This is a genomic window from Aerosakkonema sp. BLCC-F183, from assembly GCF_041929145.1.
Taxonomy (GTDB): domain Bacteria; phylum Cyanobacteriota; class Cyanobacteriia; order Cyanobacteriales; family Aerosakkonemataceae; genus Aerosakkonema.
Map to the genome: position 1 here is coordinate 112,106 of NZ_JBHFNU010000108.1, position 57,671 is coordinate 169,776.

General features: G+C 44.8%; 44 protein-coding genes and 1 pseudogene (1 of these 45 cut by a window edge). 23 read left to right on the plus strand and 22 right to left on the minus strand.

Going from position 1 to position 57,671, the window contains the following annotated elements; all coding sequences use genetic code 11:
* Positions 1–40: 40 nt before the first annotated feature.
* The 3 genes from ACE1CD_RS32200 to ACE1CD_RS32210 all read left to right on the plus strand — a co-directional run bounded on the left by ACE1CD_RS32200 (position 41) and on the right by ACE1CD_RS32210 (position 4,191).
* Positions 41–1,351, plus strand: a complete 1,311-nt coding sequence (locus tag ACE1CD_RS32200) for an MBOAT family O-acyltransferase (RefSeq protein ID WP_374827354.1) — start codon at positions 41–43, stop codon at positions 1,349–1,351.
* Positions 1,352–1,560: 209 nt separating this feature from the next.
* Positions 1,561–3,051 carry an MBOAT family O-acyltransferase gene (locus ACE1CD_RS32205; RefSeq protein WP_374827355.1) on the plus strand — a complete coding sequence of 497 codons (1,491 nt, stop codon included), beginning with the start codon at positions 1,561–1,563 and terminating at the stop codon, positions 3,049–3,051.
* A 69-nt stretch (positions 3,052–3,120) separates the two neighbouring features.
* Entirely contained in the window at positions 3,121–4,191 is a 1,071-nt protein-coding gene (locus ACE1CD_RS32210; RefSeq protein ID WP_374792412.1) for a hypothetical protein, read from the plus strand.
* A gap of 66 nt (positions 4,192–4,257) precedes the next feature.
* Here ACE1CD_RS32210 and ACE1CD_RS32215 read toward each other — a convergent pair whose 3' ends face one another.
* The 13 genes from ACE1CD_RS32215 to btpA all read right to left on the minus strand — a co-directional run bounded on the left by ACE1CD_RS32215 (position 4,258) and on the right by btpA (position 22,609).
* Positions 4,258–6,408 (minus strand): hypothetical protein, encoded by a 2,151-nt coding sequence (locus tag ACE1CD_RS32215; protein ID WP_374827356.1) that lies wholly within the window; start codon positions 6,406–6,408, stop codon positions 4,258–4,260.
* Positions 6,405–7,436, minus strand: coding sequence for a glycosyltransferase family 2 protein (locus tag ACE1CD_RS32220; RefSeq protein WP_374792416.1), 1,032 nt, complete (start codon positions 7,434–7,436; stop codon positions 6,405–6,407). The genes ACE1CD_RS32215 and ACE1CD_RS32220 overlap by 4 nt, the downstream gene beginning before the upstream one ends.
* A 56-nt stretch (positions 7,437–7,492) precedes the next feature.
* Positions 7,493–8,515 (minus strand): glycosyltransferase family 2 protein, encoded by a 1,023-nt coding sequence (locus tag ACE1CD_RS32225; RefSeq protein WP_374827358.1) that lies wholly within the window; start codon positions 8,513–8,515, stop codon positions 7,493–7,495.
* 32 nt (positions 8,516–8,547) lie between these two features.
* A complete protein-coding gene (locus tag ACE1CD_RS32230) occupies positions 8,548–9,846 on the minus strand; it encodes a lipopolysaccharide biosynthesis protein (protein WP_374792420.1) in 1,299 nt (432 codons plus the stop codon).
* Between the two features lie 36 nt (positions 9,847–9,882).
* Positions 9,883–10,875 carry a glycosyltransferase family 2 protein gene (locus tag ACE1CD_RS32235; protein WP_374827359.1) on the minus strand — a complete coding sequence of 331 codons (993 nt, stop codon included), beginning with the start codon at positions 10,873–10,875 and terminating at the stop codon, positions 9,883–9,885.
* A gap of 36 nt (positions 10,876–10,911) precedes the next feature.
* The gene (locus ACE1CD_RS32240; protein ID WP_374827360.1) at positions 10,912–12,249 is read right to left on the minus strand and encodes an O-antigen ligase family protein; all 1,338 of its coding nucleotides are present in this window, start codon (positions 12,247–12,249) and stop codon (positions 10,912–10,914) included.
* A gap of 213 nt (positions 12,250–12,462) precedes the next feature.
* Positions 12,463–13,206 carry an acyltransferase gene (locus ACE1CD_RS32245; protein WP_374827361.1) on the minus strand — a complete coding sequence of 248 codons (744 nt, stop codon included), beginning with the start codon at positions 13,204–13,206 and terminating at the stop codon, positions 12,463–12,465.
* Between the two features lie 72 nt (positions 13,207–13,278).
* Positions 13,279–14,697, minus strand: coding sequence for a glycosyltransferase (locus ACE1CD_RS32250; protein WP_374827362.1), 1,419 nt, complete (start codon positions 14,695–14,697; stop codon positions 13,279–13,281).
* 111 nt (positions 14,698–14,808) lie between these two features.
* Positions 14,809–16,470: an alkaline phosphatase family protein gene (locus ACE1CD_RS32255; RefSeq protein ID WP_374827363.1), complete on the minus strand. Its 1,662-nt coding sequence runs from the start codon at positions 16,468–16,470 to the stop codon at positions 14,809–14,811.
* A gap of 334 nt (positions 16,471–16,804) precedes the next feature.
* On the minus strand, positions 16,805–18,295 hold the full coding sequence (locus ACE1CD_RS32260; protein WP_374827364.1) for a GumC family protein: 1,491 nt from the start codon (positions 18,293–18,295) through the stop codon (positions 16,805–16,807).
* A gap of 206 nt (positions 18,296–18,501) precedes the next feature.
* Complete coding sequence (locus tag ACE1CD_RS32265) at positions 18,502–20,169, minus strand: alkaline phosphatase family protein (protein ID WP_374792434.1); 1,668 nt, start codon at positions 20,167–20,169, stop codon at positions 18,502–18,504.
* Positions 20,170–20,699: 530 nt separating this feature from the next.
* Positions 20,700–21,653 (minus strand): vitamin K epoxide reductase family protein, encoded by a 954-nt coding sequence (locus ACE1CD_RS32270; RefSeq protein ID WP_374792436.1) that lies wholly within the window; start codon positions 21,651–21,653, stop codon positions 20,700–20,702.
* A gap of 101 nt (positions 21,654–21,754) precedes the next feature.
* Positions 21,755–22,609 (minus strand): photosystem I biogenesis protein BtpA, encoded by an 855-nt coding sequence (gene btpA, locus ACE1CD_RS32275; RefSeq protein ID WP_190468475.1) that lies wholly within the window; start codon positions 22,607–22,609, stop codon positions 21,755–21,757.
* 664 nt (positions 22,610–23,273) lie between these two features.
* Here btpA and rimO point away from each other — a divergent pair.
* Positions 23,274–24,605 (plus strand): 30S ribosomal protein S12 methylthiotransferase RimO, encoded by a 1,332-nt coding sequence (rimO, locus tag ACE1CD_RS32280; RefSeq protein WP_374827365.1) that lies wholly within the window; start codon positions 23,274–23,276, stop codon positions 24,603–24,605.
* 108 nt (positions 24,606–24,713) lie between these two features.
* Complete coding sequence (locus ACE1CD_RS32285) at positions 24,714–26,192, plus strand: DEAD/DEAH box helicase (protein WP_374792441.1); 1,479 nt, start codon at positions 24,714–24,716, stop codon at positions 26,190–26,192.
* A 168-nt stretch (positions 26,193–26,360) separates the two neighbouring features.
* Here the strand turns inward: ACE1CD_RS32285 and ACE1CD_RS32290 are convergent, their stop codons facing one another.
* Together ACE1CD_RS32290 and ACE1CD_RS32295 are read right to left on the minus strand one after the other, a co-directional pair.
* Complete coding sequence (locus tag ACE1CD_RS32290; protein WP_374792443.1) at positions 26,361–26,876, minus strand: methyltransferase family protein; 516 nt, start codon at positions 26,874–26,876, stop codon at positions 26,361–26,363.
* Between the two features lie 60 nt (positions 26,877–26,936).
* Positions 26,937–27,899, minus strand: coding sequence for an aldo/keto reductase (locus ACE1CD_RS32295; protein ID WP_374792445.1), 963 nt, complete (start codon positions 27,897–27,899; stop codon positions 26,937–26,939).
* A gap of 204 nt (positions 27,900–28,103) precedes the next feature.
* Here ACE1CD_RS32295 and ACE1CD_RS32300 point away from each other — a divergent pair, with 204 nt between their 5' ends.
* Entirely contained in the window at positions 28,104–29,534 is a 1,431-nt protein-coding gene (locus ACE1CD_RS32300) for a BCD family MFS transporter (protein WP_374792447.1), read from the plus strand.
* A gap of 42 nt (positions 29,535–29,576) precedes the next feature.
* Positions 29,577–30,392: an inositol monophosphatase family protein gene (locus ACE1CD_RS32305; RefSeq protein ID WP_374827366.1), complete on the plus strand. Its 816-nt coding sequence runs from the start codon at positions 29,577–29,579 to the stop codon at positions 30,390–30,392.
* A 66-nt stretch (positions 30,393–30,458) separates the two neighbouring features.
* On the opposite strand, the gene ACE1CD_RS32310 is transcribed toward ACE1CD_RS32305, so the two are convergent.
* Positions 30,459–31,340 carry a ChaN family lipoprotein gene (locus ACE1CD_RS32310; RefSeq protein WP_374827367.1) on the minus strand — a complete coding sequence of 294 codons (882 nt, stop codon included), beginning with the start codon at positions 31,338–31,340 and terminating at the stop codon, positions 30,459–30,461.
* 300 nt (positions 31,341–31,640) lie between these two features.
* On the opposite strand from ACE1CD_RS32310, the gene ACE1CD_RS32315 reads away from it, so the two are divergent.
* Together ACE1CD_RS32315 and ACE1CD_RS32320 are read left to right on the plus strand one after the other, a co-directional pair.
* Positions 31,641–31,868, plus strand: a complete 228-nt coding sequence (locus ACE1CD_RS32315) for a sensor histidine kinase (protein ID WP_374827368.1) — start codon at positions 31,641–31,643, stop codon at positions 31,866–31,868.
* Positions 31,869–32,098: 230 nt separating this feature from the next.
* Entirely contained in the window at positions 32,099–33,076 is a 978-nt protein-coding gene (locus ACE1CD_RS32320; protein ID WP_374827369.1) for an alcohol dehydrogenase catalytic domain-containing protein, read from the plus strand.
* Positions 33,077–33,078: 2 nt separating this feature from the next.
* Here ACE1CD_RS32320 and ACE1CD_RS32325 read toward each other — a convergent pair whose 3' ends face one another.
* From ACE1CD_RS32325 to ACE1CD_RS32340, 4 genes are all read right to left on the minus strand, one after another.
* Positions 33,079–33,390: a hypothetical protein gene (locus ACE1CD_RS32325; RefSeq protein WP_374792457.1), complete on the minus strand. Its 312-nt coding sequence runs from the start codon at positions 33,388–33,390 to the stop codon at positions 33,079–33,081.
* A gap of 12 nt (positions 33,391–33,402) precedes the next feature.
* Positions 33,403–34,452 carry a chlorophyll synthase ChlG gene (gene chlG, locus ACE1CD_RS32330; RefSeq protein ID WP_374792459.1) on the minus strand — a complete coding sequence of 350 codons (1,050 nt, stop codon included), beginning with the start codon at positions 34,450–34,452 and terminating at the stop codon, positions 33,403–33,405.
* Positions 34,453–34,581: 129 nt separating this feature from the next.
* Positions 34,582–35,751, minus strand: coding sequence for an ArsA family ATPase (locus tag ACE1CD_RS32335; RefSeq protein ID WP_374792461.1), 1,170 nt, complete (start codon positions 35,749–35,751; stop codon positions 34,582–34,584).
* A gap of 9 nt (positions 35,752–35,760) precedes the next feature.
* Positions 35,761–35,958, minus strand: a complete 198-nt coding sequence (locus tag ACE1CD_RS32340; RefSeq protein WP_190468519.1) for a DUF2862 domain-containing protein — start codon at positions 35,956–35,958, stop codon at positions 35,761–35,763.
* A 281-nt stretch (positions 35,959–36,239) separates the two neighbouring features.
* Here ACE1CD_RS32340 and ACE1CD_RS32345 point away from each other — a divergent pair, with 281 nt between their 5' ends.
* The 11 genes from ACE1CD_RS32345 to ACE1CD_RS32395 all read left to right on the plus strand — a co-directional run bounded on the left by ACE1CD_RS32345 (position 36,240) and on the right by ACE1CD_RS32395 (position 52,249).
* Positions 36,240–37,085, plus strand: a complete 846-nt coding sequence (locus ACE1CD_RS32345) for an ABC transporter permease (RefSeq protein ID WP_374792515.1) — start codon at positions 36,240–36,242, stop codon at positions 37,083–37,085.
* Between the two features lie 73 nt (positions 37,086–37,158).
* Complete coding sequence (locus ACE1CD_RS32350; RefSeq protein ID WP_374827370.1) at positions 37,159–38,580, plus strand: ABC transporter ATP-binding protein; 1,422 nt, start codon at positions 37,159–37,161, stop codon at positions 38,578–38,580.
* 41 nt (positions 38,581–38,621) lie between these two features.
* Complete coding sequence (locus tag ACE1CD_RS32355) at positions 38,622–39,512, plus strand: class I SAM-dependent methyltransferase (RefSeq protein ID WP_374827371.1); 891 nt, start codon at positions 38,622–38,624, stop codon at positions 39,510–39,512.
* Positions 39,467–42,526, plus strand: coding sequence for a glycosyltransferase (locus tag ACE1CD_RS32360; protein WP_374827372.1), 3,060 nt, complete (start codon positions 39,467–39,469; stop codon positions 42,524–42,526). The genes ACE1CD_RS32355 and ACE1CD_RS32360 overlap by 46 nt, the downstream gene beginning before the upstream one ends.
* 17 nt (positions 42,527–42,543) lie before the next feature.
* The gene (locus ACE1CD_RS32365; protein ID WP_374827373.1) at positions 42,544–46,119 is read left to right on the plus strand and encodes a glycosyltransferase; all 3,576 of its coding nucleotides are present in this window, start codon (positions 42,544–42,546) and stop codon (positions 46,117–46,119) included.
* 11 nt (positions 46,120–46,130) lie between these two features.
* Entirely contained in the window at positions 46,131–47,012 is an 882-nt protein-coding gene (locus ACE1CD_RS32370) for a sulfotransferase (RefSeq protein WP_374827374.1), read from the plus strand.
* Between the two features lie 8 nt (positions 47,013–47,020).
* Positions 47,021–48,736, plus strand: a complete 1,716-nt coding sequence (locus ACE1CD_RS32375) for a glycosyltransferase family 39 protein (protein WP_374827375.1) — start codon at positions 47,021–47,023, stop codon at positions 48,734–48,736.
* A gap of 133 nt (positions 48,737–48,869) precedes the next feature.
* Positions 48,870–50,171, plus strand: a complete 1,302-nt coding sequence (locus tag ACE1CD_RS32380) for a glycosyltransferase family 4 protein (RefSeq protein WP_374827376.1) — start codon at positions 48,870–48,872, stop codon at positions 50,169–50,171.
* 8 nt (positions 50,172–50,179) lie between these two features.
* Entirely contained in the window at positions 50,180–50,527 is a 348-nt protein-coding gene (locus tag ACE1CD_RS32385) for a zinc ribbon domain-containing protein (RefSeq protein ID WP_374827377.1), read from the plus strand.
* Positions 50,528–50,651: 124 nt separating this feature from the next.
* Positions 50,652–50,789 (plus strand): hypothetical protein, encoded by a 138-nt coding sequence (locus ACE1CD_RS32390; RefSeq protein WP_374827378.1) that lies wholly within the window; start codon positions 50,652–50,654, stop codon positions 50,787–50,789.
* Between the two features lie 14 nt (positions 50,790–50,803).
* A complete protein-coding gene (locus ACE1CD_RS32395; RefSeq protein WP_374827379.1) occupies positions 50,804–52,249 on the plus strand; it encodes a calcium-binding protein in 1,446 nt (481 codons plus the stop codon).
* 234 nt (positions 52,250–52,483) lie between these two features.
* Here the strand turns inward: ACE1CD_RS32395 and ACE1CD_RS32400 are convergent, their stop codons facing one another.
* Together ACE1CD_RS32400 and ACE1CD_RS32405 are read right to left on the minus strand one after the other, a co-directional pair.
* Positions 52,484–54,364, minus strand: coding sequence for a methyltransferase domain-containing protein (locus ACE1CD_RS32400; protein ID WP_374827387.1), 1,881 nt, complete (start codon positions 54,362–54,364; stop codon positions 52,484–52,486).
* Between the two features lie 15 nt (positions 54,365–54,379).
* Positions 54,380–55,198: pseudogene (locus tag ACE1CD_RS32405) on the minus strand (calcium-binding protein); the annotation flags it as partial.
* Between the two features lie 139 nt (positions 55,199–55,337).
* Between ACE1CD_RS32405 and ACE1CD_RS32410 the strand changes: the two are divergent.
* From ACE1CD_RS32410 to ACE1CD_RS32420, 3 genes are all read left to right on the plus strand, one after another.
* On the plus strand, positions 55,338–55,919 hold the full coding sequence (locus ACE1CD_RS32410) for a class I SAM-dependent methyltransferase (RefSeq protein WP_374792483.1): 582 nt from the start codon (positions 55,338–55,340) through the stop codon (positions 55,917–55,919).
* Positions 55,920–55,929: 10 nt separating this feature from the next.
* Positions 55,930–56,688, plus strand: a complete 759-nt coding sequence (locus ACE1CD_RS32415; RefSeq protein WP_374792517.1) for a peptidylprolyl isomerase — start codon at positions 55,930–55,932, stop codon at positions 56,686–56,688.
* 241 nt (positions 56,689–56,929) lie between these two features.
* Positions 56,930–57,671: the 5' portion of a peptidase domain-containing ABC transporter gene (locus tag ACE1CD_RS32420; RefSeq protein WP_374827381.1), read on the plus strand. The gene runs 2,276 nt beyond the window's last position; only the first 742 of its 3,018 coding nucleotides appear in the window; the start codon lies at positions 56,930–56,932; the stop codon falls past the right edge of the window.

Genomic DNA, 57,671 nt, shown 5'->3' on the forward strand with positions numbered 1-57,671 from the left:
GATATTGATAAGAGCGAATAACATCAAAAGAGCAATACTTTTGGTAGCCAGTTATTACTTCTACGCCTACTGGGATTACAGATTTAGCTTTTTGATGTTGGCTATGACTTTAGTCAACTATTACGTAGGATTAAAAATTGAAGGTAGCCCAAACTCAAAAAGTAAAAACACATGGCTAACAGGAGGTGTGGTATTTAATTTAAGCGTTTTAGGCTTCTTCAAGTATTTCAACTTTTTTATAGGTTCGCTCAATGTTGTTTTAAACAACTTTAATGTCAAACTGCCTTTCTTAGAGATTATCCTGCTGATCGGTATATCATTCATTACATTTGAGGTAATGAGTTACATCATTGATATTTACCGAGGAGTCAACAAGTCAGCGAAAAGTTTTTGGGATTTCGCACTGCTTGTAGCGTTCTTCCCTCATTTAATCGCAGGGCCAATTCTCAAGCCAAAACAGTTTTTGCCGGAAATAGAGAAAGAGGTTGTTATTAAATGGAAAAACATCAGCTATGGGATGCAAATATTCTTGCTAGGTTTAGTTAGGAAAGTGGTGATTGCAGACAGATTAGCAATGTTTGTAGACCCGGTATTTAAAACACCGCAAGATTACAGTTCGATTACAATTTGGTTAGCTGTTGTAGCTTACGCTATGCAAATTTATTGCGATTTCTGCGGTTACACAGACATGGCGATCGGTGTAGCAAAATGCTTGGGTTTTGATGTTCCCAAAAACTTCGATGTACCTTACATTTCCCTAAGCGTTACGGAATTCTGGCGCAGGTGGCACATATCTCTTTCCAATTGGTTGAGAGATTATTTATATATCTCTTTAGGTGGCAATCGGAAAGGCAAAATCAGGCAGTATTGTAACCTTTTAATTGTCATGTTGTTAGGCGGATTGTGGCATGGTGCTAGTTGGAATTTCGTTGTGTGGGGTGGCTTACATGGCGTAGCATTAGCAATCCATAAAATTTATCTGGATTTAGTAGGTAAAAAACCAAAAAATCAACAATCCTATTTGTATAGCTTTGGCGCTTGGTTGCTCACCATAATATTTGTCTTAGTGACATGGGTTTTCTTTAGAGCGACTGACTTTTCTATCTCCTCTCTGATGGTTCAGAAAATGTTCTATCTGACAAACTCAGAAGGAATTAACTGGTTTGCCAGTTCCCTGACTCTGACTGTTCCTATTTTGATTATCTGCGATTATGTGGGAACCCAGTTGAATAAAGGTGTAAGGTTACAGCTAAGCACTTTTAGAGGATTGTTTGTGATGTTCTTTGTCATGCTTGGCTTGCTGTTCTTAGCACCTCAAAATCCCTCTCCGTTTATCTACTTCCAGTTTTAAGTAGTAGGTTTTCCTCCTACCAGCACAAATGAAGAGACAAAAAATTTCTGTTTAATAAGTTCGATCGCTCTTCTCATTCAATCGCCCAGTACTATAAGGGAGCCGATGCCATGTTATTTAACTCATTTGAATTCATTTTTCTGTTTCTGCCCATAACGGTATTAATTTTTTTTATAACGGCGAAACGAAACACTGTTAATAATCACAAGATGGCGATTTTATGGCTGGTTGCCGCTTCCTTCTTTTTCTATGCTTGGTGGAATCCAGCCAACTTGCAATTGCTGATATTTTCGATATTATTCAACTATGCTATCGGCTATTGTTTAAGAAATAATCTGGATATCAAAATCAATAAAAAGTTGCTATTGGCTGGAGGAATTGCGGTCAATATAGCTCTGATTGGATATTTTAAATATGCCAATTTTTTCGCCGATAGTGTTAATCAAATCATCGGGACTAACTTTAAACTAGATCCGATTGTCTTGCCTCTAGCGATATCATTTTTCACATTTGTACAAATTACTTATCTAGTGGACGCTTACCGAGGAGAAACTAAGGAAGATTCATTTTTTAATTACTGCCTTTTCGTTACATTTTTTCCCCATCTGATCGCCGGCCCGATTGTCCATCACAAAGACCTGATGCCCCAGTTTTCTAATAAATCAATTTATAGGTTTAAAGGTGAATATTTGGCTGTAGGGCTGACAATTTTCTTTATGGGGCTGTTTAAAAAAGTTGTCTTTGCCGATCGCATTGCTGTCTACGCTACTCCAGTTTTCGACGCCGCCGCTCAAGGTGTACCTCTGACATTTTTTGAAGCTTGGGCTGGAGTGCTGGCTTATACATTGCAGCTTTACTTCGATTTTTCAGGCTATTCAGATATGGCGATCGGTGCTGCTTATCTGTTTGGGATCAAGCTACCGCTCAACTTTGATTCGCCTTACAAAGCTGTCAATATCATCGATTTTTGGCGGCGGTGGCACATCACTTTGTCTAATTTCTTGCGAGATTATCTTTATATTTCTTTAGGGGGAAATCGCAAGGGAAAATTTCGGCAATATTTAAATCTAACGATCACGATGCTGCTTGGTGGTCTTTGGCACGGTGCTGGTTGGACTTTTGTCCTTTGGGGTGGTTTACACGGAATTTATCTAGTTATTAACCATCAGTGGCGATCGTTCCGTCGCAGCTTGGGTCACGATCTCAACAAGACTCACTGGTTTACGCAAGGAATAAGCTGGCTTGTCACTTTTTTAGCCGTGGTAGTGTCGTGGGTTTTATTTAGGGCAAAAACTCTGGGTGCAGCAACTGCAATTTTAGGCGCAATGATCGGTGGGAATGGAATATCGCTGCCTAGACCTTTGGTAGCAAAATTAGGATTTTTGGAAAGCTTTAGTATGATTAAGTTTAATGGGCTTACGGATACGGTTGATTTACCAGTAGGTTATGTAATCTGCGGAATTGCTTGTCTGTTGTTCATTACTTGGTTTACTCCCAATACTCAGCAGTGGATGGGCAAGTACAATCCCATCACTATAAAGCAAGCTACAGAAAATGCTTCTTTAAGTTGGCGCGATCGCCTCTGGAAAAAGTTACAATGGCAACCCAACCAAATATGGGCGCTGACTGGTACTATTGTGACTGTAATTTCGCTTCTCAGCCTTACACGAGTCAGCGAGTTTTTATATTTTCAGTTCTGAACAGTCAAGCATAAACTCTTGACTCTATTTCCAGCCATAATAAGCTTTGAGTTGCAGCCACAATGATATTTGCCAGAAAAAAGTAAAGTGCAAGACACTTGCTGCCAAAATATCTTTCTTTATGCTTGGAGTACAAAAATGTTCAAATTCTACTTGAAAACATATTTTCTTGTATCAACTACGATTTTATTGATGGCGGGCTTAATTAATTGGGCTGTCGATCCTTTGTGGTATGGAAAAGGAAATCGGATAACGGGAAGAAACTTTTCGTTTAATGAGCGCGTTTCCAAAACTAACTTTTTATTGCAGAGCCAACCGCAAAATTATGATTGTTTAATCTTAGGCAGTTCCAGAGTAACTTTATTGAAAGCTTCCTCATTTCATAAGCATCGCTGTTTTAATTATTCGTTCAGCGCAGGCAGGATTGAAGAGTTTGTGGAATATGCCAAATATGCCAAGTCAAAAGGGCTTAACCCTAAAAAAGTTTATGTTGGGGTCGATGCCTTCAATTTTGATAAAGCAACTCCTCCTCTTGTCGGTGTAGCAGAAATACACCCTCAACCTGTATATCAGGCTTACTTTTCATTAGATGTGTTGCTATTTTCGGCTAGAACAATTCTAGGATTTTCTCCAGACCCGAGATATTACAATCAAAATTTTGAGAGTGAGGTGATTGAAAATACGCCAAAATATAAGCCGGAACTTTACGATCGGGAAAAACCGAGTAGTTGTAATGCTGCCAAGATAGAAGAATATAAAAAATTGAGAAATGTATTTCCTGATGCTGAGTTTGTTGGTTATGTGCCTCCTATATCAGCGTGGAATGTTGTCAATGAAACTTATGGTCGTGGCTTGACAGATTGCGAATTGCAATCTTTCTATAAAGTTTCTAAGATTTTTGGTACTATGTATGATTTTTCAGTGCCTTCGGCTGTGACGGCAGAAGCTAAAAATACCTATGATGGTAGCCACTTCTATCCAGAAATTCAAAATAAAGTCACGGAAGTTCTGCAAGGAAAAACTTCAAACTTCGGTATTCGGATAGATAAATATAGTTTGGCCGAGTATCGGCAGTTTTATAAGATGAGGATCGCAGAATTTTTAAAGAAACAAGGACAGGGAAAACGTTGGCAAGGATAGTAAACCTAGAAACCCGGTTTCTTCAAGAAACCGGGTTTCTCTGTATCTCACTAAACTTGCCGCTATTCACTTCGAGTAGTAATAAATTCCCCTGCCACCAGTGCCAATAAAAACCAATCCGAACTGCTGTTTGCTGGCTGCCATCACTTGGGGATTGTTACCGATCGGCTGGTGGCGATCGCCTATATTCGTCCACGTCTTGCCGCGATCCAGAGAACGAAAAATACCCTCACCCATTCTGGCAATTTTCCCATACAAATAAAGTGCTGGAATTGTGCTTCCCTCTTGCGGTTTGCCAAACGCAAACAGATAAGCTTTTTCTACTCCAGAAATTTTGGAAAAACTTTTGCCAGCATCTGTCGATCGATAAAGTCCCTTCTCATCCAAACTAACCCAAACTTCACCTTTCACCCCCGGCATTGTTTTTAAAGAATGCCACCTATTTTCCCCAACGAGCGGTTTGTATACCACGCTAAAAGATGCGCCTTTGTCGGTGCTGCGATATACGCTATCATTCCAGTAGTAATAAAACGTATTGCCATCCACCGTATCCGCCGCCAGCGACTGCGACCAATTCCAAGGCCCACGAGGGCCATTTGGTAATCCAGAAACAGGTTGCCAGGTAGCGCCGCCATCGATTGTGCGGATAGCTTGACCGCCGCTGATAGTCACCACAAAAACATTCGGATCGGTCGCGGACATGGCTACCCGCATCGGCATTTTATTAGTTGGAAATGAGCCAAATTTCTGCCAGGTTAAACCTCCATCTGTAGAGGTAGTTCCTGAATAAGAATTATTCCAACGATTGCCGCCAACGCGCACTACTTTTAACGGATCTTTTTCGTTGTAAGCAATGCTGTAAGTATCCTGAAAATCGGGGCCGTTACCGCCGAATGTTTTGTCCGGATAACTAGCCAATCCATTGTTATGGTAGAAACCGTCTACATCGGCCAAACCGCTGAGCAACAACGCTCCCTTTGGCGGTGAAACTAAAGCAAATGTGACAATTTCTTCGTGTCCTTTTTGATAGTTAGTCCAAACGACTGGGTTTGTTTTGAGATCGTCGGTGCGCCAGATACCGTACCAATCTGTCAGCCAAACTCTGCCTGTAACTTTGGGGTCAAATTCGATCGCAGATATCCACGCCTGCGATCGCATAATTTTCGTCCACCAAGGAACAGTGCTGTCGATCGTGCGCTTTACGGGTATCCACGTACTTCCAGCATCTACACTTCGGTAGATTTTCGTAGATGGCGACTCTCCCAAAGCGACTACTATCTCATCAGGATTCGCTGGGTTGACGCTCAACCCATTAAACATGGCTTGCGAGTTCTCCGGGGTAATATTGCTCCAAACCCCATTCGCATACTTAGTCACCCCTGGCCCCTTGCCACTGGTAACGTACAGCGTACCGTTGCGACCCGTCGCCATGCGCCTGGGCCACTGCGGACTTCCCTCTATTTTGCGCCAGGTCACCCCCGTATCAGTGGATTTGTATATCCCATCTCCGTAAGCAACGGCGTAAACTAAACCGGGCATCTGTTTGTCGAATAAAATAGCTGTAATGCCAATATCTTTTTTGGGCGTTCCGGGAAAAGAAGTAACTTTACTCCAAGTTCTGCCAGCATTTGATGATTTCCACAATCCATTCTGTCGAGAACCAAATAAAATAACGTTGGTATTAAATAAATTAACAGCTAATCTTTCACCTACCCATCGTTTATCTTGGTTACCACCCATTGGCAAATCTATGTTTAATTTAGTCCAAGTTTGACCTTTATCTGTAGATTTAAAAATCGTCCCAGGCTTATCCCAAACATAGGTGCCTGCTGCTATATAAACGATATTGGGATTTTTTGGATCGAAAGCTAATGCTTCTCCTCCATAATAATGACGTTGGGAAAGTGGAAAGCGATCGGTTAGCGGCATCCAGCTTTGACTTTGTGAATTCCAACGATAGAAACCGCCGACATCGGTTTTGATGTAAACAAGGTCTTTTTCTAAAGGATGCAGGTAGATACCGGTAACGTAACCACCTCCCCCCAGCGCTACGTTATTCCATCCTTGAGAGGTAGCTGTTTGCTGAGTAGCCAAAACAGATACTTCTGGCTGATTAAAGGTAGAATTAACGATACTGGAACTTTTAATTGGCTGACATCCGATGACGGCAGCTAGGGAAACGATCGCAATCGGAACTGTACGCTTTATCCATCTCATACCAACTGACCGGACTGTTCTTGGAGAATCTGGCGTCTTTGATTGCTTCCTCTCCTCTTTGCGGCGAAACTATTGATTTGAGAGTAAACAGATGAAGGTAAAAGCCAGAGCAAATAAGCAGCTAACCCGGTTAAAATAGTGCGACGCGGTTCTTGCAATAAGATGCGCCAGTAGGTAGACAAAGCTCGATTAATTAATTGTACGGCTGCTTCACCAGCCTGCATCCGCACTGCACTTCTTGCTAAATAACGCAGTTGGTATGCTCTCGCCATACTTTCCCAAGGTTCGACTTTTTCTGCTGCATAAGAGCGAGTCTTTTCAAACACCTTTTCCCAAGACTCGAATTGTTTGAGAAAGTTGGCAGAAAGACTGGCAGTATTCACCCGATAAAGAGTCAAAACATCGGGAATACCTGCAATTTTCCAACGTGTTTGGATCGCGATGCGTAGCCAAAACTCTATATCTTCTGATTGACGAAAGCGATCGTCAAAATAAAAATCTTCCACACTACCGTACAGATTATCTTGAAAGCGAATTGCTTCAAAAACCTCGCGTCGAATTACCGCCGCCGAACCATTCCCAATGGGGCTACCGCGCAGCAAACAAGGCACATCGATATCTTTAAGCTGGGGCATTGTATAAGTGCCTAACTCGTTTCCCGCTTCATCGATAAAAGCAGAACGATTGAAGCTAATACCTACATCTGGTGAAGTTTCGAGATGAGCGATATTTTTTTCTAGCATTTCGGGTAACCACAGGTCATCCCCATCCAGAAATGCCAAATATGCCCCTTGAGCGTTGCGGATACCTGTGTTTCTCGCCCCAGCCAAGCCGCGATTTTTTTGGCTAATAATCTTAATCCTGGGATCGGTGAATTGCTGACAAATTTCGACGCTGCGATCGGGCGAACCATCATCAACAATCAACAACTCAAAATTTTCGTAAGTTTGATTGAGAACCGACTGTACGGCAACAGCGATGTATTTTTCGACATTGTAAGTCGGGATAATGACAGAAACTTTTTTCATTGCAGTCACAGTTTAATTATCTTGCTTTTCAACTAACACTCAAATTTTGAGTAAATTTATCTGGGTTGTTCTTGCAGAATGCGACGTTTTTGTGCAGCGCCTGTAATTTTTAAAGCAATCTCCTCAATTTGTCGGTAAAAAGATTGAGGGAAAAGGCAAAGTGAATAAGCTGCACCCAAAGTCAACAATGTACGACGCGGTTCTTCTATAAAAATGCGCCAGTGGGTAGCTAAAGCACGGTGAGCTAATTCTACAGCAGCTTTGCCGTTTCGCAAACTTACCGATCGGCGAGCTAAAAACCGCAACTCATAAGCTCTAGCTCGATTTGCACATCTTTCTACCAGTTCGGGAGCGTAGGCGCGAGTTTTTTCAATTACTTTTTCCAAATCTTCCAATTGTTTGGATATATTGGTTGAAGCTCCCTTTAAATTTACCCTGTATAGTGTAAGAGCTTCGGGAATTCCTTCTACTTCCCAGTTGGTTTTGAGAGCAATGCGAAGCCAGCATTCTACATCTTCAAAATGGTGCAATCGCGGATCGAAATAACAAGGTTCTGCTTTACCGGAAAAGCTATCTTCAAACTTAATAGATTTAAGAACTTCTCGGCGAATTACTGGTGCTGAACCATTGCCGATCGGATTGCGGCAAAATATCAAATCGGGAGTAATTTCGTTGAGCTTGGGCATTTGGTACAGATTTAACGGCTTACCCGTTTCATCGATAAAAGCCGATCGACTAAAACTGACTCCTACATTGGGAAAGTTTTCCAAATGAAGAATGTGCTTTTCTAGTTTTTCTGGCAACCAAAGGTCATCGCCATCCAGAAATGCCAGGTATTCGCCTTGAGCGTAACGAATCCCGGTATTTCTCGCCGCAGATACTCCCTGATTCTCCTGACGAATGATTTTAAGGCGCGGATCTGTAAATTTCTGACAAATTTCGATGCTGCGATCGGGAGAACCGTCATCAACGATCAGTAACTCAAAATTTTTATAAGTTTGTGCCAAGACAGATTGCACTGTCGCCGCTATGTACTTCTCGACTTTGTAAACTGGAATAACTACAGAAACTGTTTTCATTTTTTTAACCTAATTTTTTCAAGTTTTACACTTCAGTTAATTTCTTTTACGGGTGCGCTTCTCTTGGCACCAAAGACGTATCGCCCAGCCCAAATCACGAAGAAAGGCATGAATATCGCATGGGTTACTAAAACGCTGATAGCAACTCCTAAAGCTTGCCATTTAACTCCAATTAGCAACCCAATCGCAAAAATCATCGTGAATAGAAGATTGCCTTGCAAGCTTAAGTTAGGTTTATCGATCGCTGCGAAAAGGTTAGTAGCAGCTAGGAAAAAAGGACGAGGTATTGCGGATAAGCAAATTATTATCAAAATAGGAATTGCAACTACCCATTTTTGGCCAAAGATTATAGGTACGTATATGGGAGCCAAGCTAGATTGCAACAATACTAAGGGAAACATGATGGAAGCGATCGTTTTGAGACCGCTCAAATACCTTCTCTCGAACTCTACCCAGTTAGACCTTACGGCACAAATGTGGGGATACAATGCTGTGGTAATCGATTGGATGACACTTAAACTAATTCCTAAACCTGCATTAAAGGCAAAGAAATATATTCCCAGTTCTTTCACTCCTAAAAATCGACCGATGATTAAATAATCTAGATTGTTTCTTAAAGTTGCTAACATTCCTATCCCAATAAAGTTGACGCCGAACTTAAAAATTTCCCACCATCTTTCCGTGGTAAAACCTTTAGTGCGACGCCAAGGATGGTTGTATATACATACGATCGCATCTATAGGAGCAGCGATAATCCTGGGCAGTACGATCGCCCACATCCCCAAGCCCATCAGTGCAAATATTGCCGTTAAAATATTGCCTACTGCTAATTGAATCGTACCGCTTATTGCTGTGATTTTTAGCCGATTTTCCCTTTGGATAAGAGCTGCTTGTATTCTGCCTATAGGAGTAATTAAATAAACAATTCCCATCGAACAAATTGGCCATATCAGTTGATTGTCATGATAAAACCAAGCAACAGGAAAAGCGACAATACACTGAATAAAAAATACACCAAAACAAACAAGCCAATTTAACCAGTATGCCCCGTTGCATATGGATTCCAATTTGTCTTTATCGGCTTGGATAACTTTACCGGCAATCCCAATTCTAGTTAAGACTTGCGTAAACTCATAAACTGTTAAAACCAAAGCTGCTAACCCATAGTCATAAGGAGATAAACAGCGAGCCAAAATGATAGTTGTTGCTAACCGAAAAACGCGATTAATTAATTCTGCACCGCCCAACCAACCAAGATTGCGAATAAAATCGCTATTCAGCTTAGTTTTGAGCTTACCGAGCGGTTTAGTCAATCTTGCGGTCAAAGTCATAGTTGCACCTAGAATCGTATTTGGCCAGGAAAAAAACTATACTAAATCTTGATTGCCTAGTTTAAAACGTTTGGTCGCCGAGTCAGGCAATAATTTCCCAAGAAATTGGGTAAAGTTAACAGAAAAATTATAGGGAAGCAGTCGCATTAATCCTATTTTCACCACTAAACGCAGAGTCTGGCGGTCTAGTAAAATCTTTGGATAGGATCGCATCGCCTTTTGCAATTTCTGACTGGCCAGTTTTACTCCTTTATCATCCTGAACGTGAGCTATACATAGCTGCGCCAGGAAGCGATAAGTAGTTGCCAAACTACGCTTTTTAAGATATTGCATATCTGGTGGTGCAGCCTGAAATGCTCTTTCCGTCACCGTAAGTATGTATTTTTCCATGACATCAACTTTAGATGTCATCGACTGGGAAGACCGACGGTAAAGAATTTGGTATTTAGGAACCAAAACAAAAGGACACAGAGCTGCTAAACGTATGTAATAATCCCAATCTTCAGCAGATTTAAGAGTTGGGTCAAACTTTCCTGCTTTCTCAATAAATTGCCTGCGAGCGAGGATATTAGAACCGCTGGAAATAAAATTTCTAATTAGCAATTCGGGATAAACATTTCCTTCGTAATAAAGCGGTGACCACGCATATAAAAATTCGCTTTTTTCGTTTATAAAAGCAGTCCAACTGTAAACTACTCCTGCTTCGGGATGCTGTTGCAAAGCGGCTAGCTGTAACTCCAACTTATCCGGTGTCCACAAGTCATCTGCATCGACGAAAGTGATGTATTCTCCAGTAGCGCGATCGATCCCGCGATTGCGAGCAATTGGCAATCCACCATTCTCATAAGAAAAAACTTTCAGCCGCGAATCTTCTATTTTACTCAACAGTTCTACAGTTGAGTCAGTCGAACCGTCATTGATGACGATCGCTTCAAAATCTGAGAAAGTTTGTTGCTGTAATGACTGAATAGTTTCTAAAATGGTTTTCTCAGCATTGTAAGCGGGAATAATCACAGATACAACTGGCATATACACATCCTCCTTCGCGAGCGAAAATTTTTTGACTTATGACAATATATTGAAACTAACTTTTTCTTTGAAAGCTATCCCCATAATTACCAAAGCAGGCCAATAAACATAGATTAGAGACTCTATATTTTCAGCAAAAGAGTAGAAGAATAAAACTAAAACTACACCTAACGCTATCTTAGCGATATCGCTTTTCTGAGCCTTGATAAAAAACTCAATAAAAGTCCATGTTAGAGGAATTGCAAAAGCGATCAGACCTACGATCCCATTAGTGAATAAAAGTCCAAACCAAGCATGGTGCGAGCCGATCGGTTTGCCTGTTGTAACGGGTGGCCCTTTTGGTTCGGCAACTCCATGTCCCCAAATCGGTGCTTCGGTCTCCCAACGATACATAGCTAAATTAGCCAAAATTTCTCTAACTTTTGAAGACCCCGCTCTCTGACCGTCAAACTGTGCTTTAAAATCTTTAGCCCAATTAATTATTTGCAGGCCGAAAAGACCGGCTAAGAAGCTGATTATTCCTGTTCCCAGTTGTACGAGCGGACGACTGAAATACCCTAAAACAAAGTTTACTACTGGAAGAATGAGAAGACATAGTATACCCAACCGAGAAGCCGAACCCCAAACCATAGCAGCAGCGCCAATAATACCAATCCATCGCCACTTTTTGCTAGCTTCTTTATAAGTAAGAAAGAAATATAGATCGCCTACCAGTCCCAGAGCAGGAGCCCAAGGAGTAAATAGATATAATCGGGCTTGGTGAGTTTCTCCATCAACGCCATACAGGTATACATTGTAATATTCAGCACCAACTCCTCCTAGTTTAAAAAGAGGAGAAACGTATAATAAAGATTTTAAATGGATGAGACTTGCTACATAACAAATGGGTATAAAAATTAAACTTTGCAGACAAACGATACAGATAGCTCTATAAATTAATTGCGGTCTGATCTTGAGGCATCCTATTAAAGGGAACAAGGCAAAAAGAGCCCAAGTTCTGACAAAAAAATTGATACTTGATTTAATAGTTTTAAAAAGGCTCATATCGAAGTCCAGATGAGCCGCAACTAAAGCCACTTCCATAAATAGCATACAAATAATCCATACCCAAATACCAATTGGTATGGTAATTCTTTCTTCCGGTGGAGTGTCTTCGGTTTGATTCCAGAGTTTTTTGCACAGGTAAAAGGCTAAGAACCAAGCCAGTCCCGGTGCTAATAAATGTTGGGCTCCAATGAAGTACAGAATGTAGATTCCCGTGATGGAATACCAAACTATTTTTTCTTCAAAATTTTGCGGACAAATCGCCAAAATATTTTGTTCTAGCGCTGACCTTTTATCTGATTTTATATTACCGAAAACAGAATTTATCATAAGTTAAATTTTCAAAATCGGCAATGGTACAGAGTCATAGCAAGCGCAGGGTTTTTAGTTGCTAAATTAACGAATGAAAAAACAAAACAACACCTTTTTTGTATTATAAATCTTTGTTCGATCGCTGCATCTGCCTTGCGGATGATTAGGCGATGCTGTTGTGCGATCGCCTGCTAGCCATTCAACACTATATAATCGCTGCAACCACCTGAATCAAACTAATTTTTCCAGATAGTTCCTTTGCGATTCTATGTCGATGTTGTGAAATTCATTATCTTCAGAATTTCCCGTTTTGTTAGGACTAGCATCGCGCTTACCAACCACCTTAGCAGGCACACCAACTGCAATAGAATAAGGAGGAATATCTTTAGTAACTACCGCTCCCGCACCAATTACGCTACCTCGACTGATCGTCACTCCATCTAACACTTTCACACCACTACCTAACCAACAATCATCCTCAATTACAATGCCCTTGTAAGTGTGTCCTTGCTGTACGATCGGCACAGTCGGATCGGTAAAAACGTGATTGTTAGCAAAAATCCCTACATGAGGTGCGATCAAACAATACTTGCCAATTTTAATATCCCGACCCGTCATACAAGTATAAGGGCCGATCGAAGTGTAATCGCCAATCTCAATATAGCCACTACCGCCCGAATGCAGTTTAATATCAGCCGCACGATTCAGACGTACCCAATCACCAATCCGAATTTTACTATCTCGGCCCACATTTCTGAGCCGAACATAGCGATCGATCTTCACTCCCTCCCCAATTTCAGTACGATCGGCATTGACAAATTCCACACCAGGTTCTATTTGCACAGATTTACCCAAACCTGCCAAAATATTACCGTATAGCATTCTTCGCAAAACTCTACCCGGCTTCAGCGGAATCCATCCTACCAAAGTAGTTATTAAAGCTTCTTGCAAGTAAAGTAACCGTAAATTAGTCACAGAATTTTTCCTGCCCATGATATTGCACCTTTGACTGATATCGACGCTCGAAAACCACCCGAATTATCACTGCTATAGCGGCTGTAATTGCCAACTTGCATCTACATTATAAGCCGCAGATGCAGACCGTTCTGCCAAAATACTTTGATAAAGCGTTAGCGAATCTGCCGCTTCCATACTGATAGTTCGTACAGGTTGAATCCCTTGACGAAGTTTATACAGGAAATCGGGATTTAAAGCTAACTGAGTAAAAGCATCAGCCCAAGCTTTGACATCGCTCGCAGGCACTAACAATCCATCGACGCCATGCTTCACTTTTTCCGCAATTCCTCCTAGTTTGGAACCAACTACAGGAACGCGGTAAGCATGACCTTCCAATACCACCACAGGCCCAGTTTCCAACCATTGTGACGGTACAGTCAGTACATCAAAACCAGACAGCGCCGCACCTAATTCTTCCCGTTTTAACTGTTTGGCTACCCGAATGCGCGGATCGTCGCCAATGCGAGATAAAACTTGTTCTCGATACTCATCATTGCTAGCAACACCGTGAATAATTAATTCGATCGGCACATCAGATGGCAAAGATTTGACTGCTTCTACGATGATATGAATTCCCTTAGTCCGATCCCAGCGACCTAAGAAACCAACTTTTAAAGGTTCTCCAGGTTTTTTGGGCTGCAAAACTGTTTGTTTGTAAGCATCTGCAAAAGATTCTGCAATCCCGTGTCTCAACAAGAAAAGCTTTTCTCTAGGTATACCATTGATCGTCAAAGCTTCGCCAACCCATTCTGACATCACCACAATGCGATCGGCATATTTCGCCATCTCTTGCAAACCCTGCCAACGCGCCGCCGCAAAACCAGGAATCGCCATCGGCTTAAGCAAAGCATTAGCAGTTTTTTCGATCGCTCCCGGCGCTTTCTCCAAACGGCGCATCACCCCTGCTGCTGCTTGACTTACACCCACAGGTAAATAGCTCAAACTTTTCACAACTGAAGCTGGCAGATTTTGGGAAACACCGCAACAATAACCGCACCGCACCGGATCGATTTTGCCATCGCAAGCTTCTTCCCCATTCAACATTAATGTTTGGCGTTGGCAAATTGGCTGAGGCAATCTTACCGATACCGCAGTTCCCATTCCTAATTCTTTAGCCAAACGCAGATGAGGCAAACCGCACTTAGGAGTCCATTGGTGTTGGTGGTAAATATCTGCTTTTTGTTCCTTCAACCAACGAGCGAAATGCTCAAAACCTCCGTGAAGAGATGCACCGTGATTTGGTTCCGGTTTTGGCGTAGGGAATACTGGATAGCGGTAAACTTCTACTCCCTTATAAGTGTAAAAGTCTTCTTTAGGTTCATCACCAGATGCAGCCACCTTGCTCTCTACTCCCATAGCTTGCAGCACGGGCATAATTTCACTCAGGTGGATGTGAATTCCGCCACAACTTTCCGGGAAATAGCGAGCAACTGCTTGAATGGTTTTCATAAATCTAAGATTTTTTCAATTCAACTTTACTGGCAATCTTTTTTAAAGGAAGGGCTTGCGATTTATATTTTGCTCGACAAGCCCCGTTGTTGTGAGTTGAGTTGACTTACATCAAGCAAAAACTTTTACCGACAGTAAAGGTTTCCCATCCATATATTCCGGAATCGGTGCATCCAGCAATTCCAAAATAGTGGGAGCTAAATCTACTGCGTGTCCTTCTTTCAAAGTAGAACCAGCTGCAATTCCAGGCCCCTTCACCGTTACAAATCCTCTCGCACGATGAGCGCCAGTGCGATTGAAAGGAATTGGCCCGATGCGACCGAATTTGGGACTATCTACCACATCTACAGCCCAATCTTCCCACATGACTACTAAGTCTGCATTTGGTAATTTGGGATTGTCATCATAGGGATTTTCGCGAGTACGCACAACACCCTTAACAACTGGCTTGCCGTTTCTAGCATCTTTGAGTTGATGCAGTTGTTCGATCAACTCATCGCAGACAGCCTTATATTCAGAAGCAGAAACAACACCTTGAGATTCCCTTCCTTGTACGTTGAGGCGGATATAACCATCAGAGAAACCGGGGATATAAAATGCTTTCATCTGCGGCCAGTATGGTTGATACCACTTGGATGGGTGCCAGCTAAACAACTCAGTTTGAGGAGAACCAGTCAGTTTGGCTAGTTTCTGGTAAAGTTTGCTCAGATATGGCTTGAAGCGACCGGGCAATGCTGGTTCTACAAAGCGCAAGAATCGGGCTACCGGGTCTGGGTCGTTCTTGAAAGCGTGCAGCTGTTTGTACCAGCTTTCTTTGATATTTTTAGGTGTCAGGGGCGCAGGCGGTGTCATTCCCATTTCTTGCGACTTCAGCAAGGATTTGCCGGGGAAACTAAACCGATAGAGGAATTCCGGTAGGACGACCATGCTCAGTAAATCTGCGGAGTTCGTACCCTGACCGTGAGCGGAAAAGACCATGATGTGGGCATCTTCTGGAGCTTCCGCTAAGATTTCTCCCAGAGACTCGTCTACAGATTCAAAGTATTCGAGCAGGGGATCTTTGCCGGGAGTGGCGGTGTACTTGTAAAGCGGGTGATCTTTTTGGCCCAGATGCCAGAAGTAGTGCTGGAAGGTATGGGTTTCGCCAATTACGGTCAAGAACAAATTCCAAGGTTCCCGATTCAGCAAGTCTTTGGTAATGGCTGTCCGACGCTGGAGTCCGAGTTCCATTTCTCGCTTTAGTTTGGCTACCGATGCTGGGTTGTACCAATCGGAGCGATCGTTATGATGGAATGTATCGGCTGGATGGTCTCCGTATTTCCCGATCAGTTCCTCAAGTAATCCTTCCGGTTGAGAACCGCGATCGATCATCGGAGCGTGAGCGCCCCAAGCTAATGCTTGTAAGCCATTTACTCGATCGGAAATTGTCGTCTGAGGTACATCGAATACTGCTACTCGATACTTATCTCCCAGCGCATAAAATGGGGAAATTTCTCGATAATCGTAGGCTCCATGTGCGCCCAAAGTTTTTGTTTGATAGGTTTTTGGATTAAACTCGAATTTAGACCAATAACCTGTTTTGAACGGAAGACAGCCTGTTAAAAAGTTCGTCCAAGCGGATTCGCCTTTGTAATAATCCATGTTTTTCAGGCGTCCGTAAGTTCCTTGCTCTATCAGCTTGCGAAGGTTTTTCAGATGCCCCTGAGCCATCCATTCTTCCAACAAAGTAGGCTCGGCTGAATCTAATCCAATAGCAATAACGCGGTTTTTCACAATCTACTCCTACTTCAATCTATGTGTTTATAAATTTCCAGCAAGTCGATAAATCAATAAATTTTAGGAACAATCTTGCCTATAAGCTTTTGATGCTCCCTTGACGATTTCCCCTGCTTACTACTTTCTGCGGGAAATTGCGTAACTAAAAACCGATGTTAGTCAATACGTGAAAATACTGCAATCACTTAAGGGTGTTCTTTACATATTCTTTAAAAAAGTCCCTAGTTTGTGATTTAATTGCTAAGTTTGCGTCAAAATTTTCATACAAATGCAGGGAGGGGGAGAGGGCTGAGCGGCTGGAAATAGGGAAAATTTTGACTTTTGACTTTTTCTAGCCCCTCTTGCCATTACTGCTATTACCCTTACTGGCAAGCTCCAAAACCTCCGGTACGGTCGTCAGTATGTGCGTAGTTTCCGAGGGTATAGAGTCAACTCGTTTGGCCGATCGCTTCTGACGTTGCCGCAGCCAAAGCAACACCAGTCCGTTCGTGCAAAAAACCGAACCTAAAGCCGCACCAGCCAAAACAAATATCTTCTTCGGGCTAGCCGCCACCTGCGGTAAGCTCGGCTCGGAGAAAACTTGAATTTGAGGATAAGCCGCAGAAACAGTAGATTTACCGAGATCTAACCGAGCGAGGGTAGAAGAAAATACGGCTTCGGCAGTTCGCACATCTCGTTCCAGACTTGCCAAAGTAGACTCTTTTTGGGCTAGTGTTTTGAGCCTATTTTCTAAGAGAACGATCTGGCGGTCTAATGCCTGCGCTTGTGCCTGGAAACCTTCTTGTTCTGCTTGCGCTGTCACTAAGTCTTGGGAGAGAGCCGTCTTTGCCGAGGTAGATTGCGTATTATTCAGGTTGAGTTGGTTTAGCTCTACCAAACTGACCGATCGCCCTAAAAGAGTACTAGCGCGATTCAGCAACGCTGCTTGTGCCGCATCGCGCTTCGCCATTTCGTCAATTACGGCTGGATGGTTAGGCAAAAATTTGGCGTTCAAACTGATTAAAGCTGCATTAGACGCGCTGTAATCTTGCAGCGACTTTAAAATTACCGGGTCTGTCTGGAGACTAAAAGCATCTCCCGCTTGCTTTGCAGACAAATTTAAATTGGCAGTTAGCTGGGCAGCACGCGCATTAGCTTGTTGCTGTTGAGCGATCGCCTCGGATCTCTGTTTGCGTAGCTGTTCGATCGTATTTGTTAACTCTTTAATTTGATCGGCAGAATTTAAAATTGAATTAGCTTTGTATTCTGAAAGCCTTTGCTGCGCTGCTTTCAGCTTATTTTCCGATAACAGGAGCGTGTTTTTTAAGAGTTCATCCTGTTGATCGACCTGTTTATTTCTTAGCTCTATAATCTTCGTTTGCAGTGCTTTCAGGAGAGCCGAGGTTTTTTGTTGAGCTTGTGCGGGACTGTCCCCAGACAACTCAACCTTCATAATCGTGGTATTTGCTATTGTTGTTACTCGCGGTTGACCAAACTCAGACCCTGACATATTCATATCTTTCGTTGCTTCCTTCATCACCTCTCTACTTGTGAGCAAAAATTTATAGTTTTCTCTGGGGTCTTGAGAAGATATTAGATACGGAGATTCGCTAGAAGCAGATGCTTGCCCGATCCCCGGTACGGTAACATTAGTAGACGAGTTGGCCACGGGCAAACTGATTGCAAAATCACTCGTATAGCTTGGCGATTTAACTTTTAAATAAACTAATGCTAAGCCCCAAATGGCAGCATTAATAGCTATACCCGCTGCTAAGTAAAACGGCCAAGTAGGTTGCACCGCTGACTTGGAAGAGGATTGAGGAATAGTGAGTAACTGTGTCATCACTAAATTGTGAGCCTCGATTGTAGAACTTGGCTTAGGCAGATATTTTATATGGTGTTTGCGCTAAGCTTACATCGGTCTATGGAATGAGATGCGATCGCAGGCACACTTTTGATTGTGTTTGAGCGGATGCGATCGCGAACTCGTATCCAGATTACAGGCAGAGCAAAATTCAAGAAGTTCGAGTTACACTACTCCAGCCAAATTTATGCTACCGATGCAGTAACCGCTCTCCGCAGCATCGGCTTGCCCTCAAAATGTTGAGGAATACTGGCACCCATCAAATCTAAAATAGTGGGAGCCAAATCCAGAGCGTGACCGATCGACAGCTCGGAACCAGCAGCAATATCAGGCCCCTGAGCCAGCAAAAATCCCCTAGCCCGATGACTGCCGGTACGATGAAAAGGCACAGGCCCAATCCGTCCGAAATCGGCACTATCTACCACATCAGTGGTGCAGTCATCTTGCCAAATCACTACCAAGTCAGCATCAGGCAGTTTGGGGTCGCAATCGCTAGCACTTTGCCGAGTCCGCATAATTTTTTGCACCATCGGCTGACCGCTGCGACCATCTTTGAGACGATAAAGTACCTCGCAGATTTCATCGCAAACAGCATTATATTCAGATGGTGTTACTATTCCATTCGGTTCGCGTCCCTGTAAATTGATCCGGACATACCCTTCCGAATAGCTGGGTAGCGCAAAAGCTTTCATTTCCGACCAGAAAGGTCTGTACCAAAGCGCCGGTTGAAAATATTGCGGTTCCGACTGCTCGATCAACTCGAAAGGCGAAACTAAATCCGGTTGTTGGCGAAGACCGAAAAATGACTCCAAGCGGTTAAATACTTTCAGAGGCAAATTCGCTCTCAAAAACATTTTCCACGGCGAGTCATATTTTAAATTCCAAAGCGTTCTCAGCCAGCACTTCTGGGCACGTTTGCTAATAATTGGCGCTCCCGGATTTGTTCCCGCTTTACCTCGCGCCAGCCCAAATTTTCCTGGAAAACTGTAGCGATACATCAGTTCCGGCAAAAATACCATGCTAGGCAGATCCATAACATTGGCACCCATGCCGTGAGCGGCAAAAACTACCACATTAGCGTTTTTTGGTGCCTTGCTGACAATATCGCCGATCGCATTATCTATAGCTTCAAATATTTCCAGTAGAGCGTCACCTTTGTACTGAGATCCCACAGATTCATAGAGAGGATGATCCGTCGTCGGACTCAAATGCCACAGATAATGTCCCGCCGAATGAGTTTCCCCAAAAATAGTCAAAAATAAATCCCAGTCCTCCCGTTGCAGCAAATCCTGACAAATCTCAGCACGCCTTTTAATACCGACTTCCATATCTTTCTTGAGACGGATAAGAGCTTCTACATCCAGCGTGTTGGCATTATCTTTGTTGAGGGTAGGATGTTCGCCGTACTTACCAATCAGCTCGTCTAAGAGTTCGGGCGGTTGAGAATGACTGGGAGTTAGAGGAGAGTGCGCTCCCCAAGCTAAAACCTGTATACCTTTCGCTTCCTGAGCAAGGGTAGACTGAGGCATATCGAAGACAGCTACCCGGTACTTTTCCCCCAAGGCATAGAATGGTCGGAACTCGCCAAAATCGTAGGCGTTAACTTCTTCGACATCATAGCTGCCTTCGCGAAGTTTCACCGGTGCCCAATACCCTGTTTTCTCCGGCGAACAACCGGTGAGAAACGTTGTCCAGGGAGTTTCTGCCCTGTAGTAATCGAAAGTATCTAAATGAGTATATGCTCCCTGTTCCCGCAAGCGACGCAGATTTTTGAGATGCCCCTGAGACATCCAGTATTCGATCGTCACTGGGTCTGCTGCGTCCAATCCAATAGCAATAACCGGGCGTTTCATAGTTCTACTGAAGAAAGATCTCGACTGGAATTGTTACTTTTGTGATGTTAGGCGTAAACATTTTGTCATCTAGGTTAGTTTGCTACTAAGTATTCTTTTGGAAATTACGTAAGTAGTAGCAAGCTTGATTAAGTAAATCTTCGGTAATAATAACTAACACTCAGAAAATCTGGCTATCGCTTATAAGTGCCTTTACTGAATCTTTATATTGATGCGTGTTTTTCGGTGAACTTGTTAAGTTGCGATGAAGCAACTGACGTAGTTTAGGTACGTGAAATTTTCGCGGTAACTTATAGCTATGGCGTCAGGGCTAGGAGAAGAAGACGCTACAATCAAAGCTTTGGTGAAATTAAGAACGTTCGTTACGCCTTAGCGGTTGCGATAAATAAGGAAAAGCTGGATACACCTCAATACGGTTCGGTTACGTATCATACGTAACAACCTTGGATTACCCCCAGCCTAAAAAATAACTCCCACAGCGATCAGCCGTAGGAGTCTCAAAACCTAGAAAAACTGCTGCTTTTGTCTATTTAGCGTCCTGGAAGCAAGTTTTTGAAGTTACGCGGCCCTTTATAGCCGGTTAGGTCGGCAAGTTTATTCAAATCTTGTACTCCCTCATAGAACTGACCCTTAATTTCCCAAGTTGGATAACCTTTAATACCAGCCGATTGGCACAGCTGTGGCCGAGGGTTTTTGCCTTTGGGGTCGCACTCAACATAATCTAATTCAGCCGCAGCTTCCTTGCCAAACAATTCTTTTTGTTCGTGGCAGTGAGGACACCAGTAAGCGCCATATTCTTTTACCCCTGCTTCTTTGAGGTAACGCGCTAAAGCGATTTCTGCTGGGCCAGAAGAGTTTTTAATTGGAAAACCAACTTGTGCGCCACCATCGGCGGTAACATCCCCACTTCCAGCAGGTGCCTTGGCACTGGCATAAACGCCTAGCGTACTAATTAGTGCTATCATCCCCACGACAATGCCGATAAAAAACAGTTGGCCTAAGTCTTCCCAAGTGTGGCCTAAGAGGATAATTACAAATAGAGCAATTGAGAATATCGTTGAGGCCAGACAGTACAGACAAAAAGCCTTAATCTCAAAAGCCATTAAATAAAAGAGATAGCCGCTGAAAAACAGCATAGCGGTTCCACCCGCAAATAGCCCCAGCCATGTCCATTTTTCTACCTGAGAGCGCAGACCTTTCTGTTCTTGTGGATTGAGCGGCAGGGGCGCTATTGCCAGAGCGCCCATCCCAGCGTAGGCTAGGAAACCAAACACGGATAGGGGAATGCCAAAAACTTTGGCATACTCGCTTCGCAGGACAGCTTCGCAGTTAATTGCACCAGATGTGGGGCACAAAGCTTCTTTGATTACTCCCCACTCAACCAAAGTTAAATAGGTTGTGTCTAAGATACCTAAAACGGCGATCGCTGCAATCAGGATACGAGACCAGCGATGAATCCAAGGGGTTGAACGTCGGCGAGTCATAAAATTATCAACTTTTGCTATCTCATCTGCATCTGGCTGTTAGTTTGCCAAAAATCGCAATTCCATTCTGACTCATGCTGCCCCAAGCCAGCCGATGTGAGTTATTTCTGTGAATGCAGTTTAACCGAGGTGGAAGGCTGCGGCTGAGATTTAAGCGATATACTCCTTCGCGCTGCTTCCACAAATTGGCTGACGCGAATCGGATCGATCGGCTGATCCCGGCGTCCGTGTCGCTTCAGCGAACTGGAAACGATCGCGCCATCAGCCGCCTGCATCAAAGTAGAAATATTTTCCCAGTTGGCACCGCTACCGATAAACACCGGCGTTCCGTTTGCTGCCGCTCTTGCCAGTTCCAGATCTTCTAAACTGGGAGGGCTACCTGTGGCCCAACCTGACAAAATTACCGCATCGGCTAAACCCCGTTCGATCGTATCTTGCACCGCAACCGTAAGATTGGGAGAACCGAGAGGTCGTGCGTGCTTTACCAATACATCTGCCAAAATTTTGATATCGCTGCCTAACTCACGCCGATAGCGCAGCAATTGATGTGCCTGTCCTTCAATCAATCCTTGGTCGGTAGCCATCACGCCGGTCAGTACGTTGACGCGGATAAACTGAGCTCTCACACAAGATGCGATCGCCATACTACTGCGAGCGTCGTTACGTAAAACGTTGATTCCGATCGGCACCGTTATCAAATTCATCAGTCGATCGACGATCAGCGTCATCGCACTCACCACCGCTGGGTCTACCTGCCCGTTTGTAAACGGCGCATCGAAAAAGTTCTCTACCATAATGCCATCGACGCCTCCAGAAGCTAAGGCCGTTGCCTCTTGCTCGGCGCGATCGATCGCGGCTTTTAGGCTACCCCCCCAGCGGGCCGATGTGGGTAGCGGCAATAAATGAACGACTCCAATAATAGGATGTAGCGTTTTGAAAATCTGTTTTAAGTCCACCTGATTTACTATTCCGACTCACCGGCAAAGTCAGTCTACCCTTCCCAGCACATTCGAGTACTTTCGTCAACTATTTACCCAAATTTATCTACCAAATCAAAATGGCAGAAATTCGGTGCAGGAGGGCGACTCAAGGAACCTGCGCTCTGAGTAGATTCCTTTTACCGATCTTAACAGGGTTGATGTCCTTCCCACTCCAAGCCCGACTGGAATATATCTTTCCCTCTGGCATCACAATTGCACTGGAGGAGTGGGGGAGTGGGGGAGTGGGGGAGTGGGGGAGTGGGGGAGCAGAAGAATTAATATTTCCCCTCTTCCCTCTTCCCTCTTCCCCGACGCCCTAACCCCTAACCCCTAACCCCTAACCCCTAACCCCTAACCCCTAACCCCTAAAAAAAAATTTGTTTAGATATGTTGAGATTGTTAATTTTGCGTTATGATTCAAATTACTGACACGGTGCGATTGCTCTAAGGCGTAAGCTCACCTTTGAGGTACGCGACGCCTATACGCTTGCTTGGCTTGTTCATTGCAGTAGCGTGTTGAAGAAAGCAATCTATCGCGCCGTTGAAGGTCGCATCAAAGCAATGCCATGCAGTGACTGGAAACTGTAATGGTAGCACAAGGCGACCGATAACGACCTGACAGACCCTTCTCAATTCGCTAATGCCATTTCAAACAGTAGGCCGAAAGCCAACAATTGCCATCTCACATCTGGGTTGTGAAAAAAACCGCATAGACACGGAACATATGCTGGGACTGCTAGTGGAAGCAGGATACCAGGTAGATACCAACGAAGAATTAGCCGATTACGTCATTGTTAACACTTGCAGCTTTATCCAGGCAGCACGAGAAGAATCCGTGCGTACCCTGGTAGAACTAGCAGAAGCTAATAAGAAAATAGTTATAACTGGCTGCATGGCGCAACACTTCCAGGATAAATTACTGGATGAGCTGCCGGAAGCAGTGGCTGTAGTAGGAACCGGTGATTATCACAAAATAGTAGATGTAATTAAACAGGTAGAAGTCGGTCAGCGAGTTAAGCAGATTTCTGCACAACCGACTTATATCGCAGACGAAACGACGCCTCGCTACCGCACCACCCCAGAAGCAGTAGCTTACCTGCGCGTATCGGAAGGCTGCGATTACCGTTGTGCTTTTTGCATCATTCCCCATCTGCGGGGCAAGCAGCGATCGCGCTCGATCGAATCCATAGTTAAAGAAGCGGAAAACCTAGCCGCCGAAGGTGTAAAGGAAATTATTTTGATTTCCCAAATCACAACAAACTATGGTATAGATATATACGGTGAACCGAAGCTAGCCGAACTGCTGCGGGCTCTCGGTAAAGTCGATATCCCTTGGATTAGGATGCACTATGCCTATCCTACGGGCCTGACACCCACCGTAATCCAGGCAATGCAAGAAACGCCTAACATTCTGCCATACCTGGATCTGCCATTGCAGCACTCCCATCCGGAAATACTCCGGGCAATGAACCGTCCGTGGCAAGGTCGCGTAAACGATAAAATAATTGATACAATAAAAGAGGCTTTGCCAGAGGCAACCCTACGTACCACATTTATCGTGGGTTACCCAGGAGAAACAGACGAACAATTCGAGCATTTGGTGCAGTTCGTCCAGCGCCACGAGTTTGACCATGTAGGAGTGTTTACGTTTTCTCCAGAGGAGGAAACCGCTGCATACAGTTTGCCGAATCAATTACCCCAATCTGTGATGGATGAGCGTCGCAACATTTTGATGCAAGTCCAGCAACCGATCTCCCTGCACAAAAATAAAGCAGAAGTAGGGAAGGTAGTCGATGTCCTAATCGAACAGGAAAACCCAGAGACAGGGGAATTAGTAGGACGTTCGGGTAGGTTTTCACCGGAAGTGGATGGATTGGTCTACGTCAAAGGTCATGCACACTTGGGCACTATCGTCCCAGTAGCAATCCGAGACGCAGATGTCTATGACCTCTACGGTCAAACACTTAGCTAATCGGGAATGGGAAATGGGGAATAGGAATACGATCGCCTTTTCACCAATTACTTCTTCACCAATTGGCAATTAGCAAATATCAACGTACAAGTAACACAGACTCATTCAATGACTTTAACTTTCAAAAACTTAGGTCTTTCAGAAACACGTGTTGAACATCTAGAAAAATTAGGACTTACAACACCGACGACAATTCAAGCACAAGCAATTCCCCAATTGCTTGCAGGCAGGGATGTAGTAGGTCAATCGCAAACAGGAACAGGTAAAACGGCAGCATTTTCTCTGCCAATTTTGGAAAGAATCGATATCGAGCGCAATGCAGTACAAGCTCTGATTCTGACCCCGACTCGCGAATTAGCAATGCAAGTTTCGGAAGCAATTCGCGACTTCAAAGTCGATCGCAAATTGTGGATTCTACCAGTATACGGCGGTCAATCGATCGATCGGCAAATTCGTCGCCTCCAACAAGGCGTTCATATCGTTGTGGGAACACCGGGACGGGTGCTGGATTTGTTGGAAAGAGGCGACCTCAAACTCGGTCAAGTCAGCTGGTTGGTATTAGATGAAGCCGATGAAATGCTGAGCATGGGCTTTATCGACGATGTAGAAAAAATCCTCAAACAAGTACCATCAGAACGGCAGACCGCATTTTTCTCCGCAACTATGCCACCAGCAATTCGCGAATTGGTAGCTAAGTTCTTGCGATCGCCCGTTACAGTTACTGTAGAACAACCCAAAGCAGCACCCAAGCAAATCAATCAAGTCGCTTACATGGTGCCTCGCGGTTGGACGAAAGCTCGTGCCTTACAGCCGATTTTGGAACTGGAAGACCCCGAAACAGCTCTGATATTCGTGCGGACTCGCCGTGCAGCCGCCGAACTCACCAACCAATTGCAAGCAGCCGGTCACAGCGTAGATGAATATCACGGCGATTTGAATCAACAAGCGCGGGAACGGTTATTGCTGCGCTTCCGCAACAAGCAAGTGCGTTTGGTAGTTGCTACGGATATTGCCGCACGCGGTTTAGATGTAGACCATCTCACCCACGTCATCAACTATGACCTGCCGGATAGCGTAGAAAGCTACGTCCACCGCATCGGACGTACCGGACGCGCCGGACGGGAAGGAACCGCAATTTCTTTGATCGAACCTTTGGATCGCCGCAAACTGCGCTTAATTGAGCGTCATGTGCGTCAAAGTCTGATAGTACGATCGATTCCTACCCGATCGCAAATTGAAGCGCGTCAGCTGGAAAAACTGCAAGCCCAAGTGCGCGAAGCTTTGTCTGGAGAACGCATGGCTTCCTTCCTACCTTTGGTAGCCCAACTCGGCGAAGAGTACGACGCCCACGCGATTGCAGCAGCCGCCCTGCAAATGGCTTACGATCAAACTCGTCCCGCTTGGATGCGATCGGAAAATTACGCCGAAGAAGAAATCGAGTTTGGCACTCCCAAACCCAGGTTGAACAAACGCGCTAAGACTTCCGAAGAATACATCGGTGAAGAAAGCGTTTCGGCAAGTGGCAAACCCAGACTGATCCGTCGTTCTCGCACTGCGGAATCATCCAAAGTCGAACTGGGGAACTAAAAGGTAAGAGCTAAAAAGGCAAAAGTAAAGATAATCTTCCCTTTTGCCTATGTTCTCTGGTTCTACCAGAGAACAATTTTTCTTTTTTTGGCTAAAACACGAATTTAGGGCTCCAGAACTTATCCTGGAAGCTTCTTTCCAACGAGGGAAAGGCAAATTGGCCTCTTTTTAGTACAACCAAGGAATCAGTTTTTTAGCTCGTTGCCTGTAATCTGAATAATCAGGATACTTTTCTGTTAACCAAGTTTCTTCGCGCCTTGCTTTGGCGTCAAAAAAAGCAAAGATAATAACTGTTGCGATTAAATGAGATAAACTGAATTCAAATATTGTCCAACTGAGTGCGATCGAAATGACGCCGCTATAAACTGGATGTCGCACCAGACTGTAAACACCAGATTGAACTAACTGTCCTTTTTCGATTGGATAAGGCAATGGTGTTAGCTGCTGTCCTAAATCTAGCAATCCCTTGACAAATAACACTAATGCTGCTATCGCTAATAAAGCAGCGATCGCCCAACTAAAATACAACCATTGAGAATAAGCAAAATTTAACCAAGTCGGGCGGTAAACTGGCAAAAGAATAAAGCCTACGATTAAAGCACCTTGAAGTAAAACCCAGTATTCGCCTCGACTGTTATTGCGCCAACCTTCGCGGGTGAATCCCCATTTAGAGAAGATGTTCATAAATTTACCTAGTTTTTTGAGGAGGTGCGTTACGCTAGCGCTAACGCACCCTCCGTAAATTTATGCTAACCAGGGACGACTCGCCTTTTCGAGCTGTGCAATTTCATCATCGCTCAGTCGCCAACCCAAAGCACCCGCATTCTGTCTCGCTTGTTCCGCTGTTTTTGCACCCGGAATGGGAATCACATCGCCTTGTGCAATTAACCAATTGAGCGCAACTTGGGCGGGGGTGCGATCGTACTTTTCCCCAAACTCCCGCAGTAGCGAGATCGCAGGCGCAATTTTTGTCAACCCGCTGCGACTGAAGCGAGAATCGAATTTGCGGGCGTCTGTTGGTTCTTGATAATTTTCGAGTGTGTACTTGCCAGTTAGCAAACCTTGTGCTAAAGGACTGTAAGCGAGGATGGTTACACCTAGCTGTTTGGCGGTAGCAACGATACCTTTACTTTCAACTTGTCGCGATAGCAGCGAATAACGCACCTGATTCGTGGCCAAAGGCACACCTCTCGATGCTAGGATTTGGTGAGCTTCGCGCATCTGTTCGGCTGAATAGTTGCTGACCCCTACTGCCGTGATTCTGCCACGCTGCACTTCATCTGCCAAGGCGTTCATCAAGGTATCTTGGCTCATCAAGAATGCAAAAGGCCAATGTACTTGGTAGAGTGTAACGCGATCGACTTGCAGCCGTTTCAAACTTGCCGTTACCGCGTCTGAAACCGACTCTTTGGTAAATCGCCAGGGTAAGGGGCCGTATTTAGTCGCTATTTCGACTTTTTGCCCACTTTGCTGCATGAACTTGCCCAGTAATTCTTCGGAAAGTCCCATCCCGTATACTTCTGCGGTGTCAAAGAAGTTAACCCCAGCGTCGATAGAAGCTTGAAAAGCTTCCCCTAGCTGCGCCTCTCCGTAATTTTTGCCATAATTCCAAAACAGTTTGTCACCCCAAGCCCAAGTGCCAATGCACAAGGGTGTAACGCTGGGACCATTTCGGCCTAGTGTAATAGTCTGTACTTGTGTTGCCATTTTAGTTTACACTTCTTTACATATATCGAGTGTAGCGTTACGAAGAAAGGCTCAACCTGGGTGAGTGCAGACAGAGAAACCCGGTTTTTTGGAGAAACCGAGTTTCTGGGATCTAGTTCGTGTAACTGAAAACCGCTATATCTTTAGAAAGGAAACCGTATTAAATATAAGTTAGTTTTGTAGCGATCGTCTGTTTGAAAAACTATGTCTAGCGGTGATTTATCAGATATCAAAATAGAAGACAATCCCCAAAAATTGCCCAGACTCAATCTACCTGCGATGTTAAGACTGGGTTTATGCCAAACCGGACTGGGTATGATGTCAGTTCTGACGTTTGGCGTACTCAATCGCGTTCTGATTAGAGAATTGGGAGTACCCGCAACCCTTGCCACAGTCATTTTAGCCTTGACTTTATTTGTAGCGCCAGCGCGAGTTTGGTTCGGGCAGCTGTCAGACACCAAGCCTTTGTGGGGTTATCATCGCACAGGATATGTGTGGATCGGTGCAGCCAGTCTGGCGATCGTCGCATTTATCGCCGTGCAAGTGATGTGGCAAGTGGGCGCAAGTTTGAAAGCGGAAGGCTGGACGAATCAAACCTATACCTGGACTGCCTTGCTAGCCTTTTTGTTTGCCCTTTACGGTTTGGCAGTCAGCGCTTGTTCGACACCCTTTGCCACCCTGCTGGTGGACGTTTCCGACGAAGATAATCGCTCTCAACTGGTGGGAATTGACTGGTCAATGTTGATCGGGGGAACGATTGTCGGCGCAATTATTATTGGCGCATTGCTGAAAAAAATAACTATAAATGCCCCGATAGAAGAGTTACAGGCAGCAATTAATCGCCTGTTTCTAATTGTACCTGCGATCGTCTTTGGTTTGGCTTTGTTGGGAACCTGGGGCATTGAGAAAAAATATAGCCGCTATGCCATGCGATCGACATTAGTCAACAAAGAAGCGAAAATTACTTTGGGTAGAGCTTGGCGTATCTTAACAGCCAGCCGACAAACTCAGTTATTCTTTACCTTTCTGGTAATGATGACGCTTGGCTTATTCATGCAAGACGCCATCTTGGAAACTTATGGCGGTGATGTCTTCAAAATGCAAGTCGGCGAAACGGCGACGCTCAATGCTTTCTGGGGAACTGGCACTTTATTCGGTCTGCTTGGAACTGGTTTCTTTCTGGCTCCGCGTCTGGGTAAGCGCAATACTACCAAACTTGGGTGCGTGTTAGTCGCTGTGTCGTTAATTTGGGTGATTTTATCTGGATTTACTCAGAATCCAAAACTCCTACAAACGGCGCTTTTGTTTTTCGGTTTGGTTTCCGGAGTAGCAACAACAGGAGCTCTGACTTTAATGTTGGATCTCACAGCCGCAGAAACCGCAGGAACATTTATTGGTGCTTGGGGATTGGCACAAGCTTTGGCAAAAGGCGTGGCAACAATTGCTGGAGGTGCTGTGTTAGATATCGGCAAGAAAATATTTACCGACTTGGTGGTAGCCTACGGATTGGTGTTTCTGTTGCAAGGATTGGTAATGCTGTTGGCTGTTTGGTATTTGGGGAAAGTGAATGTGACCGAATTCCGCACCAACGCACGGGAAGCGATCGCAACTGTCTTGCAAAATGAGCTAGATTGAGACAATCTATTGGTATTGTTGGCTACTACACAAACTAAAGATATGACTAATTTTTGGGATACACTTTTAAATTTTGCCGAGACAAATACTGCCAGAATCGGCACCAAACTGTTGGAAGATTTCGGTCGATTGCAGCCGACACTCAAGTCAGATGGCAGTTTGGTAACATCAGCCGATAAGTGGGCGGATGAGGAAATTCGTAATGCGATATTGGATACTTTTCCCAGTCACGATATTTTAAGCGAAGAGGGAGAACACGTTTTTTCCGGTGCGGAATGGTGCTGGGTAATCGATCCAATTGACGGCACAACTAACTTTACTCGCGGAATTCCGATTTGGGGAATTTCTTTGGGATTGCTGTATCAAGGAACGCCTATATTTGGCTACGTACATTTTCCCAACATCAATCAATCTTTTCACGGATACTGGCATGGCGCATCGTCTACTGATGGTGAAAATGGTGCGTTTATGAATAAGCGCCCTATTCACACCAGTAGCGACTCACCCAGCCAAAATCAATTTTTCAACCTTTGTGCCAGGAGTACGGCTGTTTTGCAAAAACCGCTTCCCTGCAAAATTAGAATATTAGGGGTGACTACCTACAATTTCCTGTGTGTTGCTACTGGTGCGGCGTTGGGAGGCGTGGAGTCTACACCTAAAGTGTGGGATTTAGCGGCAGTTTGGACTATTGTTCAGGCAGCAGGCGGTGTTTTGGTGCCGCTGAAAGAAGGATCGGTATTTCCGCTGCAAGAAGGGGAAAACTATGGCGATCGCTCTTATCCAACTTTAGTATCTAGTAGAGCCGAACTCGTGCCCATCTTTAAACCTTTGGTGGAATATCTTGGCGAAAAACGATAATTATTTCAGATTGCAAATTTCAGATTTCAAATTTAAAATTTGCAATCTAAAATCTTAAATCTGCAATTAATCTAACGTAGTTCTCCAAATAAAGTCAGCGATCGACTTGTCTGCTTTGAATTGAGATCTGTCGGGAGGATTTAGCAGCACTACACGCTGAACTAAGTTAGCGCTACCCAGGCGTCTAGCTACCCGACTGGGAATTCCATATCCGTAGACTACGTGACCCTGACCGACTAAAGTTACTACCTGAAAATCTGGGTTACGCTGCAAAAACTGGGCAATTACTTCCGCCATCGTTTCATCCCACAACACCTGCGCTTGAAAAAATCGCTCAAAACTGCTGCTGCTACCGCTACCTTGGTGCATTTGTTCGTAAATTTGCAACATTAATACGCGATAGGCGGCATTATCCGTGCGAATTTCTGACAGAGGCGGAATATATTGCTGTTCTTCCCGCGACAAGCTTTCCAAGCCTCGACGGGCAACCTTGCGCGTGATTTCAGTCGGTGTATTCAAAGCTAATACGGGTAGCCGATTGGCTTTAGCAAACCGCAGAATGGGAGCGTAGTATTCCCACGGGAAGCCCCAACGATTTTCGTAGTCCGTTCTTTCTCGCAGTCGCACTTCCGTCAATTCGTTACCGATATAGCGATCGAGCTCGAACTGAAAGGGTCGCTGAAACATTTCCATTGCGATCGCAATGTTAGGGTTCTGACGATGCAGTTCCTCAATAATCTGTAGTTGAATTATATGGTCTTCTGGGTTATCGTGCGTTTCTCCCAGGTACACAACATTAGCCTGTGCTAGTTGCGACAACACAGTTTGCGAAGTATAAGTAGGCAGCTGGCGGGGACGAAGGACTCTTTGAGCGTTAACCAGCTGAGTGCAGAACAGGATGATGCCCAGCGACAAAGCGCACAGGCTAACAAATTGGCATTTTCTCATAGCAATATTTTGCACTGTCTTGGCATAACTAGGGCTGAGTGTCAAGCCATAACCCAGATCCCCTCTGGTTTTGGCCCAGCAGCCATTTAAGCGATCGCCCTAATTGCAGGAGAGCCTACATAAGTCTAGTGACTGACATCACGCAATTATCGGGATTCGGGCACGTTTGTACTAGGTTTGGCATCAACTTACCTGACCGCTGTCGTCATCTTTGGAAGCTATTTACAATCACTGTGCGAATTACAAGCATAGCTCATAGTAATAAAGACCAAAATTGAAAATGAGAGCAGATTAACTCAAATGACACAAGAAGAAATTAGCGCAATAAAAAGTCAATTTTTTGCCACAGTTGCTCACGATTTGCGTACTCCTTTGACTGCCATTTTGTTATCTACAGAATTGCTTGAAACCTACGGTCATGAAACACCTGAAGAGAAAAAACGCCAATATCTTCGTTGTATTCGAGAAGCAGCAGAACAAATTAACAAATTAGTTAATGAGGCTTTAGATACTTATGGTATAGAGTAAAGAAGGCATCCAGTGAATTGCTTGAACAATGTACTTTTGCAAGTCGCCCCTAGATAGCGTTAGGGCGACTTTAAGTTGAAAATTTTAGGCGATCTATCCTTCTTCAACACAGCCTCGATCGAATCAAGCTGACTGCGTTTTTAAGAGGATATTACCTATGACCGAAAAAAGGCTCGTATGAAACAGATAAAATAAAAACAATTCACCATCCCTTCTACCTCTCACCTACCATGAAAGCCCTCTGGCTAGAAAACAACGAACTTCAACTGCGTACTGATGTCCCCATTCCCACACCACCACCGGGGGAAGTACTGGTGCGGGTAGTGCGTGCGGGTATCTGCAATACTGATTTGGAATTACTCAGAGGCTATTACCCCTACACTGGTATTTTAGGTCATGAATTTGTCGGGATTGTGGAACAGGGGCCAAGCGAACTGCAAAATAAACGGGTAGTGGGAGAAATTAACGCAGTTTGCGGTGAGTGTCGATTTTGTCGCAACGGATACCCGACTCACTGCGAAAATCGCACGGTTTTGGGTATCGTCAATCGCAATGGCGCTTTTGCAGAATATCTGACTTTACCTATCAAAAATCTGCATTCAGTACCGGATAACGTGCCAACCGATGTAGCTACTTTTACCGAACCTGTGGCGGCGGCGTTGGAAATTCAGCAACAGGTGAAAATAACTGCAAACGATCGCGTCCTAGTTGTAGGTGATGGTAAGCTGGGACAATTGGTGGCGCAGACATTGGCGCTGACTGGCTGCGATTTATTAGTTGTCGGGCGTCATCATCAAAAATTGGATTACTTAGCCGCACTTGGGATCGAAACTGGCTTTGCTGATGTGGTTCGCGATCGCACTTTCGATCTCTCTGTTGAATGTACTGGAAATCCCGAAGGATTTGCGATCGCACGTCGCGCCCTCCGTCCGCGAGGAACCCTGGTACTCAAAAGCACCTACGCTGGGCATCTCACTTTCGATGCTTCTTCCTTAGTGGTAGATGAAATTACCCTCATCGGTTCTCGTTGCGGCCCTTTCCCAGAAGCTTTGGCAGCCTTATCACAAAATAAGGTAAATGTCAAATACTTAATTCAAGAGCGGTATGGATTGCAAGATGCGATCGCGGCATTCGATCGCGCCCAACAAAGAGGTATTTTGAAAGTATTGCTAGAAATTAGTGCAGATTCTGAGAAATCAACCCGATAAAATCAGTACAAAGTATAAGTTTTCGGGCAATAATCGGGACATTCGATCGCATCCTCAGAATTAGCAATATGGGGATGCACCGTACACTTAAGACGATAGTCGTTAGTAAAAAACTGGCAGCCAGGGCAAGGGATTTGGTGCATCCGCTTAGCCCTGGTGACACTATGGTTAAATGCCGACCACAGATTCCCAGCCAAAAGAAACATCAATGCCCAGGCTAAGAAAAAGCAAAACGGCACCAAAAAAGGTTCGATGGGATGAATCAGCGGATAAAGCAGTTGGAACACGGCAATTCGCTTATCGAAGTTGAACAAGTATTTCTCATGTTAAACTCCGGCGTGCCCCAACGCCAAACCTGCCACCAGCATCCCCAAAACTAGGAAAGGCTGGGCGCTTGCTTGATACTTGACATCATTTTTCAGGGGGTCGCGCAGGAAATACATATCCTGAAAAGTGATTTGCGGAATGACAAGCAGCAGCAGAATAGTGGCGTATAAATTCTGGTGAATCGCGATCAAATACGCAGCAATACCAGCTTGAAAAATATCGATCGCCAGCACGCAAATCCAAGCCGCCGTAGTGATACCAAACATCACCGGCAGGGATTGCAAACCTAACTGCCTGTCTCCTTCCACACTTTTGAAATCATTGACAACCGCAATTCCCAAACCAGCCAAACTGTAAAACAAAGTCAGAATCACAATCGTAGAATTGAGGTCGCCAAACAAAGCATGACCTGCCCACCAAGGTAAAGCAATGTAACTGGCACCCAAAGCATAATTGCCCAGCCAGCCATTTTTTTTCAGTTTCAGGGGTGGAGCAGAATAAATGTAAGACAGGAACGAACCGCCTATTGCCAGAACAGTAATCGTGGGAAAGCTGTGACCCGCCCACAAATCGAGGGCGTATGCCAATCCAATTCCAGCGAGTAACAGCACCCAAACTTGGGTAATTACCTGGGGAATAGAGATTGCACCTGATGGAATCGGGCGATAGGGTTCGTTAATGGCGTCGATATCCTTGTCGTAAAAATCGTTAATGGTTTGGGTATAACCCGCCAGCAATGGCCCAGACATCAACATACACGCAGCCGCTATCAGCACGTTTTCCAATGTCCAGGTGTAGTGACCGGAGGAAGCCGCACCGCAGACTACTCCCCAAATCAGGGGAATCCAGGTAATCGGCTTCATCAGTTGCAGGCGGATTTTCCAAATATTAGTTTCCCCTGATGCGGCACCTTTCATACCTAGCATCTGCCGCGTTTTGGCAGTGCGATCGGTAGTGCTAACATTAGCTTCTATTGGCAGCGGCTGTGCCAATTCTGAAGTATTGGTTTCGGGATGGGGGGAAAACTGGGAGGGAGTGGGGTCAGACATATGGATTTTCGATTTTAGATTTTGGATTTTAGATTTTGGATTCATTGAAAGAGGAAATCTACCAAAATCGTCACGAGAAATAGATTCGGCTTTTGGGAATCCGCCAGCCTTATTACCTCCAGCTTCTTGCTAGAAAGAAATAGTTAGATAACTATTTTGGAATTTCGCTCCCTTAACCGGTTGCCCGCTTAACTGGGGAGGAAGAAAAATATTGCGGCGCTGGTCGCCTGCTTCGATCGTCACTTCCGGGCCGTACTGTGTGAGTTTAACTTGCTTTTTGTCAAACCCAGGCAAGAACAGCCGCACTTGACGAGCTGGAATGTCAATTTCTATGGGTTTGGGAGCCCGATAAGCTTGCCGGAAATCTGGCAGCGCCGCCATTAGGGGTTGCCAGTTGCCGCCGCTGCGGGCTGGCATAACGCTGACTGCCAAGGGCGCAAATTCGCTGGTTATGCTGTCGGTGACGGCAGCAACGCGATCGAATGTCTGGTAAACCTGTTCTAGGTTTTGCGCTGTCTCGGCTGCCGCTGTGTCCGGCATAGTGGCTTGATTGAGAATGACGCCACCCACAGTGAGGCCGATTTGCTGGGCGCTGCCCCAAAGGTATTTGGCAGTTGCGATCGCCACTGGGTCGCCCGTACTCACCAAATAAGCTGCCATGCGATGGGGATTGGCTACCGCATCCTTGCCTTGGTCTAACAGGTTGTTCACCTGGTTGGTGGGTTGGGCGAAGTTATCCTCGCCCCAATTCACGTTCAATACAGCGCTAGCGACCGGCTGGATAAAGGGCGATATGGTTTTCCCCAAATCGGAATTGATAAACAAGTTCCGAAAGCGGCGAATGTACCAACTCAGGATTTCCGGCATTCCCAGCATCCGCAGTGTGGTTTGGTCGCCCGTCCCATCGTAGACGATCGCATCGTATTTACCGGCAGCGTCGTACTCCCGAATGGCATTTAGCCCCAAGGCACTATCCATTCCCGGCAACACACCTAACTCTTGACCGAATACTTCTTTTATGATAGGTGTCCGGAGATATTGCGCTTCCAGCTTTTTGAATTCTTCCCAGCTGCGTTCCAGCAGCTGGGCTGTATGAAACTGCACCCCCTGGAGATTAGTCGATATTTCCTGGGGGTCGGGGCCAAGGGTAGCACCCAAAATGGCACTCATCGCGGGGTCGCTGCCCTGTCCGGCTAGCAGCACGCGCTTTCCTTGGCTCGCTAGCTGTTTGGCAGCAGCGATCGCCACTGTCGTGCGACCGGTGCCACCCTTGCCCAAAAATGTCAAAATCAAGGACATTTGTCTTCCTTAAGCGTTTACGGGTTCTAGTTCGTCTTCAAAGAACCAAGTAGCAAACTTGTCCTCAAACTGGACAACCACTCCCACACCGCTACCATCTACTATTTTGTATCCCTGAATAATGCCCCGCTGTCCCAGTCGTTTGATTACGTTTTCTGGCGCACGATCCCGAAGACGACGGACGCGGACTGTTTGACCGATTTCCATTGCAACACCAAACTATGAACCATTCCACAGTCTATATGTAGTTAGCGCTTTGGGGCTAGGGGCTGGAAAAGTCAAAAGTCAAAAGTCAAAAGTCAAAAGTCAAAAGTCAAAATTTTCCGTCTTGCCCCAGTCCCATGCCCCATACCCGATGCCCCATGCCCTATGTCCCACCAGAAACTTTTTCGCCAAATTGCAAAAATATGAATAAAATCTTAACCTAAGACCTTTTCCATATTGTGGTGTGTTGGTAGTGAGCGAGGAAACAAGCTTTGCTGAGGTCAATCCGAGGAGTTGTTCGTCAAGCTGGGAGATTTAGGCAGCATCTGCCTGTAAATAACCCGTGGTGGGCTAAGTTGGATCTCCTGAAAGCGTTAGTTGTGCGAGACTTGGAAGCTCGATACAAGGGCGCTATTTTGGGCAATTTTTGGTCATTAGCGAACCAAATATCCCAATTATTGATTTACACTTACGTTTTTTCTGTTGTTCTCAGGGTAAAGTTGAGCCTGCAAGGATTGCCAGAGAACAAGTTAACTTTTGGTTTGTGGATATTTGCGGGATTGCTACCTTGGACGGCATTCACTGCCGGCTTATTGCCAGCCGCAGTTTCCGTCATCAACCAACCAAATTTGGTAAAAAAGGTTGTGTTTCCCTTAGCGCTATTACCCTTAGTGCCAGTATTGTCTGCCTTTGTTGAAAGTTCGATCGGGTTAGTCGGACTTATTCTGTTGGTGGGAATGACCACCCAAACCGTTCACAGTACCCTCTGGTTTTTGCCGCTGCTTTGGTTAACCCAGTTGCTTTTAACGGCGGGTTTAAGTTATCTCGTCGCCGGGTTAACGGTATTCTTGCGCGATGTGCCCCAAACCTTATCGGTACTGACAAATCTGTGGTTTTATCTAACTCCGATTGTCTACCCTGCTTCCCTCATTCCAGAACAATGGCGTACTTTGGTGTTTTGTTTAAATCCGATGAGTGCGATCGCGGAAACCTATCGCGACCTCATCTTAGAAGGTAGCTTGAAGCACTGGCAAGAATGGACAATAGCTAGTTTCGTTTCTTTATCAGTGTTTTTGCTCGGCTTACAAGTTTATCGGCGATTGCGGCCTGCATTTGCCGATGTGCTTTAAATTTTAACAGAAAAAAAACCGCCAAAAATCTCGCTAACTCAACTCAATCCTTTGTCCTTTTAGCAGCAGAGTCATGACTGAAATTGCAATTTCTCTCGCCAATGTCTCCAAGTGCTTTAAGTGCTACTCTCGTCCTGCCGATCGCCTCAAAGATTTGTTACTGCCAGGAAAAAGTAGAGCTAATGAATTTTGGGCACTTCAAGATATCAACCTGGAAGTTCCCAAAGGGCAAACTTTGGGAATTGTCGGTCGCAATGGTTCCGGGAAAAGTACTTTATTGCAAATTATCGTAGGTACGCTGACACCAACCTGCGGTCAAGTGCGCGTCAACGGTCGCATCGCTGCATTGTTAGAACTTGGCAGTGGCTTTAACCCGGAATTTACCGGCAGACAAAATGTCTTTTTTAACGGTCGGTTGATGGGTTTGAGTCAAAAGGAAATTGAAGCTAAATTTGATGAAATTGTGGCGTTTGCAGATATCGGGGATTTTCTCGATCAACCTGTCAAAACTTATTCTAGCGGAATGTTTGTCAGGCTCGCATTTGCAGTTTCCACGAGCGTCGAGCCGGATATTCTCGTCGTAGATGAAGCTCTCTCAGTTGGAGATGAAGCGTTTCAACGCAAATGCTTCGCTCGCATTCAAACAATCCGCGCTAAAGGCGGCACAATTTTATTTGTTTCTCACTCAGCTAGTGCCGTTATAGAAATCTGCGATGCGGCTATTTTAATGGATCGGGGTGAAAAACTTCTTTTCCACCATCCTAAGTTTGTTCTGGACAAATATCATAAGCTAATGTACGCTCCAGAGGACAAGGTGCAGCATTTACGGGAAGAAATCCGCGAAATGCAAAAAACGGTGAGCTACGATGCTTTCAAGCAAAACATTTCGGTATTGGAAAACAAATCAGAAATAAGCCTTTACGAAGGATTAAATTCAGAAACAGAGTTAGAAACAGAAGCAGAAAACATCCGGGAATTTTACGATCCGGAGTTGGTTCCTTCCAACACAATTTCCTATGTGCCTCGCGGTGCTAAAATAACTAATCCCCACATAACGATGCCAGATGGCAGAGTGGTGAACCATCTAGTAGGTAAGAAAGACTACATTTACACTTACTCGGTAGCTTTTCTCAAACACGCTCAACAAGTTCGGTTTGGAATGCTGGTTAAAACCGTTAGTGGATTGGAACTGGGAGGTGCTTCATTTACCGCATCTTCTCAAGAAATCGAAGAAATTGAGCCGGAAACTATCGTAATAGTAAAGTTCCGCTTCAAATGCCTCCTCAATCCGGGGGTTTACTTTTTAAATGCCGGCGTTACAGGTTTGGTTGACGGACATTTTACCTATCTTTCCAGACATATTGATGTGGCAATGTTCAGAGTTCAACCAGAAACCAATTCTTATGCCAGCGGTATAGTTGACTTGATGATCGAACCAAGTTTGACTATCAATGCCGATTTGATCGAAAAACATCAAGAAATTGAAGTTTTTTAGAGATCCTTTACCACAAACGGCGTTGATTAAAATTAAGGTGGATGCCAATGGATATCGAAGCGATCGCACAGAAAAAGCAGGAAATAATAGACAAGTTTGGCGAGTGGACAAATCACAACATCCATCTGGCTGACGATATCTACACGATCGGTCAAAAAATCACCGGATCTGAGGTAAAGGTGAGGCGGATATTACAAGCAATATCCGATGTAGTCGATCGACCTTTTGAAAACCTGCGAATTCTCGACTTAGCTTGTCTGGAGGGGTTATATGGCATAGAACTCGCACTTCACGGTGCAGAAGTTGTCGGCATAGAAGGCCGACAAGCTAATATCGAAAAAGCTCGATTTGCTAAAGAAGCCCTTTCCCTGGACAACATACAACTGGTACACGACGATGTTCGCAATCTCAGTCCGGAAAAGTACGGCACTTTTGATGTAGTCTTATGTTTGGGTATACTTTACCACTTGGATGTCCCGGATATTTTTCGTTTTGTGGAGAATATGGCAGCAGTTTGCCAAAAGCTCCTGATTTTAGATACTCATGTCAGCACAAACGCCGAAAAGTGCTATATTTACAACGAGCAAAAATACTGGGGCAGTCACTATGCAGAACATAGCGGTAATTCAACGCCGGAGGAAAGAGAGAAGTTGCTGTGGGCATCGTTAGACAATTTAACCAGTTTTTGGTTTACGCGCCCTTCCTTGTATAATTTATTGTCGGTGGTGGGTTTCACATCCGTATATGAGTGCCATAACCCAGCCGTGATAAAGTATGAAGTAATGCGCCAAAGAAAAGAAGCCGATCGAAACACATTTTTGGCAATAAAAGGAAAAGAAGAAACAATACTGTCGTCGTCGATAGCGAATAATATACCACCGGAAAGATGGCCAGAAAAAGAAGAGTTAGAAGTAGCAATACGAACGCGGTAAAACAACCGCAAACACTGATAATAACGGGAATGCACCGCTCTGGCACATCTCTGACGGCTGCGTTTGTACAGCAAATAGGAGTAAATTTAGGCAACAACACTTTTGAGGCAGATGAGCATAATCGCAAAGGCTACTTTGAAGACGTTGACTTTCTAGAATTTCAGCGCTCGGTTTTGCAAAATAGTTGTCCTCCTGAAGAATCGGGATGGCAGGATTGGGGATGGACAGAAAATGAAAGTTTGGACAGTAATAATTTTGCCAATTATATAGAAACAGCAAAAGAATTAATTAACAGCCGTCAGCACAACTTTCCGATTTGGGGTTGGAAAGACCCGCGTACAAGTTTAATGCTCGATTTCTGGGACGATTTGCTTCCAGAAGCAAAATATTTATTTGTTTATCGCTACCCGTGGGATGTAGAGGATTCAATTAGCCGTCTGAAGGAAACGGTTTTTACCAAACATCGTGACTACGCTTTGAAAATTTGGGAGTATTATAATCGCCAACTGATTGATTTTTATAAAAGTCATTCGGATCGGATTGTTTTATTGAACGTAAATGCTTGGCAGAAACAGCCAGAGATGTTAATTGAATTAATGCGAAATAAACTGGATATAGAAATAAAGGATAATGCGAGCGATCGCGAATTTAAATTAATATACGATCGACAAATATTTAAAAGCTTAAAATGGGATTCGTTTGCGGTAAAATATTTATATAAAAAGTCACCGCAGTACTTTTCTATGTTGGAGGAATTAGATCGGCTTGCCGATCTACCCAGCGAATTCTCCCTGTCAGCGATCGAGTGGGAAAATAATTCTGAAGCCAGCATTGTCTTGAGCTCTGCAAGTTCTTCAGAGCCGGGAACAAGTTCAGAAGATTTTCAGTCAAATTCAGCACAGTTAAATGAAACTGTAGCAAAGAAAATGAGATTGTTAAACGCTCCAGAAAGTGAGATAGCTGTAACGGTTGTAATTCCTTGTTACAATCAAGGTGAGTTTATTTTAGAGGCGATTTCCAGCGTAGAAAGCTGCCAAGATCGCGTTTACGAAATTTTAGTAATAAACGATAAATCGACAGAAAAAGTAACATTAAAGATTTTGGATTATTTAAAAGAAAACGGTTATTGTATCATCGAACAGGAAAGAAATTTAGGGTTGGCGTCAGCCAGAAATACAGGCGTAGAAAAGGCAAGAGGCCGTTACATCCTGCCGTTGGATTCCGATAATAAAATCAGGCCGGAATATATCACAAAGTCAATTGAAATATTGGATAAATATCCGGAAGTAGGAGTAGTTTACGGAGACGCAGAATTTTTTGGAGAGAGAACAGGTATTTGGGAAGTAGGCGAATTCGATATTAACAAACTGGCAGGCAGAAACTATATCGATGCTTGTGCTGTGTACCGGAAGCAAGTTTGGGAAGATTGCGGCGGATACGACACCAAAATACCGGATAAACTGGGGTATGAAGATTGGGACTTTTGGCTGTCAGCAGCAGAGAAAAGATGGAAATTTTATCATATTCCAGAAGTATTATTTGATTATCGGGTCAGAGCAGATTCAATGGTGAGTTTGTGCAGAATACCGGAAAATCATGAGAGATTGGTACGTTATATATGCGCGAAGCACTTAGAAATATATAAAACTAACTTTGCTAACATTTTGGCAGAAAAAGATTCTGCGTTACTAAAAGAGCAGATCCGTTATGAAGGACTGGAAATGGAATTGGCAAAAACTCAGGCAGCATTAGAAGAATCTCAGTCACATCTGGGGCGCATCCAATCAGCTTGGGAAGAATCGCAAGAACAGTTACAGCGCATTCAATCAGCTTGGGAGGAAGCGCAGTGGGACATACTTCGCATCCAAGGTGCTTGGGAACAAGCACAATCGGAAGTGCAAATAGCTCACGCTGCCAGCGAGAAAACGCAATCAGAACTGCGGCGCATCCAATCAGCTTGGGACGAAACGCAGTTGGAAGTCGATCGCATCCGCAGCGCTTGGAAAGAATCTCAAGAACAAGTATCCCTCACTCACGCCTTGTGGCAACAAGCGCAGTCAGAAGTCGATCGCATCCGCAGCACCTGGGAACAATCCCAGGAGGAATTGCGCCAAACACACGCGGCTTGGGAAGAATCCCAGCAGAAATCGCAACAGCAAACACAAAGCATCCAAACTGCTTGGGAGCAAGCACAGCAACAAGTGCAGCTAACTCACAGCGAATGGGAGCAAGCGCAACAGCAAACGCAAAGCATCCAAACTGCTTGGGAGCAAGCACAGCAACAAGTGCAGTTAACTCACAGCGAATGGGAGCAAGCGCAGCAGCAAACGCAAAGCATCCAAATTGCTTGGGAGCAAGCGCAGCAGCAGTTGCACCGCATCCAAAGTATCTGGGAGCAAGCGCAGCAACAAGTGCAGCACATTCAAACTACCTGGGAACAAACACAAAACCAAGCACAGCTAACTCACAGCGAGTGGGAGCGATCGCAGCAGCAGTTACACCAAATTCAAAACGCCTGGGAACAAGCGCAGCAGCAAGCACAGCAAATCCAAACCACTTGGCAGCAAGCGCAACAGCAAGTGCAGCTAACTCACAGCGAATGGGAGCGATCCCAGCAGCAGTTGCACCAAATCCAAAATGCTTGGGAACAAACGCAGCAGCAAACTCAGCTAATTCACACCACTTGGGAGCAAGCGCACTCACAAGCGCAGCGCGTCCAAACTGCTTGGGAGCAAGCGCACTCACAAGTGCAAAGCATCCAAACTGCTTGGGAGCAAACACAACAGCAAGCACAGCAATCGCAATCCCAACTCGTACAAATACAAACAGACTGGGAGCGATCGCAATCCCAACTCGTACAAATACAAACAGACTGGGAGCGATCGTACAGTCAACTGCAAATCGCGCAGGCAGATCTCGCACAAGCGCGATCGACCATTAAAGAAATGGAAAGCAGTAAATTTTGGAAATTGAGAACAGCGTGGCTTCGATTCAAGCAGGCGATCGGTTTATAAAAAAATACTGAAAAAAAATGCAAAAAAATTTATCCGATATGGCAGAATTTGCTCAAAAAGCCAAATTACCCTTCTTGGGGGTAAAACTAGAAACTATTTCGCCAGAAGATGACTTATTCATAGAAGTAGTTCCCACAGGCGACTTACTCGGTTGTTTGGATGGCCCAACTCCTAACGAAGTTAACACCAACGGAATGTTGGTTGTGGTAGGTTGGCTGGGAAGCAGAAACTCCCGCATTCAATCCCTCAGCTTGTCCAGAGACGGCTTACCAGAAGAACCCATATCCTACGGTTTGCCTCGTCCAGACGTAGCGCAAGTATTCCCTGACTTGCCAAACGCAGCGCTATCTGGATTTCGGTGGAATATCTTTTTAGGGCCGAACTACTCCGGAAATATTATCATCACAATTTGGGCAGTCCTGGAAAATGACGAAAAAATTTGTTGTTTTACTCGCCGCGTCAGAGTGCAGCCCTCTCCATCAGAACAAGTTAAACGCTTCAACCCAATTCTTTTTATTTACGGTGCCGCACGCAAAGCAATCGCAGCATACCAACACGGACGCTTATCGCCTTCTCCATTTGAGTGGGTTCGCAAACTGCGGATTTACTATCAACAACAGAAAAACGATCGCCAAATCGCGATCGAAAGTTTCAACGTAACTCATCCTTGGCAACTTCAAGATCCATATCAAAGATGGCTAGAAACAAATCGTCTCACCCCAAAGCTTTTAGCACGCATGACAGAAGATGCTCAAAAGCTCAAAAATAGCGGGCCGAAAATCAGCATTGTTGTTCCCGTTTATAACACCTCAGAACCATTTCTCAGGGAGATGATTAATTCCGTCACCGAGCAAATTTATCCTAATTGGGAACTTTGCTTAGCTGACGATGCCTCCACCAAGCCTCACGTCAAAGAAGTTTTGACAGAAGCACAAGCATCGGACTCGCGCATAAAAGTTACTTTTAGACAACAAAACGGACACATCGTAGCAGCGACAAACTCTGCCTTAGACTTAGCTACCGGTGAATACGTTGGCTTCTTAGATCACGACGACCTCTTATCGCCGGACGCCTTACTGCACGTTGCCGAATGTATTAGCAAAAATCCCGATGTGGATTGGATTTACACAGACGAAGACAAAATCGATGAAACTGGACGCAGGTACGATCCCCAACTGAAGGGAACCTGGAGTCCAGAAATGATGCTCACCCACAACTTTACCCAACACTTTACCGTTATCCGTAAAACAATAGTCGCTCGAGTCGGACGGATGCGAAAAGGTTTTGAAGGAGCTCAAGACCTGGATTTATTTTTACGAGTCACCGAACACACAAATATAGATAAAGTTAAACACATTTCCAAAGTTTGCTATCACTGGAGATCCCATTCCGAAAGTACAGCTTCCCACGGCACGCAAAAACGCTACGTATTCGATAGTGCCTATCGCGGCATATCAGATACAATTCAACGTCGAGGTCTCAAAGCCGAAGCATTTTTGCCTGCCCTTGCAGAAAAGCACGGCTTATGTTTGTATCAATTGAAGTGGGACGCCAGCTTGCTAGCGGAAAATCCCGTCACTATTGCCATTCCCACCAGAGACAAAGTTGAACTGTTAGAAAAATGCGTAGCTAGTTTAGAAAGAACTGTTGATAAGCGTTACGTAAAGCTACTCATCATAGATGATGACTCTCAAGAGAAGAAAACTCACGACTATCTCAAAAAATTAGTACAAAATCAAGTCCTACAATGCCGAGTCATTCACTCAGGACGAACTAAGGAACCTTTCAATTACGCAAGGTTAATGAACCTCGCCGCTAAATACGTCGATACGCCCTATATGCTTCATCTCAATAACGATATAGAAGCGATCGCCCCTGGCTGGTTAGAGGACATGGTAGGCTGGATGTCAATAGATGATGTGGCAATAGTAGGTGCTAAACTTTTATATCCCGATCGTACTATTCAACACGCAGGTGTAGTCATTGGGCCCCATAATGGACTCGCCGATCATCTATTCCATAATCTACACACAGAAGAAATAGGTTATATTGTTTTACCCCATGCCGCACGCAATCTATCAGCAGTCACCGGTGCTTGTCTTTTAACTCCCACCGCTTTATACAGAGAATTAGGTGGCTTTGACGAAGAAAACTTCGCAGTACAATACAACGACGTAGACTACTGTTTGCGCGTTATTCAATCTGGCAAACGAGTTGTTTTTACACCTCAAGCAACTCTCATCCACGTTACCAGCGCTTCCAGAGGCAAAGATTACGATTACCGAGAACACTTAAATTTTCTCAGCAGATATCCGAATTTTCGAGACCCCTACTTCAACGAAAATTTAGATATAGAATCCATGTGGATGGCAGTAAATCCAGCCAAATACTGTCATACAGAACGAGTGGGTAAATTAAAAGTTTTGGTAATTACCCACAATTTAAATTTGGAAGGAGCGCCTTTAATTATTTACAACTATGCGCGTCACTTTGCTACAGCGGGCGAGTATCAGGTCAATGTCATATCTTCTGAAGATGGCATTTTGCGAGATTTTTATGAAGAATTAAACATCCCTGTAAAAATCGTCTCCAATCAAGTACCGCTGAGCGACGAATCGGTAGAACAATTTCGCAATCGGTTAAGAAAATTAGGAGATAACCTCGATTTATCTTCCTTCGATATAGTCGTAGCCAACACCTTACTAACTTTCTGGGGTGTGGAAATGGCACGGTTATTCGGATTGCCAAGTATTTGGAACATTCACGAAAGCATCAGTATCGAACAAAGCATCAAGCACTGTTTTGGAGAAGGCTCAGAAGAGTCTATGCGACAATTGCTAAAAGATTGTTTTGTCAATGCTAATAAAGTTGTTTTCCAAGCTGAAGCGACCTGTAACTTGTTTCAGAGGTTGAATGCTAAAGATAATTTCCGCACCTTTCCCGGTGCAGTTCCCATAGACAAAATCAACCAATTCCGCCACTCTCATCATAAATCTGACCTCCGCGCTAAATATGGTATTAATCCAGATGATGTCGTCCTCACGATGGTGGGAACTATTTGCGAACGGAAGGGACAGCATATTTTAGTAGAAGCGGTCAAAGAACTGCTAACTCGCTACCCGGAACGGAATGCTGGCTTATCTTTCGTTATAGTTGGCGGTAACGTACCCAGTTACCTCAACTTTGTACAGCATCAAATCAAAGCATTAGAACTGACAAATGTCTATATTTTTGACAAAACTAAAGATATCTTTGACTTTTTTGCTCTGAGCGATGTTTTTGTATTCTCAAGTTTTGAAGAGTCGTTTCCCAGAGTAATCTTAGAAGCAATGGCATTTCAACTCAAGATTGTCAGCACCAACGTTTTTGGTATTCCGGAAATGGTTAGTGATGGACATGAAGCATACTTGGTGCCATCTGGCAACCCGAAAGTTTTAGCTGATGCAATTGAGGAATGCTTGAAAAATCCAGAAAAATCGGCGCGTATGGCTAGTAATGCTTATGCCAAAGTTTGTAGAATGTTCGATGAAAAAGACCTCCTCCAAAAGCATCTTTTACTGACTAAACAAGTAGCCCTAGAAGAAACTCATTGATTTAATTTGACATGATGAAAATAGACAGCAAAGAACGAAAACCAGACTTCTTGATTATCGGAACCCAAAGAGGTGGCACTACCTCTATGTACGGTTATATAAATCAACATCCCCAGGTTGTACCAGCCCAAAGAAAAGAAGTACATTTCTTTGACTTTAATTTTCATAAAGGTGCTGATTGGTATCGAGAGCAATTTGCCAAATTTGCTAAATCTGTTGACCGAAAAACAGCACAGCAAGATGTTGTAGAAGTTGAAAAAGCTGAAAATAATTTTATTAATGGGTTTATCACTGGTGAAGCAAGTCCTTATTATCTTTTTCATCCTTTGGTTCCCCAGCGCGTTTACGATCTGTTTCCCGAAATCAAGCTAATTGTGCTGTTGAGAAACCCAGTTGCTAGAGTAATTTCTCATTACTATCATGAGGTAAAGTTAGGATTTGAAAATCTGTCTCTAGAGGATGCGATCGCAGAAGAAGAATTTCGGCTCAAAGGGGAACTCGAAAAAATATTAAGTCGGGAAACTTACTACAGCTTCAATCATCAGCATTATACTTACCTTTCCAGAGGTATTTATATCGAGCAAATCGCAAATTGGATGTCTTTTTTTCCTAAAGAACAATTTTTGATACTCAAAAGCGAGGATTTTTACAACGATCCGCAAGCCATTTTACATCAAGTATTTGAGTTTCTAAGTTTGCGCCCTCACAAGCTTAATAAATATGACAAATGGAATACTGCGGATTATGACATAGAAGATGTTAGCGAAGCAACACACCATCAACTAAAACAATATTTCCAGCCTTATAACCGCAAATTATCAGAGTATTTAGGGAGAAATTTTGATTGGGATAGGACTTACGCAAAGAAACCGGGTTTCTCCGAAAAATGGTAGGTTTCACCGTGAACAATCGACGCAGAAACCCGGTTTCTAGCCCTCATCTAAATGGCGCAAAGTTTTTAATTATCGCTCTGTTAGCTATAGGAGTGTTTTTCCGCTTTGTAAATTTGGATAAAAAAGTATATTGGGGAGATGAAGTTTTTACTTCATTGCGGATTGCCGGTTACACTCTTACAGAAGCAACACAGGAATTATTCGATCGCCAACCAAAAACGATCGCAGAGTTACACCAGTATCAGCAACCTCGTCCAGACAAAGACATAACCGATACTATTAAATCTTTAGCAGATGAAGACTCCCAACATCCCCCACTATATTATGTAATCGCCCATTATTGGGAAAAGTTTTTTGGCTCTGGATTGGCAGTGAAAAGAAGTTTACCTGCCTTCATTAGTTTATTGGCTTTCCCTGGCATTTATTTTTTATGTTGGGAATTATTTAACTCACCGATGCTAGGCTGGGTAGCAGTAACAATTGTCGCAGTTTCCCCGTTCCACGTACTTTACGCACAAGAAGTACGCGAGTATAGCTTGTGGACAGTTACTATATTGTTATCCAGTTGGTTATTGCTGCGATCTATGCGCCTTAACACAAAATTTAGTTGGATAATGTATGCAGCTAGTTTACCATTATTATTGTATACTTACTTATTCTCGATATTAATTGTTGTCGGACAAGCAATTTATGTATTTGTAAGCGAAGGATGGCGCTGGCACAAGAAACAAATAGCATTTTTGCTCGCATCTGGCTTTGGGTTGCTAACATTTACGCCTTGGTTGTGGATTGTTGTTAATAGTTTGTCTAGTATCCAAAGTACAACCAGTCAGTTTGCAGAAAAAGTAGACCTGCCGTCTTTGCTGCAAATTTGGAGCTTTAACCTTAGCCGCGTTTTTATAGATTTAGATAGTCAGGGTAAAATTGTAAATTTTGGCAATCCAATTGCAGTGGCGCTTCGAGTAGCTGTGATATTAAGCACCGCTATTTTGGTAGCATACTCGATTTATTTTATTTGCGATCGCACTCCGAAAAGAGTTTGGTTATTTATCTTAACTTTAATGGGTGTCACAGGGCTTGCTCTCATACTGCCCGATTTAATTGTAGGTGGTATCCGCTCAGGCGTTGCTCGTTATCTCGTACCCTGTTATTTGGGCATTCAACTAGCAGTCACTTATACTATTTTTATGATGTGTTACGCAGAAATTTTCCCGCACACCTCTTATGGTAACACCGGGTTCGATAACGGGGGAATTTTCAGTTTACGAATAAACAGCAAAAAATTTTCTCATCTGTGGCGATCGATCGCCCTTGTGCTGATATCGCTAGGTGTTTTATCATGTACTATTAGTTCTCAAGCCGAATCTTGGTGGAACAAATATGGCAGCTACTACAATCCTCAAGTAGCTAGGATGATTAACCAGAATAAAAGCCCTCTTGTCATCAGTAGCGGTTATGTGCCCAGAGTCTTATCTCTTAGCTATTTACTCCAACCAGAAGTCAAGATTCAGTTTATCCCCCAAGCAAATATATCGCAAATTCCCCCTGGCTTTACCGAAGTATTTTTATATCGACCTTCAGCAGAAAAATTAAAATATCGACGTTGGCAACAACTGAATTATAAAATAGAAACAGTATATCAATCTCCGCCTATTTACGAATACTTGGAGCCAATTTCCCGCCCTAGCGAGATCTGGATCTGGAAATTAACGAAACGTTCGTAAAATGATATGAAAGTGGAAAATATAGTAGGTTGGGTTGAGGCAACGAAACCCAACACCCAGTCCCGACGCCCTTTTTTGACTTTTGACTTTTGACTTTTGACTTTTCTAACCCCTAACTCCTAACCCCTAGCCCATGCGAATTCTCTTCCTGCATCCTAACTTCCCAGCCCAATTTCGCCATGTGGCGACACTTTTAGGCAAAGACCCCAACAATGAAGTTGTCTTTGCTACAAAAATCGAAAATGCGGAGTGGCAAATTCCCGGTGTCCGCAAAGTCTTGTTCAAAGTAAGCCGGGAAGCGCGAGCGGAAACGCACCACTACGTCCGCTTCTTAGAAAACGGCGTTTTGCACGGACAGGGAATGTTTCGGGTAGCCGAACAGCTCAAAGCAGAAGGCTTTATACCGGATGTAATCTACGGGCATTCTGGCTGGGGGCCAACCTTATTTATGAAGGATGCGTTCCCCAACTCTCAGCTGATGTGTTATTTCGAGTGGTTTTATCACGCCATAGGCTCAGATGCTGACTTCGACCCAGCAGAACCCTTATCTGTGGATGATATGGCCCGAATTCGCATCAAGAACGCGCCGATTTTGATCGACTTATACAGTTGTGATTGGGGCATATCGCCAACTCACTGGCAAAAGTCGCAGTTTCCCGAAGAATTCCACAGTAAGATTACGGTGCTGCACGATGGTGTAGATACCGACTACTTTAAGCCCAACCCAGGTGCAAAACTGATCCTGCCCAATCTCGATTTGTCAGGAGTTGATGAAATTGTCACCTATGTGGCGCGGGGAATGGAACCTTATCGCGGTTTTCCAGAATTTATAGAAAGCCTTGCCTACGTGCAAGAGAGGCGTCCCAACTGCCATATAGTTATTGTAGGGTCCGATCGCGTTTGTTACGGCAGATCCTTGCCCAACAACGAGACCTACAAAGACCATATGCTCAAGAAAGTCCCCCTCGATTTATCGCGAATTCACTTCGTCGGCTCCCTACCTTACGGACTGTATCTCAAAGTCATTCAAGCATCCTCAGCCCACATCTATTTAACTCGGCCATTCGTGTTATCTTGGTCGATGATCGAAACTATGTCTACCGGATGCTTGGTGATTGGCTCCGACACACCACCAGTGCGGGAAGTTATCCGCGATGGAGAAAATGGTTTGCTGGTGGATTTCTTTTCACCCAAGCAAATTGCCGATAGAATCGATGAAGTGTTGGATCATCCCACCCGCATGGCAGAAATTCGTCAAAAAGCTCGGCAAACTGTTCTCGAACAATATTCCCATGACATTTTGCTGCCCCGCCACATTCAGCTGATTGAAGATGTAGCTAATCGTGGGCTGTCACCACAACAGAATATGGTGTCCAGCCTTGAGCGACAAACTCAAGATTTTGCTCTGGCACAGGGAAATTTAACCAACTCTTGAACAAATTTATGAAGAAATTTGGCTATCAATGGGTGTGCTGGAAAAAGCAAGTTTACTTTGCCAAGGTAGATGCCGATTATACATCTCAACAATGCCCTCGTTGTGGAACGCATACAGGCAAGAAGGACTTATCGGTAAGGGTTCATCATTGCCTTGAGTGCGAGTATACGACTCACAGAGATGTTGCTGCTGCACAGGTTGTCATGATTCGAGGTATAGGTGCTGCTGGGCAAGCAGTGCCAGAAATTGCCTGGGGAGACGTACTGCCGGGGGTCATCGATCTAGGTAAGTGTCCGGGAACCAGGAAGCCTAAGAAGCAATTTGCAGGGTACCCTACCCTCAACGAAGTAGGGTAGGGAGAATGTCAATATAGCTGAGATTGCAAATAATTTGCATAGGAGGGGAACTATAAGATAACTGGAATAGTCTGTTGCCAAAAAAGCCCTTAATTGGTGCGATATTGGGTAATTGGAGAATTCTATGATGCAAGTTATACTACTGAAGGCAAGCGCAGGAGAACGAGCCGGAGAATCTGGCTGTGAAACTCAAAGAGCGCGAGCAACAGTCGCGAATCCGTCGGATATCTTTGTTAATATCCAGTACACGACTAAGGAATGAGGAGTGAACGATAAATGCCTGAAATAACACTAACTTCGGGAAACGATACTTTTACTGGTGGTGCCGCTGGGGACACCATACTCGGACTAGCAGGAAACGACACCCTTACAGCTACTGCTGGCGGTGTCGTACTTGCAGGTAACGCAGGGGACGATTACCTCCAAGCTTTCGTGGCCGGCAATACCCTTTTCGGCGGTCAGGGTAATGACACGCTCAAAAGTGGTTCCAATAGCGTCTTATACGGAGATAAGGGCAGGGACAGCCTGGTAGCTATTTTTGGCGATACCTTGTACGGCGGTGACGATAACGACACCCTGGTAGGAGCCGCAGCATCTATCCTCTACGGTAACGCTGGTAGTGACAGCCTGCTCGGTGCTGCAACTGCAACCCTTTATGGCGGTCAGGGTGGAGATATCCTCAGAGGCAATGGCTCCGGCTGGTTGTATGGCGAGGCAGACAACGATACCCTCGAAGGTAAAGCTGGGGATACCTTGCTAGGCGGTGATGGTAATGACAGCCTCCTTGCCAGTGGTAGTGCTGTTATGTTTGGCAATGCAGGCAACGATATGCTGACCATTGCTGGTGCTGTCTCTGGTGCCACACTTTTCGGCGGCCAAGGTAATGACACCCTTATGGGTGGTGATACAAACAGCGGCGGTGCTGGCGGCAACCTCTTGAAGGGTGATAAGGGCAATGACTACTTAGTAGCAGGTCGCACAGGCACGAAAGTGGATACTCTGTACGGCGGTGAGGACAGCGACACCCTTATAGGTACCGATCAGTCAGAATTACTGGTAGGTGGTACTACTACCACAGGTGCTGACACTGCCGATGGCGCTGACTACATCGTTGCCAAAGCTGGCGCTGATACCATATACGGTGGAGATGGTGCTGATACCGTGGACGGCGGAAGTGGTGCGGACAGCATTTTGGGCGGTGCTGGCGATGATATCCTCTTTGCTGGTGTTGGTAGTGACTCTGACACCTTAATCGGTGGCGACGGTAGCGATACCTTGATTGGTTGGGGTGGTAATGACATCCTAATTGGTGGCGATGGTGCAGATTACTTCGTGTTTACTGGCGGTACATTCGCAACGACCGCACTATCACCAGAAACGGGAGCCATCGGCACCTTGAGCGATCTGGGGCTGGATAGTATCATAGGCTTCCAGGTAGGAGTAGATAAGATTGTTCTGGATGGTAATGGTACTGCACCTGGCTTTACAGGAAGCAATCCACCTAACGGTCTATTTGCTGTCTTGAGCGTCACCAATCCGCCATCACTTTCATTTGTGACCGGAACCTTATCAGCTGATACAGCTCAAGGTTTGATTGTTTACAACAAGGACACTGGTGCCTTGTTCTATAACCCAGATGGTGCTGGCACATCGGGCGCTACTCAGTTCCTGACTTTAGATTCAGGCTTACCTCTCTCACCGTTAGACTTCATCATCGTCTAGAATGCAGGTCTTTTATTTGCATTGAGAGGGTTAAGAAACTGGGTTTCTCGGATTGCTTAACCGCAAGTAATAACAGGACTAGAAAAGTATCTAGTCCTGTTTTTTTTACCGCAGATTTAGGCAGATAAACGCAGATAAACGCAGATAAGAAAGTGATTTTTTACCGATGCTACCGGACACGATATGACGCCCTAAAAAGTCGGTGGCTGGGTTTTTATGGTTTCGTTCGTCTTGTTAATCAAACAATTCCGGCACTCTATTTCGCAACTCCTCATTCAAACGAGGTAATTCATCGCGCATTTGCAAATACCAATCGCGACGTTGGCGGTAATGTTGAGATAGCAAACGATTCTCTCTCACCCATTCGTAAGCATTAGCTGCTAATTTATGCCGCCACGATGTATCTGCAATTAACTGGCGCAACTTGGCTTCAAATTCTTCTACCGATCGATAAATCAACCCGGTTTCTCCTTCTACAATCGAGACTTCATACACGGTGGGACTTGCCAGCACCGCTACCCCATGACCGGCACATTCAATAAATTTGAGATCCGATTTCATGCTGTTAAACCGAGTCGGATTTAAAGGCAACAAACCGATATCGCAAGAATGTAAAATTTCCTGATATCGTTCGTAAGGACAAAACGGTTCCAACTCTTTATCGGCAATCGCCAAAGCATCAAAAAATTTGCGATCGTATATCACCTTTACGCGAACTCGATCGGCATAATCTGTCAGTACTTTATTCAAAACAGGCATGATGGGTGCCCAATCTTCTTCGCGATTCAGCGCTCCAAAAAAGATGGTTACCGCATCATCCGATTTATACTGCCTTGGCTCTGGTAAATAAGCGAGTTGATTGCTAAAAACGCCAACATTCGGATTAATTTGGCGCAAAAATTCGGCGAGAGGTTCCGTAGAAGTTTGCACGCAATGTACAGCCCGGTAACTGAAAAATTGATTCTCTCCGTGAGCCGGCCAGCGCATCGGGTCGTCGTCAATTTCAGCGACAATTAAATAATCGCGACGCAACAATTCTTTGAGTTTGGGAAGATCGTTTGCAGCTTGCAAATGGCCTCGCTGCCAGATGAACACCTTTTGCTCTCCCGGCTGTCCCACACCCAAATCGGCTGTTTTGACGGAAGAAATCGCCCGCACACCCGGAATGGTGTTACTGAAGCGATCGGGCTCCAATACCCGCACGCGATCGCACGCTAAAGGAGCCATCATCATCGTTTGGATCAGCAACCGCTGAGGCGCTACAGGTGACTTAGTAGCTCGCACAACGTATTGCAGCGCCCCTGTCTGGACAGCAAATTTCATCGGATCGACGCCTAGCGGCTTCAGCAAGGGCTGGATTTGCTCCTGGAACCTTTGAAACTCCTCCCCTTTGTTTCCTCGCGTCTGAATCTCGTAAACTTGCAACCCCGCTTCGGTAAACATCTGCCTGATGCTATCGAGAGTAAAAAAGCGCAGATGAGTGCGATCGAGCAAACCTTCCTCTTCATACTCCCACTTGCCCCGCAACAGCTTCACAATCAGACTCCAGTGCTGCACGTTGGGGATACAAGCCAAAATTAGACCATCTTCCTTCAGCCACGCAACAGTACGTTTGACTACCGCCCAAGGATCGATCGTATGCTCCAGCACATCTCCAAAAACGAGACAATCAACCGTACCCTCAGCTATTTCCAGTTCTAAATTTGGATCTTCTACATTTCCCACTACCACGCGGTCTAGCCTGGTCGCAGCCACCTGCGCCGCCTGCTCGTTGAGTTCCAAACCGATATATTCGCAGTGAGGATTAATCCGCTTGTACTCTTTGTCCAAGGCTCCCGCCCCACAGCCAATCTCTACAACTACCTTCGCATCTCCCGGCAGCAGTCTGAGCAAATCCGGGTTAATGCGATCGTAATATTCCGGTAAAGATGGGGAATTGAGAATAGGGGATTGGGGATTGGGAATTGGGAATTGACGATTGGAAATTGAAGATGGGGTATTGGGAATTGACAATTCTCCACTCCCCCCTTCTTCTCCCCTCCCCGTCCTACGGGGAGGGGCAGGGGGTGGGGTAGCTCCCTCTTTCCCCTGCTTGACACCACACATTTTCAACATCCTCTGACTCCAAACCGAGCCAAAATGCTCGATTTCCAGAAAATTGGCATTTTGGGGAGTTGGTTTGTAAACCCGAAAAGCTCGCATGATGCCAAGGGTAGCAGCACTTTCCAAGGGGCTCACAAAACTGGTATCCCTGTCTAGAAAATAGGGCTGTTTTGTCCAATGGTTAATTTGAGAGACATTCAAGAAATAGCAGCCAGCGTGGGGATTGGTGGCGCGACTGAAAGTTACCTGAGTGCCCATAATATAACCTGCCAGTTCCGGTTGCTGTTGCAGATTCTGAAATTTAGCTGTTAGCTGGGGTGCCAAGTTGCCGTCTATGTAAGTTTTTTGGTTGCCCTCAAAAGAAGAGATTTCATAACGATTTGGTTGTAGCAAGTACATATCTCCAGCTTGCTTGCTAAACCACTGAAGTTTGACAAAAAACCAAGGGTCGTGCAGGATCAGGTCGTCTTCCATGTAGCAGAAGTATTCATAGCTACCAATGCAGTCTCTCAGTAGTGCCTGACACTCAAAGCCCAACAGCTGGGGCTCGGAGTTGGTGCGGTAATGTTTGTAGAAATGTGACGGTAGCGGAACTCGATCGAGAAGGTGACTATCCTTAGTAGTACATATAACTATATCTATGCTGTGAGCTTGCGACTGATTCGCAGGCAAGGCAGCACCCCTGGCAATGTCTATGCTGTTCTGGGATTTGCCAAATACCTGATGCAAACTTGTAATACAAGCAGTGAGAGCCTCGATGCGCGGCTGTGGATCTTTACCTTGGGAACCGTGCTTGCCTCGATCGCTAGGGTTGAAGTAGTGAGGAATAGAGAACAAAATCCGCATGAGCTTGTTTGTAAGAGTGCCTTTGCTTTCACCTCTACAAGTTGAGTGCCAACTTGTGGGATCGAGACTTTTTCAAGTGTTATATTAAGCGGTTGATGACGATTTTTGCTTTCTTTTTGTTAAATTAGCAACCTGAGCGATGAATCAGTACAATTTTACGGGAGTTGAAGAATGGAACCGAATTGAGGGATGGTTTGATTTGTCCTTCGCGATCGCCATCCCAAAATTTATCAAACAATTACCCTCCGGAGCCAACTCAGTCGAGCTAGGATCGTATAAGGGGCGCAGCAGTGTAGCGATCGCATCTGTGTTACCGTCAAACGGTGTCCTATATTGCGTCGATCGTTTTCAAGGCTCTGAAGAACAGAAAAAATCTCATATAGACACCAGTAACTTACTGGAGGCTTTTACCAACAATATTGAATGCTTTGGAGTTAAAGATAAAATTTATACTTTGCAAATGAGTACTACGGAAGCGTCAAAAAAATTTGAGCCGGAATCGATCGACCCGATCCGACACGACGCTGCCCACGATGGCGATGCGGTCAAAGCAGATTTGCTAAATTGGTATCCCAAGCTAAAACAGGGTGGATATCTTTTTTGTGATGATTACGCGCCCAATTGGGCGGGGGTAATGCGGGCGATCGAAACAGTCGGTTTAGAGGGTAAGGTAGTAGCAGCATCTTTGTGGATGCACAACAAGCCTGTGGGGAGTGTCTGAGTTGCAAGCAATGACGGGATTGTTTCGAGCTGGCAACAGAGTAATCGCAGCGGCGGAAATGCTGGTACTGCTCAACAAGTATCAGTTGATGCCGCAGTTTTTGCGCGGGTTGATAGTTGACCGAGAGCTCGCCGAAATCGAGCTCAGTGAGGAAGAAAGTCAAGCAGCGATCGCACAAGCGCAAGCGCAGTATCAGGTTTCCACACCAGAAGCGCTGGAAGCTTGGCTTTCCGCGCAGGGATTAAGCGTAGAAGAGTTTGAGGAAATCGTGGTGCGCCCCTTGCGGGTGGAAAAATTTAAGCAGGCAACTTGGGGCGGCAAAGTCGAGTCTTATTTCCTGACCCGCAAAACATTTTTAGATCAAGTCATCTACTCACTTATCCGTACCAAAGACCTGGGATTAGCCCAAGAAATCTACTTTCGTATCCAGGAAGGCGAACAAAGCTTTGCTGAGTTAGCCAAACAATATTCTCAGGGGCCAGAAGCCAATACGGGGGGAGTATTGGGGCCGGTACCGATCCGGCAACCCCACCCCACAATCGGTCAGCTGCTCACCGTCAGCCAACCAGGTCAACTCTGGCCACCGCGAGCCCTAGCGGAGTGGTTTATAATTATTCGCTTAGAAAAGTTTATTCCGGCTCAGCTAGATGAGCCCATGCGACGTCGCCTGATTGAGGAAATGTTTGAGACTTGGCTCGCCGAGCAGATCAAACAAATGGGGCCACTGAGTTTGGCGGAGCAAACTCAGGAATCAGGGGCGATTACCTAGTGGAAGTGCGAGCGATCGAACGCATAAGCAGGCAGCACAGACTCCAAAAATAAAATAAATGGACTGCCAGCAACAAAAAATTTGCAAAAAAACTGCCCGGATCGCAAACTTAGGCAGAAAAATGAAGGAAAAAGAATGAAGAAAAGATATATAACGAAAGGCAGCTACGCTGAAAGTTAAATTTGAGAGTTTATAGTTCCCATTTAATGTGAAATCTGACATCTAATTATTGTGGTGGTGTATGACCCAAGCAATTTCTCGATCGCAAATTCAAACCTTTCTAGCGGAAATAGAGCCATTTAAGCAGCTAAGCCCAAAAGCGCTTCAGTCTCTTGCCGCTGCTTGCCAATTACTGCGCTATCGCATCGGGCAAACAATCTTGCAAAGAGAAATAATGCCCACGCAGGTAGCGATCGTCTACATAGGACAAGTACGCCTGTTAGGGTACGATCAGCGCACGCAAAGCCCGACGAGCTTGCACGTAGCAGGGCCGGGAGAAGTGCTGGGTTGGGTGGGATTGGTGCGAGGCGTCGCCTGCGAAACGGCGATCGCATCCAACGAAGTAGTTTGTATTACCATCCCAGCATCAGTATTTTTATCATTCCTCGAAACTGAACCGGTACTGGCACAAGCATTTAAAGAAAGTCCCAGCCGCATAGAACTGTTTGAACTCCTGAGTTTGGAGTTACAGCGTCGAGCATTGGGAAATATCAACCTCAAAGACTTGACCTTCCAAGTGTGGCAAGACACCGAAGTGCTAAACTTACCAAACGGTCAAGTCACCCTTCCCGAACTAGACCAAGAGCGAGTTTGGTTGGTCAGCAGCGGTTTCGTCGGCGCATTCTCCACCGGGAGCCGATTTCCAGCCAACGAATCCGGGCCTTGGGTTCCCGTCAAGGGGAAACAAGGAGCCCGCTTGTTAGGAGTGCGATTGCCCGTTCAGCCATCGCCAGTTATAGATGTGTCGCCACCCGTAGAGCAGA

What these genes read in the sequence shown, in the direction of transcription:
- ACE1CD_RS32205 (WP_374827355.1), top strand. Translation starts at nt 1,561, where the DNA reads ATGGCGATTTTATGGCTGGTTGCCGCTTCCTTCTTTTTCTATGCTTGG.
- ACE1CD_RS32215 (WP_374827356.1), bottom strand. Translation starts at nt 6,408, where the DNA reads ATGAGATGGATAAAGCGTACAGTTCCGATTGCGATCGTTTCCCTAGCT.
- ACE1CD_RS32220 (WP_374792416.1), bottom strand. Translation starts at nt 7,436, where the DNA reads ATGAAAAAAGTTTCTGTCATTATCCCGACTTACAATGTCGAAAAATAC.
- ACE1CD_RS32225 (WP_374827358.1), bottom strand. Translation starts at nt 8,515, where the DNA reads ATGAAAACAGTTTCTGTAGTTATTCCAGTTTACAAAGTCGAGAAGTAC.
- ACE1CD_RS32230 (WP_374792420.1), bottom strand. Translation starts at nt 9,846, where the DNA reads ATGACTTTGACCGCAAGATTGACTAAACCGCTCGGTAAGCTCAAAACT.
- ACE1CD_RS32235 (WP_374827359.1), bottom strand. Translation starts at nt 10,875, where the DNA reads ATGCCAGTTGTATCTGTGATTATTCCCGCTTACAATGCTGAGAAAACC.
- ACE1CD_RS32240 (WP_374827360.1), bottom strand. Translation starts at nt 12,249, where the DNA reads ATGATAAATTCTGTTTTCGGTAATATAAAATCAGATAAAAGGTCAGCG.
- ACE1CD_RS32250 (WP_374827362.1), bottom strand. Translation starts at nt 14,697, where the DNA reads ATGAAAACCATTCAAGCAGTTGCTCGCTATTTCCCGGAAAGTTGTGGC.
- ACE1CD_RS32260 (WP_374827364.1), bottom strand. Translation starts at nt 18,295, where the DNA reads ATGACACAGTTACTCACTATTCCTCAATCCTCTTCCAAGTCAGCGGTG.
- ACE1CD_RS32265 (WP_374792434.1), bottom strand. Translation starts at nt 20,169, where the DNA reads ATGAAACGCCCGGTTATTGCTATTGGATTGGACGCAGCAGACCCAGTG.
- ACE1CD_RS32270 (WP_374792436.1), bottom strand. Translation starts at nt 21,653, where the DNA reads ATGACTCGCCGACGTTCAACCCCTTGGATTCATCGCTGGTCTCGTATC.
- rimO (WP_374827365.1), top strand. Translation starts at nt 23,274, where the DNA reads ATGCCATTTCAAACAGTAGGCCGAAAGCCAACAATTGCCATCTCACAT.
- ACE1CD_RS32285 (WP_374792441.1), top strand. Translation starts at nt 24,714, where the DNA reads ATGACTTTAACTTTCAAAAACTTAGGTCTTTCAGAAACACGTGTTGAA.
- ACE1CD_RS32290 (WP_374792443.1), bottom strand. Translation starts at nt 26,876, where the DNA reads ATGAACATCTTCTCTAAATGGGGATTCACCCGCGAAGGTTGGCGCAAT.
- ACE1CD_RS32295 (WP_374792445.1), bottom strand. Translation starts at nt 27,899, where the DNA reads ATGGCAACACAAGTACAGACTATTACACTAGGCCGAAATGGTCCCAGC.
- ACE1CD_RS32300 (WP_374792447.1), top strand. Translation starts at nt 28,104, where the DNA reads ATGTCTAGCGGTGATTTATCAGATATCAAAATAGAAGACAATCCCCAA.
- ACE1CD_RS32305 (WP_374827366.1), top strand. Translation starts at nt 29,577, where the DNA reads ATGACTAATTTTTGGGATACACTTTTAAATTTTGCCGAGACAAATACT.
- ACE1CD_RS32310 (WP_374827367.1), bottom strand. Translation starts at nt 31,340, where the DNA reads ATGAGAAAATGCCAATTTGTTAGCCTGTGCGCTTTGTCGCTGGGCATC.
- ACE1CD_RS32315 (WP_374827368.1), top strand. Translation starts at nt 31,641, where the DNA reads ATGACACAAGAAGAAATTAGCGCAATAAAAAGTCAATTTTTTGCCACA.
- ACE1CD_RS32320 (WP_374827369.1), top strand. Translation starts at nt 32,099, where the DNA reads ATGAAAGCCCTCTGGCTAGAAAACAACGAACTTCAACTGCGTACTGAT.
- chlG (WP_374792459.1), bottom strand. Translation starts at nt 34,452, where the DNA reads ATGTCTGACCCCACTCCCTCCCAGTTTTCCCCCCATCCCGAAACCAAT.
- ACE1CD_RS32335 (WP_374792461.1), bottom strand. Translation starts at nt 35,751, where the DNA reads ATGTCCTTGATTTTGACATTTTTGGGCAAGGGTGGCACCGGTCGCACG.
- ACE1CD_RS32340 (WP_190468519.1), bottom strand. Translation starts at nt 35,958, where the DNA reads ATGGAAATCGGTCAAACAGTCCGCGTCCGTCGTCTTCGGGATCGTGCG.
- ACE1CD_RS32350 (WP_374827370.1), top strand. Translation starts at nt 37,159, where the DNA reads ATGACTGAAATTGCAATTTCTCTCGCCAATGTCTCCAAGTGCTTTAAG.
- ACE1CD_RS32355 (WP_374827371.1), top strand. Translation starts at nt 38,622, where the DNA reads ATGCCAATGGATATCGAAGCGATCGCACAGAAAAAGCAGGAAATAATA.
- ACE1CD_RS32360 (WP_374827372.1), top strand. Translation starts at nt 39,467, where the DNA reads ATGGCCAGAAAAAGAAGAGTTAGAAGTAGCAATACGAACGCGGTAAAA.
- ACE1CD_RS32365 (WP_374827373.1), top strand. Translation starts at nt 42,544, where the DNA reads ATGCAAAAAAATTTATCCGATATGGCAGAATTTGCTCAAAAAGCCAAA.
- ACE1CD_RS32370 (WP_374827374.1), top strand. Translation starts at nt 46,131, where the DNA reads ATGATGAAAATAGACAGCAAAGAACGAAAACCAGACTTCTTGATTATC.
- ACE1CD_RS32380 (WP_374827376.1), top strand. Translation starts at nt 48,870, where the DNA reads ATGCGAATTCTCTTCCTGCATCCTAACTTCCCAGCCCAATTTCGCCAT.
- ACE1CD_RS32385 (WP_374827377.1), top strand. Translation starts at nt 50,180, where the DNA reads ATGAAGAAATTTGGCTATCAATGGGTGTGCTGGAAAAAGCAAGTTTAC.
- ACE1CD_RS32390 (WP_374827378.1), top strand. Translation starts at nt 50,652, where the DNA reads ATGATGCAAGTTATACTACTGAAGGCAAGCGCAGGAGAACGAGCCGGA.
- ACE1CD_RS32395 (WP_374827379.1), top strand. Translation starts at nt 50,804, where the DNA reads ATGCCTGAAATAACACTAACTTCGGGAAACGATACTTTTACTGGTGGT.
- ACE1CD_RS32400 (WP_374827387.1), bottom strand. Translation starts at nt 54,364, where the DNA reads ATGTTGAAAATGTGTGGTGTCAAGCAGGGGAAAGAGGGAGCTACCCCA.
- ACE1CD_RS32410 (WP_374792483.1), top strand. Translation starts at nt 55,338, where the DNA reads ATGAATCAGTACAATTTTACGGGAGTTGAAGAATGGAACCGAATTGAG.
- ACE1CD_RS32415 (WP_374792517.1), top strand. Translation starts at nt 55,930, where the DNA reads ATGACGGGATTGTTTCGAGCTGGCAACAGAGTAATCGCAGCGGCGGAA.